General features: G+C 50.1%; 44 protein-coding genes and 1 tRNA gene (2 of these 45 only partly in view). 26 read left to right on the top strand and 19 right to left on the bottom strand.

Annotated features, from left to right (window positions below; genetic code table 11):
* A protein-coding gene (locus tag IPL32_03990) for a hypothetical protein (GenBank protein ID MBK8464969.1) crosses the window boundary here: on the top strand, positions 1-6,230 show its 3' portion. The gene continues 268 nt to the left of window position 1, outside the view; 6,230 of the gene's 6,498 nt are visible here — the last part of the coding sequence; its start codon lies off the left edge, out of view; the stop codon is at positions 6,228-6,230.
* Between the two features lie 15 nt (positions 6,231-6,245).
* Positions 6,246-6,662 (top strand): carboxypeptidase regulatory-like domain-containing protein, encoded by a 417-nt coding sequence (locus IPL32_03985; protein MBK8464968.1) that lies wholly within the window; start codon positions 6,246-6,248, stop codon positions 6,660-6,662.
* Positions 6,663-7,443: 781 nt separating this feature from the next.
* On the opposite strand, the gene IPL32_03980 is transcribed toward IPL32_03985, so the two are convergent.
* The 3 genes from IPL32_03980 to IPL32_03970 form a co-directional block, all read right to left on the bottom strand.
* Positions 7,444-10,008: an AAA family ATPase gene (locus tag IPL32_03980; GenBank protein MBK8464967.1), complete on the bottom strand. Its 2,565-nt coding sequence runs from the start codon at positions 10,006-10,008 to the stop codon at positions 7,444-7,446.
* Positions 10,009-10,118: 110 nt separating this feature from the next.
* The gene (locus tag IPL32_03975) at positions 10,119-11,204 is read right to left on the bottom strand and encodes a restriction endonuclease (GenBank protein ID MBK8464966.1); all 1,086 of its coding nucleotides are present in this window, start codon (positions 11,202-11,204) and stop codon (positions 10,119-10,121) included.
* A 206-nt stretch (positions 11,205-11,410) separates the two neighbouring features.
* Positions 11,411-12,307 carry a hypothetical protein gene (locus IPL32_03970; GenBank protein MBK8464965.1) on the bottom strand — a complete coding sequence of 299 codons (897 nt, stop codon included), beginning with the start codon at positions 12,305-12,307 and terminating at the stop codon, positions 11,411-11,413.
* Positions 12,308-12,381: 74 nt separating this feature from the next.
* On the opposite strand from IPL32_03970, the gene IPL32_03965 reads away from it, so the two are divergent.
* Together IPL32_03965 and IPL32_03960 are read left to right on the top strand one after the other, a co-directional pair.
* Positions 12,382-12,537 carry a hypothetical protein gene (locus IPL32_03965; protein MBK8464964.1) on the top strand — a complete coding sequence of 52 codons (156 nt, stop codon included), beginning with the start codon at positions 12,382-12,384 and terminating at the stop codon, positions 12,535-12,537.
* A gap of 714 nt (positions 12,538-13,251) precedes the next feature.
* Positions 13,252-13,440 (top strand): hypothetical protein, encoded by a 189-nt coding sequence (locus IPL32_03960; protein MBK8464963.1) that lies wholly within the window; start codon positions 13,252-13,254, stop codon positions 13,438-13,440.
* A 100-nt stretch (positions 13,441-13,540) separates the two neighbouring features.
* Here IPL32_03960 and IPL32_03955 read toward each other — a convergent pair.
* Both IPL32_03955 and IPL32_03950 read right to left on the bottom strand, forming a co-directional pair.
* Positions 13,541-13,615, bottom strand: a tRNA-Val gene (locus IPL32_03955).
* Positions 13,616-13,644: 29 nt separating this feature from the next.
* A complete protein-coding gene (locus tag IPL32_03950) occupies positions 13,645-14,124 on the bottom strand; it encodes a prepilin-type N-terminal cleavage/methylation domain-containing protein (GenBank protein ID MBK8464962.1) in 480 nt (159 codons plus the stop codon).
* Between the two features lie 90 nt (positions 14,125-14,214).
* On the opposite strand from IPL32_03950, the gene IPL32_03945 reads away from it, so the two are divergent.
* The gene (locus IPL32_03945; GenBank protein ID MBK8464961.1) at positions 14,215-14,376 is read left to right on the top strand and encodes a hypothetical protein; all 162 of its coding nucleotides are present in this window, start codon (positions 14,215-14,217) and stop codon (positions 14,374-14,376) included.
* Here IPL32_03945 and IPL32_03940 read toward each other — a convergent pair.
* The gene (locus IPL32_03940) at positions 14,373-19,808 is read right to left on the bottom strand and encodes a hypothetical protein (GenBank protein ID MBK8464960.1); all 5,436 of its coding nucleotides are present in this window, start codon (positions 19,806-19,808) and stop codon (positions 14,373-14,375) included. The two genes, IPL32_03945 and IPL32_03940, sit on opposite strands and share 4 nt — an antisense overlap.
* 804 nt (positions 19,809-20,612) lie before the next feature.
* On the opposite strand from IPL32_03940, the gene IPL32_03935 reads away from it, so the two are divergent.
* Positions 20,613-21,719 carry a YifB family Mg chelatase-like AAA ATPase gene (locus IPL32_03935; GenBank protein MBK8464959.1) on the top strand — a complete coding sequence of 369 codons (1,107 nt, stop codon included), beginning with the start codon at positions 20,613-20,615 and terminating at the stop codon, positions 21,717-21,719.
* Here the strand turns inward: IPL32_03935 and IPL32_03930 are convergent.
* From IPL32_03930 to IPL32_03890, 9 genes are all read right to left on the bottom strand, one after another.
* Positions 21,667-23,193, bottom strand: a complete 1,527-nt coding sequence (locus tag IPL32_03930; protein MBK8464958.1) for a recombinase family protein — start codon at positions 23,191-23,193, stop codon at positions 21,667-21,669. The two genes, IPL32_03935 and IPL32_03930, sit on opposite strands and share 53 nt — an antisense overlap.
* Before the next feature lie 59 nt (positions 23,194-23,252).
* A complete protein-coding gene (locus IPL32_03925; protein ID MBK8464957.1) occupies positions 23,253-26,411 on the bottom strand; it encodes a type IV secretion system DNA-binding domain-containing protein in 3,159 nt (1,052 codons plus the stop codon).
* Positions 26,412-26,418: 7 nt separating this feature from the next.
* Positions 26,419-26,913 carry a hypothetical protein gene (locus IPL32_03920; protein ID MBK8464956.1) on the bottom strand — a complete coding sequence of 165 codons (495 nt, stop codon included), beginning with the start codon at positions 26,911-26,913 and terminating at the stop codon, positions 26,419-26,421.
* Positions 26,914-26,929: 16 nt separating this feature from the next.
* The gene (locus tag IPL32_03915) at positions 26,930-27,379 is read right to left on the bottom strand and encodes a hypothetical protein (GenBank protein ID MBK8464955.1); all 450 of its coding nucleotides are present in this window, start codon (positions 27,377-27,379) and stop codon (positions 26,930-26,932) included.
* Between the two features lie 311 nt (positions 27,380-27,690).
* Positions 27,691-28,773 (bottom strand): DegT/DnrJ/EryC1/StrS aminotransferase family protein, encoded by a 1,083-nt coding sequence (locus IPL32_03910; protein ID MBK8464954.1) that lies wholly within the window; start codon positions 28,771-28,773, stop codon positions 27,691-27,693.
* Complete coding sequence (locus tag IPL32_03905) at positions 28,766-30,541, bottom strand: AAA family ATPase (GenBank protein ID MBK8464953.1); 1,776 nt, start codon at positions 30,539-30,541, stop codon at positions 28,766-28,768. The genes IPL32_03910 and IPL32_03905 overlap by 8 nt, the downstream gene beginning before the upstream one ends.
* Before the next feature lie 23 nt (positions 30,542-30,564).
* Entirely contained in the window at positions 30,565-31,440 is an 876-nt protein-coding gene (locus IPL32_03900) for a hypothetical protein (protein MBK8464952.1), read from the bottom strand.
* A 22-nt stretch (positions 31,441-31,462) separates the two neighbouring features.
* Positions 31,463-32,593 (bottom strand): hypothetical protein, encoded by a 1,131-nt coding sequence (locus IPL32_03895; GenBank protein MBK8464951.1) that lies wholly within the window; start codon positions 32,591-32,593, stop codon positions 31,463-31,465.
* A complete protein-coding gene (locus tag IPL32_03890; protein MBK8464950.1) occupies positions 32,577-33,368 on the bottom strand; it encodes a hypothetical protein in 792 nt (263 codons plus the stop codon). The genes IPL32_03895 and IPL32_03890 overlap by 17 nt, the downstream gene beginning before the upstream one ends.
* Before the next feature lie 467 nt (positions 33,369-33,835).
* On the opposite strand from IPL32_03890, the gene IPL32_03885 reads away from it, so the two are divergent.
* The 14 genes from IPL32_03885 (at position 33,836) to IPL32_03820 (ending at position 44,946) form a co-directional block, all read left to right on the top strand.
* The gene (locus IPL32_03885; protein ID MBK8464949.1) at positions 33,836-34,735 is read left to right on the top strand and encodes a hypothetical protein; all 900 of its coding nucleotides are present in this window, start codon (positions 33,836-33,838) and stop codon (positions 34,733-34,735) included.
* A 21-nt stretch (positions 34,736-34,756) separates the two neighbouring features.
* Positions 34,757-35,443, top strand: coding sequence for a queuosine precursor transporter (locus tag IPL32_03880; protein MBK8464948.1), 687 nt, complete (start codon positions 34,757-34,759; stop codon positions 35,441-35,443).
* 1 nt (position 35,444) lies between these two features.
* Entirely contained in the window at positions 35,445-36,170 is a 726-nt protein-coding gene (locus IPL32_03875) for a methyltransferase domain-containing protein (GenBank protein MBK8464947.1), read from the top strand.
* Positions 36,171-36,676: 506 nt separating this feature from the next.
* Positions 36,677-37,099, top strand: coding sequence for a helix-turn-helix transcriptional regulator (locus IPL32_03870; protein MBK8464946.1), 423 nt, complete (start codon positions 36,677-36,679; stop codon positions 37,097-37,099).
* A 41-nt stretch (positions 37,100-37,140) separates the two neighbouring features.
* A complete protein-coding gene (locus tag IPL32_03865; protein MBK8464945.1) occupies positions 37,141-37,704 on the top strand; it encodes a hypothetical protein in 564 nt (187 codons plus the stop codon).
* A gap of 254 nt (positions 37,705-37,958) precedes the next feature.
* Positions 37,959-39,506: a recombinase family protein gene (locus IPL32_03860; GenBank protein ID MBK8464944.1), complete on the top strand. Its 1,548-nt coding sequence runs from the start codon at positions 37,959-37,961 to the stop codon at positions 39,504-39,506.
* Positions 39,507-39,954: 448 nt separating this feature from the next.
* On the top strand, positions 39,955-40,350 hold the full coding sequence (locus IPL32_03855; GenBank protein MBK8464943.1) for a helix-turn-helix domain-containing protein: 396 nt from the start codon (positions 39,955-39,957) through the stop codon (positions 40,348-40,350).
* Positions 40,351-40,456: 106 nt separating this feature from the next.
* Positions 40,457-41,644, top strand: a complete 1,188-nt coding sequence (locus IPL32_03850) for a type IV secretion system DNA-binding domain-containing protein (protein ID MBK8464942.1) — start codon at positions 40,457-40,459, stop codon at positions 41,642-41,644.
* Between the two features lie 121 nt (positions 41,645-41,765).
* Complete coding sequence (locus IPL32_03845) at positions 41,766-42,050, top strand: hypothetical protein (protein MBK8464941.1); 285 nt, start codon at positions 41,766-41,768, stop codon at positions 42,048-42,050.
* A gap of 56 nt (positions 42,051-42,106) precedes the next feature.
* Positions 42,107-42,349 carry a hypothetical protein gene (locus IPL32_03840; GenBank protein ID MBK8464940.1) on the top strand — a complete coding sequence of 81 codons (243 nt, stop codon included), beginning with the start codon at positions 42,107-42,109 and terminating at the stop codon, positions 42,347-42,349.
* 17 nt (positions 42,350-42,366) lie between these two features.
* Positions 42,367-42,705 carry a hypothetical protein gene (locus IPL32_03835; protein MBK8464939.1) on the top strand — a complete coding sequence of 113 codons (339 nt, stop codon included), beginning with the start codon at positions 42,367-42,369 and terminating at the stop codon, positions 42,703-42,705.
* 76 nt (positions 42,706-42,781) lie between these two features.
* Positions 42,782-43,747 (top strand): hypothetical protein, encoded by a 966-nt coding sequence (locus tag IPL32_03830; GenBank protein MBK8464938.1) that lies wholly within the window; start codon positions 42,782-42,784, stop codon positions 43,745-43,747.
* On the top strand, positions 43,737-44,267 hold the full coding sequence (locus IPL32_03825) for a hypothetical protein (GenBank protein ID MBK8464937.1): 531 nt from the start codon (positions 43,737-43,739) through the stop codon (positions 44,265-44,267). The genes IPL32_03830 and IPL32_03825 overlap by 11 nt, the downstream gene beginning before the upstream one ends.
* A gap of 127 nt (positions 44,268-44,394) precedes the next feature.
* A complete protein-coding gene (locus IPL32_03820; GenBank protein MBK8464936.1) occupies positions 44,395-44,946 on the top strand; it encodes a hypothetical protein in 552 nt (183 codons plus the stop codon).
* Between the two features lie 274 nt (positions 44,947-45,220).
* Here the strand turns inward: IPL32_03820 and IPL32_03815 are convergent, their stop codons facing one another.
* Positions 45,221-45,391, bottom strand: a complete 171-nt coding sequence (locus tag IPL32_03815; GenBank protein MBK8464935.1) for a hypothetical protein — start codon at positions 45,389-45,391, stop codon at positions 45,221-45,223.
* A gap of 135 nt (positions 45,392-45,526) precedes the next feature.
* Here IPL32_03815 and IPL32_03810 point away from each other — a divergent pair, with 135 nt between their 5' ends.
* Both IPL32_03810 and IPL32_03805 read left to right on the top strand, forming a co-directional pair.
* On the top strand, positions 45,527-45,823 hold the full coding sequence (locus IPL32_03810; protein ID MBK8464934.1) for a hypothetical protein: 297 nt from the start codon (positions 45,527-45,529) through the stop codon (positions 45,821-45,823).
* Between the two features lie 70 nt (positions 45,824-45,893).
* Positions 45,894-46,805 carry a hypothetical protein gene (locus tag IPL32_03805; GenBank protein ID MBK8464933.1) on the top strand — a complete coding sequence of 304 codons (912 nt, stop codon included), beginning with the start codon at positions 45,894-45,896 and terminating at the stop codon, positions 46,803-46,805.
* 79 nt (positions 46,806-46,884) lie between these two features.
* Here the strand turns inward: IPL32_03805 and IPL32_03800 are convergent, their stop codons facing one another.
* The 3 genes from IPL32_03800 to IPL32_03790 form a co-directional block, all read right to left on the bottom strand.
* A complete protein-coding gene (locus tag IPL32_03800) occupies positions 46,885-47,334 on the bottom strand; it encodes a hypothetical protein (GenBank protein ID MBK8464932.1) in 450 nt (149 codons plus the stop codon).
* Between the two features lie 75 nt (positions 47,335-47,409).
* Positions 47,410-51,528, bottom strand: coding sequence for a DUF1998 domain-containing protein (locus IPL32_03795; protein MBK8464931.1), 4,119 nt, complete (start codon positions 51,526-51,528; stop codon positions 47,410-47,412).
* Positions 51,516-52,385 (bottom strand): DEAD/DEAH box helicase family protein, encoded by an 870-nt coding sequence (locus IPL32_03790; GenBank protein MBK8464930.1) that lies wholly within the window; start codon positions 52,383-52,385, stop codon positions 51,516-51,518. Before IPL32_03790 ends, IPL32_03795 begins: the two co-directional genes overlap by 13 nt.
* A gap of 482 nt (positions 52,386-52,867) precedes the next feature.
* On the opposite strand from IPL32_03790, the gene IPL32_03785 reads away from it, so the two are divergent.
* The 4 genes in view from IPL32_03785 to IPL32_03770 are tightly spaced (at most 39 nt apart) and all read left to right on the top strand, a layout consistent with a single transcriptional unit that may run on beyond the window.
* Positions 52,868-53,797, top strand: a complete 930-nt coding sequence (locus tag IPL32_03785) for a hypothetical protein (GenBank protein ID MBK8464929.1) — start codon at positions 52,868-52,870, stop codon at positions 53,795-53,797.
* A 39-nt stretch (positions 53,798-53,836) separates the two neighbouring features.
* Positions 53,837-55,261 (top strand): hypothetical protein, encoded by a 1,425-nt coding sequence (locus tag IPL32_03780; GenBank protein ID MBK8464928.1) that lies wholly within the window; start codon positions 53,837-53,839, stop codon positions 55,259-55,261.
* A gap of 12 nt (positions 55,262-55,273) precedes the next feature.
* Positions 55,274-56,938, top strand: coding sequence for a hypothetical protein (locus tag IPL32_03775; protein MBK8464927.1), 1,665 nt, complete (start codon positions 55,274-55,276; stop codon positions 56,936-56,938).
* On the top strand, positions 56,931-57,671 hold the 5' portion of the coding sequence (locus tag IPL32_03770) for a hypothetical protein (protein MBK8464926.1). Its footprint extends 1,440 nt past the window's final position; only the first 741 of its 2,181 coding nucleotides appear in the window; it begins with the start codon at positions 56,931-56,933; its stop codon lies off the right edge, out of view. The genes IPL32_03775 and IPL32_03770 overlap by 8 nt, the downstream gene beginning before the upstream one ends.

The following is a 57,671-nucleotide window of genomic DNA, read 5'->3' as shown; positions in this document are numbered from 1 at the left end:
CCGAGATTCTCTCGTCATTTACAAATTTGTTTTCAAAATCCGGTGTTCGCGAAGATTTTGCACTTCCTAAACCGCCGTCTTTGATCGAAAAGCTGTCGTCCACTACATCTTCGTTGTTTGCTTTTATTGCTCCAAGATCGAAGCCTGCCATTGCCGCTAGACCTGAAAGTGCATTGAGCGTCTCGATGGCTAACACGACTGCTTATGATTTTGATGGTGACGGAAAAAGTGACATTGGAAGGTGGCATCCGGCTAATCACACGTTTGAGATAAAACGGAGCAGTGACGGTGAAACTGTCGCTACGTCAATAGGTTATTCATCCTCCGTTCCGGTTCCGGGCGATTACGATGGAGACGGAACTTGGGATGTTGCGGTATTTACAGCCGGAACGTGGAATATTATCGGAAGCAGTGAAGGCCCGATAACTCTCACTTTAGGAATCACTGGCGACATTCCGGTAAGCGCCGACTATGACGGAGATCGAAAAACCGACCCGGCTGTATACAATCCTTCAAGCGGTTTGTGGCAGATTGAGGCAAGCATAGAACCGATTTCGCCTATTGATTTCGGGGAACCCGGTGACATCCCTATTCCCGGCAATTATAGCGGCGATACTGCGGCAAACCTTGCCTTCTTTCGCCCGTTAACAGGTGACTGGCATTGGCGTACGACGGGCTCTACGAACGTAACCACCGTTCATTGGGGAGCGGCGAGCCATATTCCGCTGCAAGGTGACTTCGATGGAGACATCATAAGCGATCTCGTGGTTTACGCCCCCTCTAACGGGGCATGGCATGTTTTAACGAGTTCAAGCGGCTTTCAAGAAAGTCTCAAATATTTCATTTGGGGCAGTTACAAAGATCAGCCCGCACCCGCTGACTACGACGGTGACGGACGGACCGATTACTGCGTTTGGCGGCCAACGACAGGTGTCTGGCATACGTATTTTCGTCCTCCCGATCAAGGCGACCCGGGTCAAGTCTATGGGTCCGGCAATTACGAATATCAAACATTGGGTGTGCCGGGTGACCGAGCAATTCCCGCCTCCTATGTAAAACAGATCGGCGGAAGTGTAACGGGTTACGAACTGGCGACAGCACGGCTTGCGCCCAAAAACGCGACCGGCGGCACAAATCTGTATTCTCAGAATTTCTCGTGGGGAACATCGCTTGTCAGCTTGCCCGGCAGGTCGGGCCTCAATGCCGGATTTGGCATTGGCTACAACTCTCTTGTGTGGCTAAAGAACGGATCGGCGATGTATTTTGACGCCGATACGAGCAACGTTACGCCTGGATTCCGTTTTGGGTTTCCCGTTATTGAACCTGTTTATTTCGACAGCGCAAAAGGAATTTGGGCTTATATGATGGTCACACCCGACGGTGGACGTAAGGAATTTCGGCAACAGGGTGCGAGCAATTATTTTGAGACTGCAGATTCCAGCTACACTCAGTTGAAAATTCTTGGAACCGAAACTCCGAATTCTCCGGTCGAAGATATAACGATGACCGTAACGACGACCGACGGCACTCAGATGAGTTATGTATGGAGCATGGGTGCGTATAAATGTACGCAAATAAAAGACAGGAATGGTAATTACATTTCGATTGCGTATGACGGCAACGGTTTGATGCAGACCGTAACGGATACATTGGGAAGAGTTATTACAGTCAATTACGATAGCGGACATTATCCCATATCGATTACGCAAACATGGCAAAGTGAAAACGGTGCGGGTACTAACATGTCCGAACCGCACAAATGGGCAAGGTTTGAATATTCGACTAAGACTGTCAACACCGATTTTGGCAACGGTATTAGCTCAGTGTTCGGACCGCCAAACGGAACTGTTATCAAGGTTCTTGAAAAGATAACCTATGCGGACAATAGTGCTACACAGTTTTTATATAACGGCTACCTACAGGTTTGGTCTATAAATAACCTTGCTCCTAATTCCGATGAATTAAGCAACGTATCGATAAACATTGCTACCCCTGATGCAGACCAAGCGGATTGTCCCCGATTTACTCAGACAAGCACCTCAGGCCAGAACGTTGCTACCGTTGTTACTCATAACGATACTTTACAGGATCAACCCTTCAATCTGCCTAATGGTCAAACGCTATACGGAAAGACCAGAATTCAGGTTTGGGCAGCACAGCATCCCAACAATCTGCGGACAAATACCTTTGTCGAGCCGTCGGGATGGGCAGAGGGGTTGCCGCTTGGAACGGAAGATTGTCTAACTACTGATTCAACGTGTGACGGTAACGAACGGGTAAGGTGGAGTTGGACGCATTGGGAACAGGATCAGGTCGGGGCATTCACACCTTATAACTACCCGGTCAATCCGAGAGTTAAAGAGACACAGGTGGGCGATGATGAAAATAATGTAAAACGTACTACAGTTTCTTACCATCAGGCTAATTCATCTTTGTGTACCGCTAACACTGGGGGAATCGAGAATCCAGAAGACCCTCCGTATATAAACGTCGCCTGCTTTGGGCTTGTCAAAGAGGTTAAAATTTTTGATGCGAACCTTACAACGGTCAAAAAGAAATCCGTCACGGATTATAATTTGGGAAACTTTACAGGCACTAGTTATCGATCTCGAAGAATTATCGGTCTGCCGAGCCAAACGATGCTTTTGGATCCAAATAACGATACGGTGTTATCAAAGGTAACATATGCGTATGACGAAACGGGTTTCGTAAACAGCCAGCCGGTCTCGCCGACTCAGCATGATTCAAGTTACGGAACCACATTTACGAAGCGAGGCAATCTAACCTCGACCACTAGATGTGACGCTCTTACTTCAACCCCGACAACCTGTAATGGCGGGGTAACTTCGAGAATAAAATACAACACAGCCGGATCGCCGGTCATGCAGATCGATCCGCGAGGACGCGAGACAGAAATCTCGTACACCGATGATTGGAATGACAATGTAAGCAGAACGACCTATGCCTATCCGACGACTATTACCGATTCAGGCGAGAATAGTTCCCTCATCGAGTATCGCTTTGATTTCGGAGCAAATGTTTGGGCGCAAAGCCCGATTCCCTATGGTGGATCGACAACGAACTCTATCGGCAAGACGACTTCGCGTGTCTACGAAAACACAACAGGCCGCATCGCGAGAGAAACTATCGAGAACAACGGTGCTTACACTCGGTATGTTTACAATGGCAACGGGACTGCGTTGACGACTTATACGACGATTATTGATACTGATGGTACACCAAATCTCATCGATCCGGATGAAGTTCCAACTGAAACCCTTTTTGACGGAGCAGGGCGTGTGAGAAAGACCCGAACCGAGAATCCGGGAAGTGTTGGTGGTTACACTGGCAAACTCGTTGAATACGACACGCTTGGCCGCGTCAAACGCGAAACCGTGCCGACCGAGATAAATTCTTCGTGGCAGCCGACGTACGACGATTACAGAGGAACGGATGTATGGCTTTGGAACTCCAGCGAATACGATTGGAAAGGTCGCGTGACAAGATCCATTCCTTCAGACTCGACGGGCAGCGACGGAAAAGACACGATAATCGCCTACGACGGCTGCGGATGTGCGGGAGGTCTGGTTACGACAATTCAAGGCCCTGTCATGGAAGCAATAAATGCGGTGGGCACACCATCACCGGCACCGACTCCAATCAGCGGGCGTAAGACACAGAAAATACGCGAGGACGTTCTTGGTAGAACGGTTGCAATCGAGACCTGGACGCTTAGCGGCCCGTCGCTTACCAGTACGCTTTATAGTTCGACCACAAATACTTACAACGGTCGCGACCAGATCACAATGGTAGACCAGTACGATCCCGGAACTGCAACGCACCAGTACACGACGACTGAATACGACGGTCATGGACGGCCCGAAATTATTCACAAACCGGAATTCTTCAACGGCACAGCATCGAGTCCGACTTATATCACAAACTCCTACAACGCTGACGACACGATCGCAACGAGAATCGATCCACGCGGTGCGGTGACGACTTACACTTACGGAAATCCGTACGCGACAGAAAAACGTCCGCTCGTGACAAATATCTCATATGCTACTCCGAGTGCTAACCCGACACCGGGTGATCCGAAGCATGTACCGTCCGTTGAGCCTGTTACTTTTGAGTACGATGCTGCCGGAAATCGCAAAACGATGACGGACGGTACAGGCTCGTTAACTTACGAATATGATGAGCTTTCGAGACTAAAGAAGGAAACAAAAGATTTTCTCGATGATCTTCCAGAGGCGCCAAACGGCGGCGTCTATCCTTTAACATATACTTATCATTTGAGCGGAGGACTGAAGTCAATCACCGATCCGTTTAACCGCATGACGACGTATTCTGTCGATGCGGTTGGTAGGATGACCGCTATTGGTGCCGGTGGGTCACTCACGACGAATGAAACGGCGTATATGTCGGGCATCAGCTATCGTGCGTTCGGAGCGGTCAAATCTATGACGATGAGGACGACCAATTTAACAACCATTCAAATGACCTATGACGAAGCTCTCAGGCTAACGGGGTATGATGCAAACAATACGGCAAACGGAACATCACATGTTCAGCATGCAAGCTACAGCTATCACGAAGACGGAATGGTCAGCGCCATAAACAACCATAGAGACGGAACACAGTTCGATCAAACGAACGTGTATGACTTTGCCGGACGCTTGAAGAAGAACAATGTCGGTGCCAGCGGCGACACATTTAATCAGGCGATGAGTTACGATACTTTTAGTAACCTTACTTCGAGAACCAACTACGCCTATTCAAGTTTTCTGGATAGTTTTTCCGCAACGTTTGAAAATAATCGCCAAACATCAGGTCAAAGCACCGATACTTATGACGCCGCGGGAAATGTTGTTCGTAGCTATCAACCAGCAGTGTCCGGCGGCAGGCCTTATTTGGATACAAAGAATTGGAACTTTGACGCGGCGGGGCGTTTGGCTTATTGGGATCAAAACGGCCCGTGGGAGAACGATACTCACTACGAATATCACACCTATGATGGCGACGGGCGAGCTGTAAAGAAGGTCGAGTCGGAAAACGTGCCGTGGTATTACATTCACTCAAGCGTGACCGGTCAGAAGATCACAGATGTCCTCGTGGATGGCAGCGATGGCCTCAGCCGCGTTTATATGGGTAGTACGCTCATACACGATACAACTGCTATCGGAGATAATATTTCGGCGTTAGGATTTAAGGTCACAGACCCGATAAGCGGCAGCACACAGGACATTCTCGTCAGCGGAGCGATCCCCGATCCGACAGAAGCCCCTTACGCTCGCAACGAATTGGCAGGGTTGGGCACGTCTATTCCCATTCCTCCTCCGGGGTCTTCTCTTCTCACCTATTTCCCTCCTTTCAACTATAATATGGGATATGGTATGGGAGGCTTTGCTGGCAACGCACAGAGCGGTTGCGTGGATGATAATAACAACCCTATCCCTTGTTCTCCTGATTCCGATAAAAAAACCGGAGAATATTGCAAATTAGACAATGGTGAACTCGGACAATACGATAAAAACGGAAACTGCAAGTCTGTTAAAACTGTTACGCTAGTGGTGGACGTGGAAGATTCATCCGAGCCCACGATTGAAACGTTTGTAGGAAGGTTGAGCGGTGGCGGTCGTGGCAATGGGGCTGAAGGGTGTCTTTTCTATATAGGCATTGTCAATAGTAAAACAAATCCTCCTACTGCAACCTCAATGACGCCAGATGCTAGGAAATCTGCAAGGGAAGAAATCACGCGAATTTTTGATTCTGGAGGGCATCGCGTGACTTTTGATTTTCAGGACGTGCTGGATGGCCACGTGGACCGCAGTAATAGTTATACAATTACATTGCAAGGCGGCGCGGGCGAAGGGAAATCGTCGCATTCATGGGCCTCGGGGCATCAAGGACGAGGGGTCGGTAACCTCTGGACTGGCTATATGGAATCGCAAGCTAACGATGTCGGTAATGTCGCCACTTCAGCAAACGCCATTGGTATCGCGATGGGTCGAGTGGTTGCACACGAATCTATAATCCATAATTTTTTGAACCGTCCGAATGGGGGACATACCGAGGATGGGGTGACGAGGAGCGCATTTACGAGCAAAGAACTGCTTCTCCCGAACACTTCGCACTTATATGGAATTCCTAGAAAGGAGCTCGAGGAGTTAAATCGGTTATGCCATCCATTGATTAAAAACCGAATGATGCTTGGTGAACATTAGAATTTAAGGATTTTTATGAAACGATTTGGATTTTATCTGTGCACTATTTTCTTTTTCCAATTAGTAACTTTTGGACAGGGTGCAGAAGTTACTACGCTTTCGGGAGTTGTCATTGACGATTTTGGCGCGGTCATTCCAACAGCCAAGATTATAGCAGAAACATTGGAAAAAAAGCGCTTTGAGGTATCGACCGATCAGGAAGGGGTTTATACGATTGATCTTGAAGCGGGGATTTACACGATTAGCGTTATCTATCCTCCGTTCTTACCACTCGTGATAAAAGATTATCAAATCGCCTCTTATGTTAAGAAAATGACGTTGGACTTGAGTCTCATTTGTAGAAACTGCAATCGCGAACACCTTTATTCCAGCAAAAAGAGTACCCAAAAAAAGGAGAATAAAAGCAAAAATACGGGTAAGCGACCGCGTTAGCTTGGTGAAAATTAACCTGTACTTAAACAGAAGGTCGAAAACAGAAAGTCAGGGTCAGGCACCGCCATTCTACGATATTTTGAGTAATAATTTGGGCACTTGTCCAATGTGAATGGCCAGAATTTTGTCGACGGAGACTGGCAAGATGTGTAGACGACCGAATGGTCTTGTTGGTCCGGCGATTAGGAAGAGTAGAACGGAACAAACCAAACCAGTTCCATCTTTACTCGTCTTTCACAAAGCAGCAGATAATTATCTCAACCCAACAGGACGTTTCAGCAGTTTCATGTTTATTGTAGCGGGACGAAAATCGGAAGCGTCAATAAACATTAGTTTTGTGACATCAACGATTAAGAGTCTTGAAATCCCATGCAACCTATGTTTAACATCCTCTTTTTTTATTGGGTTTTTTGACACTTTGATTCTGTGTTCCTAGATTCTATATGTTTTTATGAGTAGCACACTTCCAACAGCGTAAGTCCTGTCTCTGCCATTTTGTTGAAGCTAAGTTTGTGGGTTTAAAACTTAGGAGCCAGGAGAATGCCGGAAAATCGGTGGAGCGGTCTGTCGCCTTAAACTTACAAAGGTCGCGGATCAAACGGGATGCAAACTGATCAGCTTTATCTAAAACATCCCACCATCACCCGCGTCTTATCAACAAACCCGGCTTTCTAGAGACTGTATAAACTACTTCAACGTCTATCCAAACCCCCTTTGTATTTTATTACGCTGTTTGGACTTAGGAAATATAAAATAAGTTGAGTTTGGTGTCAAGCAGTTTCTATTTGATAAACGCGTCTCGAATCTTCTTGAACTCCTCAAAATCAACCTTAAACTCAGCAAGCGATGGGTCATTTGCAATTCCTTCAGCCTTACTATGAGCTTCAGTAAATGAACAACACCTTTCGAATAACTCGTTGAGTTTGTCCCGATGAAGTTTAATCTTGTCTCCATCCAGTTTTGCAAATTGCGTCAAAGCAACATTTTTTTGATATCGTTTTACGGTTCCGTGTAAGACTTCATGCTCAACACAAAGCTCAATTGCGGACCTTAAGTGAGAATAGCAACTCTCGGCTAAATCTTTCTCGCTCATTCCAGAACCACTGCCAGCATTACACAGTTCATTAATTTTTGTAATCTTTGTTTTTGCAGACGAGAGTTCTTCAGCGTCAGACACTATCCCTGTCACACCATATTCATTATTTGTGTTTAAGAATCTAAACTTAACAACAGTCTTAAACTCTGGAATTCCACTTAGGTAAAGGAAACTATTAAAAAGCAGAACGCTGTGCGTAAGAATTACGACTTGTCGATCTTTAGATAAATCAACGAGGCGACGCGCAACTTCATCAATTATCTTGTGATCAATACTATTGACCGGGTCATCGAAAACAACAGGTGCAGTGTTGGTTTCTAGTTGAAGCTCGGTTAAGAACTCTGCGAGTGCAATAGCTCGTTGCTCACCGTCGCTCAATATCTCCTTAAGATCGAACGAGCTAATATTCTGGGAAAGGGTGTTCTTTCCCCGCTCCGTGGCAAAGTTGACGTCAACTTGTATATGAGATTTTCGAAAGCGGCGTAGTTCATCTTGAAATACAGAATCAAAGTTCTCTTTAACCAGATGCTCTCTTGCCTCGGAGGTTTTCAAACTTATTGAACGGGAATTAAACGCCGTCGAATTATCGTTTAGGGTCTTAACGATTTTCTTATTTTGAATTGCAGTTTTTATTTCGGAGATATTTTGAGCAAGAAGCTTTCGATCCTTCAACTCCGCAATTGCAGTTTTTAACTGTGTTTCTTTGGGTTCGATATTAGCTAACTTGCCTTCAGCTATGGTTCGTGAGCTTTCAAGAGCACTTTTCTGGCTCGACAACTCAGATAAACATTCGGCGTAATTCACATCGAAAACGGCGTTGGAATTTGTCGGAGTAGTCAAGCTCAGATTCCGTGCTGCAGCTATCTGTTCGTTTAACGTCGTGAGTGCATCAGGCTGGATTGCCTTTCCCTCCGAATCTGTTCCAAAACACGGCTGGTGGAGAGTGTTATCCGGATTTATGTTCTCTACTTTTGTTATTATATTGCGACGTGATTCATTAAGCCGAGCTATCTCACCCTGGGTGCTATCGTTCAGAAGAGCACGATAGTCAGCTAGGAGCTTCTTGGCCTCTTCACCGAGCGTTTGTTGGCAATAAACACAAATATCTCCAGGTTTGGAATTTGGATATTCCGCTTTACCCAGAAGACGAATATATGCTTCCGCGGAGTTGATGAACTGCCTAAATTCCGTGCTCTCGTAAAGAGCGATTCCTTTACTCGCTGCGGCATCTTTGATTCCCAGTCGGGCTTTTTTCTCTAGCCCTACAAGTTTTCCGTCTATCTCAAGAACCGACTCCCAATTTACTAATGTCAGATCCGACTGAATCTGCTTTATTTTAGTAAACATCTCGTCGAGTTCACGCTCACACCGTTTGGATTGTGCGATTTCGTGTTCAAGCAAGGGACGGTTCAGGTCAGTTAATTCCTTTTCTTTTTTCCCCAGCTCCTTGACTTGATCTGGCCCGAAGCCCGAAACAGTTGATAAGTTTACTTCGCTCGAAAAACTGCTTAGATTGACTGCGAAGTGGTGCTGCGGTGTACCCGGGGTTAATGAACCTACCCATCCCAACGTAGATGAATGTTTCGCAATCTCTAGTGCGCGCAGACGATCTAACTCTCCGAGTTCTGTAGAGATCAGATTAAATAGATGAAAACCCATCGGAAATACGATGAGGGTGCGGTCTGACAGAGAGATTTCAACGCAATTGGTATTGAAAACAGAAATATTTTGAAGATCGGAATCGCTGTTACTTCCGTCCCAAGTAAATAGAGAGTCATTTCCATCGACCTGAAATTTTATCTCGGCAGACTGTAAATCGTCGCTCTCATAAATGTTGGGATGGATGGTGTTGCATGCGTCGTAGCTGATGCCCAAAGCTTTAAGTATTCTTCCGTAACCAGTCTTTCCAGTGCCGTTCTCTCCGTAAATAACTGTGATATTCGGTGAAAAGCTAATCGTCTGATCTTTAGCAAGACGATTGACACCTGTTACTTTGCTTAGTGAAGTTAATTCAATCCGTTTCGTAGTCGGTGAATATGAAGGTTTTGAGGGAACCGAGGCCACAATACCCGAGTGAAGACCGATTGACTTAAGAAATAGCTCAAAAACTTGTTGGCGTGTCGTGGCAGTTAAAGGCTTTTCTGTAGTTACGATATTTCCAACGAGCAACTTGCCCCAGTCCCCATGAGCCTCACCCCAATCCCATAAAAAATCTACAATTTCTTTTTTGTTCGCGGATGTGGAAGACATGATTTTTAACTCCTAATTATCCCAGTTAACATACATTACACTAAATTTGATATAACACGAGCAATCGTCATCGGGTTTGAATCTATATTACTAGAGTTTTAGATGAGATTTTATTGGGACTCAAAATCTTCGATAAAACTTCGCAAATTGGGTCGCATTATTTTGAGGAGTTTTCGAATCACGTCATCGCGATCTTGCAACTCAATTCTCCATAAATGTCCTTCGGCTTCTCGACGAGCTGGACCGGTAAATTTTGAAGTTGTCACAACCAACCCCTTGTTCACTTTAAAGTTGTCAAGAACACCCGCCAGTTCACGTAAAGGCTTTGCGGAAATCATATTCTTTGAAGCCTTGCATTGGATTGCCAACCGAAAATCAATAGACGCTTCGGTTTTTGAGACAGCAATTATATCTACTCCGCCATCGGCTTGGTTCCATCTTCCTACGGGTTCAGTGTCGAATCCAAGATTACGGTAGATGGAAACCACGAGGCTCTCAAATTGCTTTCCGTTGAGAGAATCAATCGCTTTCGGGTTACTGGTAAGATAGCCGAAGAATTCACTCTCACCCGCTTCGATCAAACGATCAATTTCGTAGTTTGCAGGAGTATCCAAGGTCAGAATCGAGCTGGGGCCAATGACCGGAGAAGTTATATTGTCAAGCAGGATCCATTGAGCTGCATCACGGTTAAAATAGCTTTTCCCCACAACAAAATATGCCCAATCCTCAAACTTCTCGGGATTCCCGCCTATGTGCTTCGCTTCGATAATAATTCCTTCCGTATCATAGAGTCCCGTATTTCGTCCCCCAATAAACGTCGTACCTGGTCGAAGTTCAATATCTCCAAAAACAATGTAGTCGGCGGTCTCATCTGGTTTTGAGATAACCTTTGGTGCCAGAATCTCTACTGCAGCAACGACCGCCATAGATACGATGGAAACAGCGACAATTGGTCTTACTTCAATTCTTGGATAATCTTCTGGTAGTCCAATCAGATCCCCCTTTTTGATGACGATAGCGTCGTGCTGTGCTTGAGTCTCAAAAGGAATTGAAAAACGAGGGTCATCGACCACCGCTTTGTATTCACTCTTTAGTTTCCCGTCTTTATCCAGGATTTGTATTGTTTGCTTTAACTCTGTATCGTCTGTGCCCGTGTCAAACAGGCCTCTATCATCGTGTTTCTTTGGTTCAGACATGTGGTTGTCGTTAGATATTGACGCGTCAAAATATTAGACGAAAAATGGGCGAAATGTAAAGGCGAAAAAGCCTGCGTGCAAGTTGGGTGCGAGCGTTGGAATCCACAATCAAACGATCTTGTCTTTGATCTTTGTGAGAAGCCGTTTGGATTCTTCGGCGGAGAGGGTGTTGATCTCGCCACCGCGAAGCCTTTTTCCGCAATGCGCTAGTTATTACTAATGAAGGGCACGGGCGGGATCTCGGGTTGGGGTTTTACCAGCTTGATCTGTCCCTGTGTGTCAACTTCGTATATTTTGGAGGTTAACGCAGATGGATACCGGTCCATTTCGCGCTCCATCTTTGCTTTCATCTCGATCTGATAATTTTCGTCTTCGATGTCGATCCAGGCGTAAAAGCGGTGACGGCTCGGGATGCCGAAACGAAACGGCGAGCCTATGGTCTGCGCTATGAGATATCGAAGCGGGGAAAGAAGCAGACAGGTCGTAACAAACGGCTGCCCCTTTTCCGGCCACAATTCTTTACGCGGTGTGTTGGTCCCGACAATCTCGATGCCTTCGGAAAGGTCGGTGAGGTTTTCCATCGACTGCTTGAAAAGCTCGTCCATAGTTTTTCCCCACGAGTCGAGCATTTCCTGTGTGATCCAGTACATAATCGTTTGCTCAGGACGGTCGATCACTAGTGCTGTCACAACCTCGTCGCCGAAAGGATAATGGAGTTTGCCTTCAGGAATCTCGTTAAGCCGGACGTGTTGTAGCCGCACATCACCCTTCACATCGTCCCACGTAAATTCCGGTATCTCTGTCGCAACGGACACGTCTTCTGCCATGTTCAGCATTCCGGCATATTCATTGAAGATCGCGTCTTTTAGATCTTCGTGCGTTTTGCCCGTTATCGAGAACCGAGCGAAAAGGTCGCGCAGCGGAACCGTGACACGAACATTGTCCTGTTTGTTGCCCACAAAGAAACGATCTGCATCACCCGGCTCGACTGGTCGTACAATGTAATGCGGATAGATTTCCTGAACCGCCTTGATGGCACGGTCGCGAAACGCGATCTTCTCTTCGTGAGCCAGACCCGCCCAAACTTTTTGATAGTTGATCATGTTGTCACGTCAGCATGTTATAGGTGCGCCAAAGATAATAGACGAGAAACGGGCGAAATGTAAAGACTACGCGAATGGGATCGAGTGGATTATTAACCGATCTTGTCTTTGAACTTTGCGAGAAGCTGTTTGGATTCTTCAGCAGAGAGGGCGTTGATAGCGACGCCGCGAAGCTCGACTATCGCGTTTTCGTACCTGACCCAACTGAAAGCAACTTTGATGTCCCGTAATAGTGAGGTCGATTGTCGGTGTCAAAAAACCCAATAAAAACATAGCAATCTATGCCCCGATTTTGTTGGTCCATCTTCCTTCTAAAATGAGTGTCATAAAACTGTAGTTTTCTGACACTGTGAAGTACTGGGCTGAATAGGCATTGTTTGATAGGTCCTAAGTCCTTGCAGACTGTAGTAAAAAATGTAGTAAATACCCTCATACATGGAGAATCACTGAGTGACGCGTCTTTATCTAAACTATTCTCTTATTAGCGTTTGCACTTCTGTGGTACTGAGTGATTAGTTGAGAAAAATATCTGCAAAGCCTTTATTAATCCGCTCAGACTATTGTGACGTGGATTGTGTCATAACTAGTCGAAATTGCATTGAAAATGACACAAAATCACTGAGTATCACGGATGTTAAACCATTCTATCCTTTGCACTTAGCGGCACTGGGTTGCACTTAATAATATTAAGATTATTCTTCTGCTAACCGAAGGGTTGGTAGTCACTTGCATATGCCTTTTCTGTAGGATATCGAATGTCATTGGATTATTTTTTCGGGGATTCGCAGGGCAAATGTAGCATTTAGGCCTTCAATTCGCAAGAATGCATGCCAACCGAAGTTTCTAAATGGATTCTTCAGTAGATGACAGTTCCGGTTTAGACGAGCAGCCTCAAATATTGACAGCGTATTTGACAGTGAAATGACAGTATAAGTACAGGAGAAATGACAGCACAATGTGCGGTTTTGATATTTGATTTACACGAGATTTACGTAAATATTACGCAAACTCTGCGTCCAATTTCCGGCGAATACGCTGCAAGAAATAATTTGAACCCAACCTTCGCAGCCTTTTCAGTGGCAAAACTAACCGCATACTATGGGGTCGCATTGTCGATCACGCCACCCACCTGACAAAATTTTGTTGATATTGTTCGCAAATTGAAAGGGGCAAACAAAGGGGCAAGGTCATTTTGAACTTGCCCGCATTTTTAGCTCGAAAGCCTGTCGTTACTGGTGCCGTCTACAAGATTTGAACTTGTGGCCTATCGCGTGTGAAGCGAGTGCTCTACCACTGAGCTAAGACGGCAAATCGTTGAAAATAACTCAGATGACGCACTAGATCGACGGATCGTCGGCTTTTGCCGGGCGATTTTCGTCGGTTCCTTTAATGTTGCTTAGAGACGAGTCCGTGTAAAAATGCCGCGTGCCGGTTGAGGTCATTCCTTCGGAGACCTGTGGATCAGCATTTATCGAATAAAACGATGGAGTGCTTGCGGATGAAGGCGTAACGGTCAGTGTAAAGATATACCCGTTCTTTAAAGGCCGTTCTCCCTTAAATGCCTCGTCAAGGCCCACTTTTGCGACCAGTTCGTCAAACGTTGCAAAATTACCTTTGTTTCGCGATGCGTACTGGGCCTGAAACTTTCGAATATTATCGACCGTCTGTGCAGCCGTCGTTTCGTTTCCCGACCGGATAACTGCCTGCCATGCAATACTGCCGACGCCGATCAGCAACCCGATGATCGCGATGACGATCATCAATTCAATAAGGTTAAATCCGCGTTGGTCCTTTAGACGATGTCTTAAATTGTTCATAAAATCATTTATTTCCTATTCGCCTATCTCACGAAAAGGAACGTGTTTTGTTTCAAAAGTTTAATTTGTTTTGGCCGGAAATTCAAGATAATGACAAGACTTGCCGGAACAGGTGCGGCAGCGACGGGTTACTTTGCAGAAGCCCGCCCGCCAGTAAGGGCATTCTTATTCAAAAGCCCGCACGTAAGTAAGGGCGATTCACTCAACACCGAGTGCATCGCCCCTACACATTTGCGACTCCACGAACTCTAAAACAGTTCGACCTTTCCGTCAGTGACTAAAACTCGCGACTCGCCCTCATTAAACATTATCCGCCCGAACGAGATCGGCGACATCGAACCCACAGCACCAACAGAAGTAAATCTGAGATTCAACAAAACACCATCGCCATCTATCGGATAAGCCCCATAAACAACAACCCTCAAAAGCCCCGGCTCAGTTGCGTTCGTGACAACCAAAAGTCCGCGACTCGCAGTGTCTTTCAAATCAGCCGGCTCAACGATCGGCTGTATCACCGTCGGATCGTATCGCAGATCAAATTCATACGCGATCACGCCCTTATTTGCTATGCCCTGAACATTCACCGGCACAACGATCTCTTTATCAACAGATACGAGTGTCGGCAGCTCAACAGAGATGCCTCTCTCCGGCCCCATTCCTTTGCTGTCCATTGTCCACTGTCCATTGTTAACTTTTCCCGCCGGCCTTGCACCGGTATTGTTCCAGTTTCCCGAAACCTCGCCCATCAGCAGTGCCGAGTAATCTTCTCCTGCGATGCTGCTTGCGACTGATGGATAGTTTTTATTTGTCGGCGTAAATCTCCAGGTCGATGTCGAACCGATACCCGGCGCCGCAAATGGCGGTCCGGCGACAAATTTTGCGATCATCGCTGCATCAAACGACGAAACAACGGAGTTGCCGCTCACATCAGCCACAAGAAGCTGATTGCCTGTCAACTGCGGATTCGGCGGCCCCGCGACATGCTGCGATATTCTCGCCGCATCAAACGAAGTAATGTTGTTCACGCCGCCTGTTTTAGTTGGCGTGACAGTATAAGAACCCGCACCAAAACCCATCAGCGTGTACTGGCCTGCAATTGCTCCGGGAGCCGCAGTCGTCGTCGAAACATTTGTCGAACCTGAGCCGCTTATAAGCACATTCGATACAAACCGCGGATTCGGCGCACCGATCGCGTTGCCATAAGTTATTGTGCCGCTGATTGCCGACGGTGCACTGCTCACCGCCGGTGAAAACTCCGAAGAATTACCATCCGCATCTGTCGCCGTTGCGGTCATCGTGTCTCCAGCCATAAACCCCAGAGCCGCCGCATTACCCAGATTCTTCTTTTTAAATCCAGGACTGCCGTTCGAATAATCGCTTGCGGTATATTGATCAGACCCGAGAGAACTAACTCCTGCTCCTGAACCATCCGCCTTATAAAATTGAACAGTCAATCCGGTCGTTCCATAATTTGAATTTGCTAGTGCAGAATCGACCTGATAATTGACTATCAAGTTTCCGCCGCTGATCGAGAATACAAACGCCGGATAGTTCTGCAGATTATTCGGCCCGACATCTGCATCTGTAGGATCGTTCGGCGTAACACCGTCTCCGCCAAGATCGATCCCCGGCAGAGCGTTATTCGAGATACTATTCGCTCCCATGCGATTACCGATGCCGGCGTTCGAAGCTAACCGTATGCCGTTGCCAACGTTATCTGAAATCACCAAGCCCGTAGCACTCGTTTCTCCTCCAAGTATATTTCCGCTTGCACCGTTTTCAACCAAAATGCCGTGACTGCCATTTCCGTAAGTGCCGTTTGGCTCTCGCTCTGAATTGACCTTTTTTGGTTGATTCCGCATTGCCGGTGGAAGAACGCCGATAAAATTCTTTAGGATCGTATTTTCGTAGGTTCCGTCAGCCAGCACGAGTCCCTCTTGAGTGCTTCCCACAATAACATTCGCCGTTTCGTCTGAAGTTCCTCCAATCGTGTTTTCCTTGGCCCGGATGAGCACGAAACCCTTGGTGTTCGCGATCGATGTCTGATTGGGACCCAACCCAATAAGGTTTCTCTGAAACGTGTTGAATTGCGGTAAGGACTCTTCCGATGGATTCGCGGCTAACGTTCCGAGAAAGATTCCAAAACCAGGTGCATCAGTATTGCCAACGATACTGTTGTACGGTTCGCCAGGGATACCGATAAGATTGCTTCGAGCATTCTCTCCGACGGCTATTCCTGTCTTGTTGGGAATTACCGTATTATTGTTGCTGGTTCCGATCCTGTTTGCCATCACACGATTTCCGGACGTGAATTCTGCTCCAGTTCGATCTTTACGCGATGGATCTGTGTTGTATCTTTCTATCAAGCTGTTGGTTTCTCCAAATCCGATATTCGTGCCAAGCAGTATTCCAATAGTATTGCCCGCAATAGCATTTGCAGAGATCAAGGTGTCCGTTGATTGTCGGATCCAGATACCGATGTCGTTCGGTATCGCAGAATTGTCATTTTCACTCATTCCGATCCTGTTGACACCGATCGAGTTTGACTCACCTCCGTCAGTCACGGCGATACCGATGGCATTGCCTGAAACCAGATTTTGTACGACCGGATTGTTTTTAACGGAGCCCGACAACCAGACACCGAACTCTCCGTTTCCCAGATCGTTGGTTCCATTTGTGCCGACCATGTTCTTCGTGATCGTGTTATTTTCAACAACCGGATTTGGTCCACCTTCTACGCTGGCGACCCAGATGCCCGCTTTTTCGTTATGAGAGATGCGATTACCACCCTCAAGGCTGGAACCGATAAATTGTCCGTCGGCGAAGCAGACAACCCCATACTTGTTTGGCAGTGCGGTTGTTCCGAGATTGCCAACGACTCCGATAGAATTTTCCGTCACATAATTCTCGGTGCCCGCATCAGGTCCCAAGACGATCCCGCCGGATTCGTTCGTCAAGTTATGCCCGCCAACAACATTTGATCTGAGCTTGTTTTCCTCAGCTCCTGTATCTACGAAGATCCCGTGCTGACCATTCGGTAGCACAGATGTTCCATTTAACGTGGTACCGATCTTATTGCCTGCGATCCGATTGTTCGACGCGTTTGTCCGCAGTGCGACGCCGACAGTCGTATTACCGGAGATCAAGTTGCCGGAATTAGCGGTTTCTAAGCCGACATCGTTGTCATCTGAGTCTTCGATCACAACTCCGGCAAGGTTTGCGAGTGCCGACGTTCCGCCGGCGTTCGTGCCGATCAGATTACCGACGATCGTATTGCCTGACGCATTTGCGCCAATGGCAATACCGAAAGCCGTATTGCCGGAGATCAAATTGCCCATCCCAGCGGTCTCACTGCCCACGCGGTTATTGGTAGAACTGCCTATGGCAACGCCAACACCATTTGCGACTGCTTCGGTACCTGACACATTTGTTCCTATCTTATTGCCCGTGATCGTATTGGTTGACGAGTTGGCGGTCACCAGGACCCCAACCGTTGTATTACCGGAGATCAGGTTACCCTGGCCAACGGTCTCACCGCCGATCTGGTTGCCGTTAGCTCCCTGAATAACTACGGCGTTGCCGTTGGGCATTGCAGAGGTTCCCGCAGCATTTGTGCCGATATTATTTCCGAATACCTTGTTGCCGCTCGCGCCAGCGGAAATGCCCACTCCAAAATTGCTGTTTGAGATTACATTTCCAAGATTGCCCACTCCGCCGATCGTGTTGTTGCTCGCCGCCGCAGTGCTGATGCTGATCGCGATGACGTTATCCGCCGTCGTCCCTGCGGGACTTCCATCGGGGCTTAAGCCGAAATAGCATCTCTCTACACTCACACCGCTCGTTTCTATGCCGACGCCTGCTCCAAACCGGTTGATCGCCATGCCCCTCAGAACCGAGTTGTTGCTCCCTGCCACAAATCCAATTCCTCCGAGCGTACTGTTACCGCTAAGCTCTATTAGAGGCGACCCGGCATATCCCGGCTGAGTCGTCGCATCAATCGTTGCCGTCTCGCTCAAAGACGGCAATTGCGTAATCGGTGATATCGTATGAGTTCCTCCGCCCGGAATGTTGAACAAGATCTCGTCCGGCCCTTCGTTCGCATTCGCCGTCTCGATCGCCGCCCTCAGGCTGCATTGATTCCCTGACTGGCCCTTATCGACATCACACACATCATCTTCGAGGTCAATGTCCGGTTGGTCCGTAACGATGTTTACCTCGATATCGTCCTCGCACGGAGATGACGACGGCGGCGGAGCTTGTGTGGTCCGGTCTATCGCATAGGCCGAGCCCACACCAGCGAGGTCAAACCGTGACCCGATGATAACCGCGTCAGGCGAAATTGCAGCGCTGAAGCCAAAGTCGTCATTAAGCGGGCCGGTTCCCGATAAAGTTTCCTGCAAAGTCCATGTAGTGCCGCTGCGAGCGTAGATAAGGGCTTGACCGCGCGATGCCTGGAGCGTGCCCTCGGAACGCTTTCCCACGACCACGGTATCGCCTAATATGCCGACGCCGGCTCCGAAGTATCGGCTGGTAATCGAGCCGCTATCTGCTTTCAATTTTTGCTGCTGTGTCCAGGTCGTGCCGTCATTGACAAAGATATATGCAGAACCCGCTGTACCGTTAAGTATACCGGGTTCTTCTGGACCTCCGACGATCACTGTATTTCCTGAGATGGCCACGCTGCCGCCGAAATATTTATCGCCTCCATCGGACGGCATTAGCCTCTGCTGTCGTGTCCACTCCGTTCCGCAACGCACAAAAATGTAAGCGGCTTCCGGCCCTTGGCCAGATCGGTCAGGGTCGCCGATGATCGCCGTATCGCCGGAAAGAGCCGCGCTCTCACCAAAAGAGTCATCATTGCCCTCGTCGATCGCCGTAAGCAACGCCTGTTGTGTCCACGTTGTACCCTCGCGGACAAATACATGCACCATTGCTGAGTGTTCTGTAAATTGGAGGCATCCATCCGTGCCGATAAGCACTGTGTCTCCAGAGATAGCAACACTCTTGCCAAATTGTCCTTCACACTTGGCCAGCGGCGTATCGAGAGGTGAGAGTTTCTTCTGTAGCGTCCATGTGCTGCCCGTGCGGACATAAATGTAGGCGGCGCCATAATCTCCCAGATTAGGGTCACCCTGGCGAAGAGCGCCAACAATGAGGGTATCGCCAGAAATGCTAACGGCCGCACCAAATCCATCCTTATCGTCCGCAGGGCTGTCCGGGGACGTCAGTCTTTGCTGCTCCGACCATCCCGAACCATTACGGACAAAAATGTACGCTGCCCCGTTGGTATCTGCTCCACCACCGTCAGTGGATGGTGCTCCAACAACGACTGTGTCGCCTGAGATCGCTACGCTGCTGCCGAGCCTGTCATTGGGTCGAGGAGCGCTCCCAGTGAGTTTTACAACGGCCTCGGGATTTTTCGTCAGATCGTCACCAACTGTATTCGCGATAGCATCCTCAAGAGCCTCATTGGTTAAGTCGTTCCGCAGATAATCAACTGACGCATCGTCGTTTAGCGTCGGCAGACCTTTTTCCTTTTCATTCGGAGCTGCCGTTTGCGTGTAAAGAGCAAAGGAAGTTATCCCGAGAGCAAAAATCACTGCAAATGCGATGAGCGAGAGATTTCTTTTTTTCTGCAAAAAATATGGTTGATTACGTTTAATGGCGTTGATTCGGTTGTTCATAAAGCTCCGGCTGGTCGTTCGCAAACATTCTTAATGGTTCAACTACATATGCGTAAAAATTCGCCCAAAACGGACATACGCCGTCGTTCAAAACGGGCAAAGTTGAAAAAATCTAATAATTAGCTGGAAAGTTGCGTCAAATCGAGAAAGTTAAGCTTCCCAACGATGCAACAATGTACTATGCTGGAGCGTACATCGTTTTAATTAAAACGATTTTGCTATTTGAAAACGAAATGTGAAACAGAGTTTAGCCACAGAGAGCACCGAGAACCCGGAGAAACAGATCATATTTTTCTCAATCATCTCTGTGTACTCGTGGCATTGCTTCTTGCGAAAAAAACTCGTGGGACAGTGGGACACTCGACACAAACGAAATGCTTGTCCACGCAAAGATTGCCCTTCGGAAAATCATGCGACGCCGTAACCCCATTATTTGCAGTGTTTAGATTTGCTGTAAGACAATGTCTTACTTTTTTTCAAACTTCCGTGGACAAGGTCATTTTGTCGCTGTAAGCCTATGTTTATCAGCAGTTTACCTTGTCCACACCCATGCGTGGACAAGGCGTGGACAAGGTGGACAAAAATAACGGTGGGACATTGGGACACCGCGACAGTTGTGACACTTTTGGATGTTGCATCAGAAATTGACTGTGGCACGTGCCACATTTAAAAACACTTATTTTGGCGCTGTTTTAAAAAAATCACTTTTTGGCAAAAATAATTCATCTTTTTTTTTGGTTTCGACATTTGAAAATTCCGGTGTTAGACTGCACATAATTTTTGTTTCAAATTTTGATCTAGTTTATGCTCTTCCTTTCGCAGTCGGCGACGGTGTACGGCATCGATGCTCTGGTTGTTGACATCGAGGTTGCGTTGCGCCCGAGTGCTGACAATGACCAGTCGCCTAACTTTACCGTAGTCGGATTGCCGGACACTGCGATTCGCGAATCTCGCGAGCGAATCCGAGCAGCGATCACGAACAGCCGTTACTTTTTTCCGATCCAAAAGATTACCGTCAACCTTGCTCCGGCCGACGTTCGCAAAGAGGGCGCGGCTTTCGATCTGCCGATTGCTTTGGGCATTCTGGGTGCGGCGGGCGACCTTGGGATCGACAGCATGGAACATACGATGAGCGTCGGCGAATTGTCGCTCGACGGACGAGTGCGACCCGTTCGCGGAGCCTTGTCCATCGCTCTAAAGGCCCGTGAAGTAGGCGTCAAAAACCTGCTACTTCCGGAAGAAAATGCGACCGAGGCTGCGGTCGTCAGCGGTATCAATGTTTATCCGGTCAAAGACCTTCGCACTGCGGCCGAGCTTTGTCAGGATCTGCAAACGGGCCGCGAAACTTCGGTCAGGCCGCTCAGTTTAGATATATCGGAACTGAGATCGCGCGAAAACAAATATCGCGTTGACTTTAACGAAGTGCGAGGCCAACAGACAGCTAAACGAGCTCTCGAAATTGCCAGCGCTGGCGGCCACAACATTCTGTTTATCGGCCCGCCAGGCTCCGGCAAAACAATGCTTGCCAAACGTCTTCCAACGATTCTGCCGCCGCTGGAATTTGAAGAAGCGATAGAGATAACAAAGATTCATTCGGTAGCCGGCCTTACAGGAAGTTCCGGTTTGATAGTTGAGCGGCCTTTTAAATCACCGCATCACACTGTTTCCCAAGCAGGCCTTATCGGCGGCGGATCGATCCCAAAGCCTGGTGAAGTCTCGCTTTCGCATCTCGGCGTTCTGTTCCTAGACGAACTGCCGGAATTTGACCGCAGCGTACTTGAAGTTCTGCGCCAGCCGATGGAAGACAAGACCGTTACGATCTCTCGTGCCGCAACTTCGCTGACATTTCCGGCTAATTTTACACTCGTCGCTTCAATGAATCCGTGTTCCCGCGTTGCTTTGATGCCATGAGTTCGGAAGAACTTGGCATATAACCAAGTTCGATGTTGATGTCTTCGGTACCTACGGTGATCCGTTCAACGCTGTGTTCAATGATGATTCTCTTCTCGTCTTTCTCGAGATTCAGCCATCGATCATAGAGGCTTCTGAACTGAGAGATGGTTTCATCTTGTGAAAGATGCTGTATCATCATGAAATCCACTTCGCCCTGAAGTTCGGGAAGTTCCGACGCGATTTGTCGTAGCCGCTCTTCGAGCGGCCCGTAAGAGTGACCGAATCCGTCAGTGCTGATTTTATCCTCCATATACAACCGATAGATCTTTTTCATTTCCATCTGGACCTTGTCCTGCTCCTTTTTCAGAGACTCCAGAAGTTGCTGTTTCTCCTGGATGGTGTCGTCCGCCGCCTTAAAGTAGGCGATCAGGTCGTCAGTCGAAAAAAGGAAATTCTTGAGTTGGAGCCGGAAAATCTCTTCGAGATCGATCGTGGAGATCTTGTTATGGCAATCGGGACAGACATATTTCGGTGAGTTGCTCGGGACCCGCATCTTTTGTCCGCAGTGGCAAAAGGCGAGACCGGCGAACAATTGCACGGCGCGACGGCCGGGTTTCTTCCTCGTCCTTTGTCTTTGCTCAAGGATGGCATTCACCTGATCCCACAATTCCACTTCAATGATCGGCTCGATCGGAGTTTCGACCCATTCTGACTTGGGTTTTCGGACCCAGTGCTTCTTTTCGCCAAGGCTCCTTGTGTAGTTGGCCCTGCGAATCCCTTTGGCGGTCGTGTCTTGGAGAAGCCTGTCAACCGTCGTGTCGGTGAATTTCGAACCATTGCGGGTACGGTGTCCGGCCTTGTTCAGAAGATCGGCAACGGTTTTCTTTCGTTGGTGTGCGAGAAAAAGCTCGTACATGAGACGTCGTATTGGAGCTTCTTTGCTATCCGGCACGAGTTCGCGGTTTTCCCAGCGATACCCGAACGGGGCGGCTCCGCCGAGCGGCTTTCCCAATTTGGCCCTGATCGGGACGGAGGCGGCGACACGGGCGGAGATCTCTTCCCGTTCCCATTGGCCCATCGCACTTATGATGGTGTAGAAAAGACGCCCGGCGGGGCTCGACGTATCGATCGCTTCGCCGAGAGAGATAAGGTCAGCATCGTGCTGCCGAAAAAAATCGGAAAAATCGAGAAGCTCACGAGTGTTCCGTGCGAGACGTGCGAGCTTGGAGAAGATCAGACCCGATATTTTTCCGTTGCGTACGTCCTCCATCATCCGCTTTGTCTCGGGATGATCAATGACCGACTTACCGCTCACCCCGTCAAGCGAGTAAACTTTGACCACGTCCCACCCTTTGGCCTCGGCGTAGTACTTTCCTCGTTTTTCGTGATGCTCAGGACTTTCGCTCTCGACCTGCAACTCAGTAGAAACCCGTATCCAAATTCCGACCCGCTTCTTTTCACCCGTCCCTTTAAGAGAGAATTCGTTGATCATAATTTTTAAAGCCTTCGACTATTTAATGTCTTATATTCTGCATCCTGCCGCGGGAAAAATCACGCGTCATCGTCTTTATTTTTCATCCGTTTCATGGCACCGAAAACGACGTCGGAAATCGCCTTTTTTCGAGTCGTCTGGTCCGTTTGTTCGACCGATTTGAGTTTCACTTTCACCCTGAATCCTTTGACCTTTTCATCTGAACCGGTTTCCCCCAAATCAAGATCTTTCAGCCAATCATAGAATTCATCGGGCGTAAGAAATTCGATCGTGGAATGTTCTTCGGCGGAAAGCTGCTCACCCGCTTTCTCCCTAATTTTGCCGAGATGCCTCTTGTCGGCCGAGATCAGAATGACGGGACTGTAACCGGCCGATAGGCACTTCCTTATGTTCTGCACCTCATAATCGGGCTCGTTCGTGACGGAGATTTCGCAGGCGATCCTCAGAGTTTCATTCTCTAGAGCAACATCGATCTTGCCGATCCCGCCAAAAACGGGTTTTTCGATCGTCACCCGGAATCCTTTGTCTTCGCCCATCCGCTTGACGAGCGATTGTAGATAACGGTGCTGCTGCAGACCTTGGTTCGCCACGCTATTGGGAACCGGCATCGAAATCGGATCTGCGGGAATCGCAGTCCCGACGCGGTCAGGCTGTTGCTCCGCCGTTGCTGGACTATGTTTTTCGCGAGCATCTGGCGGTTCCGGAATATCCGTTGGCGGTGCAGGTGTCGTAGCCGCCAAGGGAGCTAATGCAATTACCTTTTTTGTTGAGGTCCGGCTTGGCGGTTTTTCAACATGCTTAGCCTTCAGTTCCGCAGCCACCTCGTCTTTCGGTTTGGCGTAGAGTCGACGACTATGTTCGATGACGGCTATTCGTCGCTCTACGGCGATGTTTTCGGGCACAGCGGCGATGGGGTAGGTTTTGAGGTTGAAGTCGTTTCTGCTTTGCTCGAACCGGCAAATGGCTTCCCCCACGCCAAGATCCTTAAGATGTTCCGGTTTGAAAAACGAAAACCCGCGCGAAATTCTTTCAGCGTCTGTGTCGTCGAGCCGGAAACATATTCTTGTGTAACAGTTCGATAAGACGCTGCTCAGGATATCCGCGTCTCCGGTGTGAAACTGATTCAGTTGCTGGTGCGCGAGTATCAGTCCCAGCTTGTACTTTCGGGTTCCGCTAAGTATCTGATTCATGCTCGGTGTGAGGAAGTGATGAGCCTCGTCGATGTAAAGGTAAAACGGATTCCTGGTCTCCTCCGCAACGTCCTGGCGGCTCAGGGTTGCCTGGTGGAGCTTCGAGACTATCAGACTGCCCAAAAGGTACGCGTTCTCTTCGCCTATTGCCCCGAGAGACAGGCGGATCAACAAGATCTTCTTCTGGTCCATTATTTGCCGAATATCCAAGCGGTTTTCCTTTTGAGCAACAATGAACCGAATCAGTTTGGATCTCAAAAAAGTGTCCAGGCGCGTCAGAAGAGACGCGTACGGCTTGCCTCTCAGTTCTGGAAATTCCTTTTGCCAGTAGTACCGGATCTCGTCATCCTGGACGGTCGTTAGAAACTCTTCACGAAAGTCCTTCTCGATAAGAAAACGTTTGAGGTCGAGCAGGTTGCCCCCTCGAGTGCTTTCAAGGAAGGCAAGGATGGCGTTCGCCAAAACCGAGTTCATCTGGTCGCCCCAGCTGGTCGAAAATCGTCTAAAGATCGCCACCAGATCCGAAGAAATCAGTGTCTTTTCGAGTTCCGAATGAGCTGACAATATATTGAACCCAATTGGGTAAGCGTCGTCGGCCGCATTGAACAAGACCACATCTTTGAGTCGATCCTCGGGTATACGTTCGATGACTTCGTCGATAAGGTCGCCGTGAGGATCGACAACCGCAAACCCGCAGCCCAGATCTATGTCCTGTTTGACCATGTTGAGGATCAGGTTTGTCTTGCCCGACCCTGTAGCGCCGGCGATGTGGGTGTGCTTTACCCGTTGTTCCTGGCCGAGATGGATCTTTCTCATCTGGCCAAGATGTTCGTTTTCGCCGAGTAGGAGACTGCCCCTGGTAGCGAAGTCGGGAGCAGCTTTAGTCCGGTTCTCGCTTCGACGCAGTTTTGGTGATTTGATAGCATCTGTCGGAAGATGAACGAGCCCCGATATTTCAGGAGCGGAAAGAAGAGCCCCGGTTCTATATGTCGTCCTGTCCAGGAAACTTTGGAGATGCTTGGCGGCAGGTAGACCATCGTTCTGCAACGGGATCATTTCATTGCCGGCCGCGGATGAGAATTGTCGGAAAAATGTTCCTAACCGACGGGCAACTTGCTGCGATCTCTGAGCAGACCGGGTCTCGATCAGAACGCGAACGTTGGCGGCGAACAGACGTCTAGCAAGCTTATCTTTAATAGCCGGAATGATGTTTTGAAGTTCGGCGAAACGAAGCTTGCCGCTTTCATCGAAGATCAGATTGTTAGCAGATCCGTTCCAATTCTGCCGCGTGCGGCGAAGCAAAACCTGAAAACAGATAGTTTCGTCATTCGTAATTTCATCGAACGAGGCGATAAGGGGAAGAAGCGGATCGGTCGGAAAGCTACTACCCGTTGGCAAGGGCTTGAACCATTCGCGGCCAAGCCCGAAGTCCGCCATCAATGATAGATCGATCCTACCGGGGATTGCCTGCCTAATATGTTCCTTGACTGCGTCTTCGCCTTGCTGAAAGACAACGCCCGGTAAATGGTTTTTCAGCAATGAGGCGACCGCATCACTCGCCGAAGCGGGACAAGTGATCTGAAATGTGATTGCATCGGATGTACCCAGTATTTCAAAACTTATGAATGTGGCAGTATTCGCCAGATTTGAGAGGATCTGTTCTGTCTGCTCGAAAGGGATCTTTATTTCGCTTGGTACGACAAGGCGGAATGTCTTGGTTGCGACCGGCGCGCATAATCGCGGCCTTAGGGCATCCGGGCCGGTTTGCCGGTCGGCGATAGGAAGTGGTTCTGGAACCCAGCGATTTTCAAACAGCCGCCCGACAGAGCTTGGAATTCGCGCATCATCGATTGGCCGAGTGGGTTCCGGCGTGCGAAAAGGTGCTCTCATACGAGGCTCGGGGTCGATCGTTTCCCCGAAGATCGACCAGCCGCGCCCGGGCAGTTCCCACTCGGAAAACGCCCTCTCTTGTTCCCGTCGCCGATCGCCGAAAACGCCAATTTCGTCATGGTTGGGTCTTTGAGGCATTAGTCCTTCACCATATTTGCTCCCAGATCGGCTGACGCGCTTCCGGAGGGAGGCTAGCCGCTCCGTCATTCTCTGAAAGTTCATCGATCACATGCATTACGGCGTTGTGCACCTCATGCTGGAAATGTTCTATAACGTCGATCGAATAATATGTCGCTGGTCTGAGCGTCGTTTCGATCAGGAATCCAACTCCCGGGATCTCCTCCAGGAGGTCGACCATGCCGAATCTCTCGACGTGCAGCCAGTAGCTGACGACAAAGGAATGCCCGGATACAAATGCACAGAGGTCGAAATACAGACGGTCGTATCTGATCCGGAAATATATTCGAAGCGGCGAAAAGAGCCCTCCCTCACGCCGCGTAAACTGCGAGAAATTAACTCCAGCAAGGCCGCTTTCCAGGATCTCCTGCTCAACGAGATCGTAAAACTCGAGCGGTGAGCAGGCCGCATCGCGGATCGATCCGCTCCACCTTGCGAGAAGTTCTTGTTCGCTTGCAGCCATAGTCTAAATGCCCCGCTTAACGATCTCGGCGTCCCCCCTCCTGCCGCAAATTTTGGATCGGCGGCCGACCGCCGACAACCGGCCGATATCGTTCAAGTGGTGTTCTTTGCCGTTCCCGCCGGAAAATGAAACCGACAGCCCGAAATACGAAACGGAACGGGAACGTGACCGCGAATACCAAGGTGTCGTAGAGAATCGATAATAGACCATTCAACCAGGCTGCTTTCGGGAACGCCATCTTCAAGATCGCCACAAGAATAAACGGGATCAACGCAAGCGAAAGCAACTGTGCCCAAAACGGTAGACCGCTCCAAAGCCATAGCAAATGGTTGTAACCGATGGAAATCAGTATTGGAGCAAACACCAGCCAGATCAAGAGCTTCACAAAATTCTCCGGTTTCCCGTGGCCGAATAGTATTTGAAGCCCGAACACAACGATCGCTAAAAGCAAAATCCCACCGATCATTTCGGTTCCTCCCTTTAAGTAGCGTGGAAGGCTTACGGAATCTTCGATCGTTTACGAGTGGAACTCGTTATCAGCAAAAACGATCGCGACCCTGTTCCGTGCTTGTTGTTCCGCGACAACACACGGCAGTGGGAGATGGAATCGGTTGGAGAATTGGGCTTGGAAAGCCGGATTTGGGTAAAACACTCGCCAGACTAGCCGGAAGTGGAAGGTGAAATAGAGAGCGGAGAAGTAGAGCCGGCTTGTATACGCTCGCCCGAGAAGTACAAGAATGCTACATACCGCGATCACGGGATTGAGGACGCCGCCTATCATGGGTAAGCCTCCCTCTCGTCGATAGTTAGGAGAGTGCGACGATCGGTGCGTTCTGCTTCCCGGCAGGGTCGGGGCACATCAAATCGATCTCCATATTGACCAACGAATACCGGATTGTTATAGATCAGCTGAGTATCGAAGGGCGTCGTTCGGGCCTGGATCCCAGCGCCTGCTAGGCACATCTCTACGTCTTCCGATCGCGTTCCTTCCTTAGCGCAAACGGAAAATCGAAAGAACGAGGGCAAAATTCCATCCGGATGATACGTGAGAGGTTCCACGAGTCCGCTTTTGTTCAGGATTTGACACGCTTCGAGATATCGATGCTGTTTGTTTTCGAGGATTGCTACCGCGTCGGCAAACGAACCGTTTGCCGCGATGGCAGTGAGCGGATGGATCCGGGAATTAAATGCAAATTCGTTAAAGACGCCCAGCCCCAGTTCACGTTTTTGCCGCAGCGGGTGCTGACAATGCCAAAGCAGCCGCTCGTAGATATCCGAGTTGTTCGTCACGATGATGCCGCCTTCACCGCAGTCCCACGCTTTCCCTGAGGTAAGGGATATGACTACCGCGTGTGCATGACTCCCTGCGATGCCGCCGTCACGGCGAGCACCAAACGCCTGGGCCGAATCGGATACGTACCAGAGACCACAATCGTCAGCGACACGGCGTATGGCAGCCGAATCGGACGGGTACCCGCAGAAATCGATGCCCAGTATCGCTCGTGTTGAGCTCCTTATTTCCGTTCTAATAGCGTCCGGGTCAGCGGTAACCGTCCCCGGCTCAACATCGTTGAAGGTCGGCCGATTGCCGAGGATCAACCAGCTCGCGATGCTGGCCCCGTAGGTGAGTGGGGAGGTGATAAAGCCGGTATCCTTGAGATCAAGAGCGAGCCCCAGTGCAAGCAGCCCGGCGGTCGCACTCGACACGCAGAGGGCGTGTTTTGCACCATAATACTCCGCAACCTTCCGCTCAACCGCGGAGACGGCACCATAACCGATCAGATGATCCGTCGAGGCCGTCGGCACGTCCAACGATCGCTCCTGACTTCTTTCCGCATGTTCCCTGGTGCGTCTAGACATTTGCATACGGTTTGAGCTCCTCGATCTTCTTCAACAGAGCGTGCCCGATGATGTCTCCGTTTGTTTCGTCAACAAGCCCTTTGAGGTATTCGGGAAAGGTGTAATCTGCCAGATTTGCGCCCGCCCATGGGAGATAAGCCTTTGACGTGCAATATCGGATCGCCTGAAGGTCGGCGTAGACGCCCGACAGGGTGTCCTCAACCTGACAGAGATCATCGGCTGCGAGAAGCACGGTATCGGGATCGATCTCACGCTTGCCGGTAATCATAAGAGTGTTACTTAGCGAAGTTCGGATATGCCTCGGAGTAGCTCCCTTCGCGTGAAAGATCCGTGCCGCACTGATTACTCGTTCATCATCAGTCGGGATGTTGCACCCCGGGCAAATCCGGTCTGCCGTCGCTGCAATGATCGAGGGAATGTCCTCAGGTAGCGCGGTGAGCACAGGGATGACAATGAACCTGCTTCGCATCGCCGCCCCAATTTTCCAAATACAATTTGTCGTCGCCACGAGCAGCGTCTGGCCGCACCTCGTTTGGTCGGAAAGACAAGTCAATAGTTCCGCCCGAACCGCATCGCTGGCGCCCGAATCGCCATTGAACTCGCTTCTCTCTAACGGGAAAGCCTCTGTAATTTCGTCGATGAACGCAAACGCCGGGCTGAAACGTCGCAAGACGTCTTGTTGGAGACGCGCCAGCCTTTCGGTCTCACCGACAAGCCCGGCCTTCGGCGACATCATCTGGTATGCCGGACATTGTCCGAGTCGTGCGGCATGAAGCGCTAGATCCGTTTTCGCTGTCGCCGGTGCCCCGGCCAGCAGCACGTTCGCCGGCATTGTAGGGTCTCGCTCTAATAAACGCTCACCGAATCGCTCAACGATCTGCAACGGAGTCCCGACGTTCTTACCAACAAGCCGGAGCCCGTCTACCCTTGTTGTGTCGAGAGGTCGGAGGGTGCCTTCCGACATTTCTTTCACATCACGGTCCTTTTGCTCGACGAGCTGATCGATCGTGAGCGGGCGGCCATTTCGATCCGATGCCCGCAAAAGATTTTCAAGACCGCGGTTAGGTGTCTGCTTTGTCAGCGCCGCTGCTCCTTCCGGCGTGAGCCCTTCCTCAAAACTCGCCCCCTCGTATAGATCCAGTGCCGCTGCGATGAATTCCTCCTTTTCGGCAAGATCAGGCGGCGGCAGGTCGATGAGCTTCGCGGCCGATGTCACGAGGTCATCGATGAGGTCTTTTCTACCGTGAAAGAGAATAAGGTTACCGCTATCGCGCAGGGCGAGGCTCTGCGACATTATGTGAACAAGCTCGATGACAACGAGCTGAGACTCGCTGTGTCCGCCGGGCGGAGTGCAGGGTGCAAAGTGCTCCGCAAATTCAAAACACATGCAGAAGCGCATCCGACGGCCATCGCTCCATTTTAGATCCTCGGTGTTGGTGCGGACCAATGCCGCGGCCGCCCGCACCGCGGCTACCATCTCCTGATCGTTTGCACGCAGGGACAGCAACCCGCTGTTCTGCAGGGCCTCACGGACGGTACGACGGTCTCCCTCATCGGCGATCCATGACTCGAACCAGTGCAGCCCGTTCGCTTTGGAAAAGGTGCAAAAAACCATGCCGAATTCCTGATAGAGATCTCGGCGAAGCGTTTCGAAAAGCGGTCTGATCTTTCCCTTCGATGGGACAAAGTCATACAGACTTCTCCCCGTGACGACCAGCGCTCCGTGCCCCGACTTGTGGGTGTCCAGAATTTGTCTTATAGCCGACATAATGCCTCCCAGATCAACAGCTTCTATCGGCCTGACGCGCGCATCTTGTTGTTGTTTCCTGAACGCGCTCGGTTGATTTGTAAACGGAGTTCTTCGGAGTCGGATCCACTTTTGACCGTCTCCGCCAGGTTCGCAGTGTTCACGTCGTTCGTTGGAACTACCTTGCGGGCAAGAAAATCGCGAGCCGCGGAAAGATTGCAGATTCCACCCGTCGGTTCGCGTTTTGGCGCAGCTCCGACGAGCACTCCTTCCTGCTGCAGGGCCTCGTAAAACTGGTCGAGGATCTGCTGACAGGAATTATCCTTGACGCCGAGAACTTCGGTATCGATCTTAAGCTTGAGGTCCGGTCTGGCGTTGATCTCTGTGACCAAGGTGCGGCCCCGACTGTCCGTCGCGGCGAACCGGATAGTGTTCGACCGGAGCGGTGAGGCAAGGCTCTCCAATTTTGAGAACCCGAGCTTTACGGCAGCCCGCTCGGAAGCGATACGGACTCCGCTCGCAAAGACATGTTGATGCGTTTCCCGGACGGACGCGACCAGCCTGGCGCCAGCCGCCTCCACCTCTCCTAGGGTGGCGGCTTGCTCAAGTGCCTCGAAATCACGATTGAGATCGGAGTCGTCCGTTGTGTAAAACGCCTGCGACGTGACGGCATCGAGAACGGATCGTTTTGCGTCCTCAAGAGTTGTCCCGGTTGAAAAGCGCGTGCGGATCGGTTTGAAGTTTGAGCCGATGGTTGTTGGCCGTTGTATGCCGACGCCGTCACTGTTGAGGGGTGATAGTTTTGAGCCTTTACGACCGTGCGAAAGATCTCTGGCGGCCCGACTCACCAGACGCGCGCCGGCGGGCAATATCAAGCCCGTGACGAACGCAGATGCAATAATTCCGATAATTGCTGACATTTCTTTTTCTCCTTATTATTAATTACCGGCGGATCTCATCCTCGCCGTCCATGTCGTACCCCGTTCCGGGACGTGTTTGCCCCGGATCGGAATCCGAACTCCCCGCTGGCCCGTTGCCGGCAGCGTTTTGTGTTTGACTCCCCGGGGCATCATCCGCATGCGGTTCTGTGTGATCTGCGTCGGCAGATCGCGGACGTCCCGCCGGCTCCTCGATGATGTCGTCGTCGAAAACGTCATTGACGACCCTTCTAGTGGTCGCTCCGAATGGCCCCGCACCGCCACTGCCGTTCTCACCGTTATCGTTGTTGAATTCATTGTAAAGGTGCGTGAATCCGCCCTCTACGCGCGGTGTTTCCGCCGCGATCTGCCGATCGCAACGATCTAGCCTGCGGCGGAGCTGGATCTGACGGCCCTTGTAGACGTCGTAACCAAAGCCATCGACGATCCGGCCTCCGAAAAACAAAATGAACCCGTGGGCGACAACCGCTACTGCTCCGAGACCGGCTGCTCTGATGATCGCCGCCGCGAAAGTTGCCGAGCCGATCGGACGGGCGGCATTACCGCTGATAAGGCCGGCGTTGATCAGGGAAAATCCGATGACGAGGACCGGTAAGGCGAGACACATCACCACAGAGAATGGTCGGATCACACGTCGGCGCCCACCTCGTTCAGCATCAAGTTCATGTCCAGTACACAGCTCGAGCGTTATATAGCCGACAGCGAACAGAAATATCGCGATCGGAATGACGGCCCCCGCGTTACCAAACATCGCCGCGAGAAAGGGTGCAGCGGACCGCAAAAGCTCCCGGCCGGCAACGCTGAGCAACAGAGTGTCGGTTACGACAACGGATATAGGACTGACCGACCACATCACATGGCTGGCGATCGTCCAGGCGTCAAGGTTTCGATAACGATGATTTCGCTCTTCCCAGTTTTCGATGTCAGCGACCAAATAAAGTCGCGTCTCGCGCAACGTCTGCAATTGATGTGCGCTATTGCGAACAGTTTCGAGATTGTCTTCGGTGGTCCGGCGCCTCAGATCCGCACTGGCTTCTTGATCCCGTTCAGCCTGTTCACGTTCACGACGCTCCCGATCTTTTCGCAACCTCTCGGTTTCCCGATTGAGTGCATCCGCTTCATCTCGGCCCGGCATTGGTTTTTCCTCCTTTCTGTAAAGTGTTTATGACCGCCCTAACTGCACTATCGAGATCCACGAAACGAGCCGATTCCACTCCCGCCAAAGTTTTCGGATCAGACCGACCGTTAACCCAAAAAAGCTTCGCTCCGCTTTGAACACGGTATCGCGGCCGGCGATTGGTGTCGCGACCGTCCGATACCAACAGTAGGAATTTACTCGGCACAGTGCTCCATCCGTCATCCTGGGCGAGACAAACATCCGAGATGTTGAGGACCGAGTTGAGGTCAGTCGAACTGGCGGGGGGGCGATCCAACAGAGGTTTCATGCGTTGCTTGAACGCATCGAATTCCGAACGAGCGAGAACCTTGCGGTCCGCGATCGCTCGTCTTCGATCCGCGAGCTGGGCGTCATAGTCGGCTTGCCGATCGCTGAACTCATAGTTTTCCTCGCCTTCATTTTGAACAGGGGGTTCTGGTAGAGGCACCGGCTGCTCGATGCGGAACTTATCAACGGCCTGATCAGGTCGGTTCCTCACGAAAAGCAAAGCGATCGACCCACCGCACTCGACGATCGGATCGAAGACGGGCTCCAAATCGTCCACGGTAACCGGTCGCGTCCCCGAATCCTTCATGCTGCCGGTCTGATCGGGGATAAGCACGATCTCGACCGGAGTTAGACACGGCTGAGCCTCTTTTTCGACAGAGCTCTCGGTCCCAGCCTCTGTATGCCTGCTGCACGCTGTTGCTAGCGACAGGGCGAACAGGCCCGTGATGATTAGAATGTTTCTCATTATCTATGACCTCCTAAGAGTTGTTCCGATCGTTTCCCGGATCCGGACGCTCTTCACGGGAGTGTCCGCAACTGTGGCGACACAAAGAGCAGGATTCGACTCGCTTTGCTTCCTGACCGATCGTAAAGTCCGATCTTTTTCGCGAGCCGAGTCCAAAGCGGGCTAGGGCTTCGCTCAGTCCCTTTATATTTCTGTGCTTTGTTTTAAGAGAAAGTTTCTTCATCTTCAGTAAAGCCACGGTCGTTGATCCGGAAAGCCCGTACCTCGGGACTTTCAGCATCCGAAATCGGCTTCCGAACCGGCCGCCGTACTGCATCGGTTCTGTCAATTAATTATAGGATATAGCATATCCTATAATTAAATTGCAAGCCCTATTGATGTTTTTTTTGAGACGTGACACAATTTCACTTTGACGGGCTCATGCTGGCCCTTTTATTTTTTCACCCATGAATCATCTCGGTCAACTTTTGAAACAAGCGCGTCTCGCCGCACAATTTTCTACGCAGGAATCCGTCGTCAAGCACATCAAGAGATCGAACAAGAAGGTCGCTCTGTCGCAGGGGTTGGTTGCACAATACGAGAAAGGTGACATCCAGAATCCGTCACCTACGCTGCTGAGGCTATTTTCTTCCGCTTACAACGTCGACTATGTACGCTTCGTGCTCGCGTTCATAAGTGACAAGTATCTTGGAGTGGATAAGACGACAACGGCGGGAGTCCGACACTGGCGCATGCAGCTGTGGCAAGCGAGCCTGAAACGATTTCGAGAAATTGCAAGAATCCCTCAAGACCAGGACATCGAGCTTGAGGAATTTCAGCTCAAGGCCAAGGCGATTTTGGTCGAACACTTTGAGGTTCTCGACCTTCAAGGCCTAATGGAATGGCAGCGAAGATTTTGCCCTAAAGAAATTTGGGTTCTGCTGGCCGACTACAAGGACGAACAGGAACCCATCCGTTCCGCTACCGTTAAACATATCAAGGATGGAACGCGAATAAATTATCTAGTTCAGGCCGGCACCGAGCAAGAGGGGGGCGGGTTCTGGCGAATGCAACGAACCATCGTGGAGGCAGGGGCGCCGAGAGAAAGGGTTGACGAGCAAATGATACCCATTCCACTCGAGCAGGCAGAAGTTGGGTTGTTCGAGAAGCGAATGGTAATCCTGAACCCAAATGATATCGATTCAATGACCGGCTTTCGTATCCTCCAATTTGGCGGAGAGGGCCCGGGACATACTATCGCCATTAGGATCGACACTGCTGAGTTGAAGGATATCGTGAACACGTACAGTCCTTGGCTATTCAAGAAATACAACGCCAGGCAACGAAATTTTGAAAAGCTAAAGCTGCCTAAGGTACCTTCCTCCTGAACGACGTTTCGGTTAGAAAATATGCTGCTGACAATTGCATCTGTATTAGCGATCACTGCCTTCACGCTGGGTGGGGCCTACTATGCCCGTCGATTCAATAGTCCAGATGGTCTCATCGGCTTATTTGTTCTCTTTACGACAATGTCACAGATCATGGCATCGAAGATCGCCGTCTTTGATCTCGGCGGCATACAGGTAACCGCCCCGGCTGCCGTCATTGTTTTCGCAGTGACATTTCTAATGACTGATATTGTCAATGAACGGTTCGGGCAGCGCCAGGTCCACATCATGATCGGGATCACTCTTCTGACGCAGATCGCAATGGTTGTTTTTATGTACATCGGCGGTCGGTTAGAACCCGCGCCTTTTTGGCCGAATCAGCCGGCCTGGGACGCCTTGCTGGGGGTGGTTCCGCGTATTACATTTGCGAGCTGGATAACATTCGTAGTAAGCGAGAATCTTGACGCATGGCTTTTTGCTGTCTTCAAAAGATTAACGAAGGGCCGTCACCTCTGGGTCCGCAACGTCTTCAGCACGATCCCTGCGCTCACTGTCGATACCCTCGTATTCGTCACTCTTGCATTCGCGGGCACTGGCTTTCCGCTTTGGGAACTTATGAAGGGGCAGTTTGCTGCGAAGTATTTTGTTGGCATACTATGTATCCCATTTATGTATCTAAGTAAAGCGATTATGGGAGAGGAACGATAAGATGATGCTTCTTTCACTTGATAGGCCCCACACGGCAACTCCGCGCGCCTACGTTGACGAAATTATTGCTAAGCACCGGGAGCGGTCAGGTCCTGAATGTCATTTATACGGAGGGCACAAGTTCACCGTACTTCCGACGGTCTATTCGCCGTTCATTGCACCTTCAGGCGGACTCGGCCTTTCATTCGCCGCTCAGCCAATGTTTCGCGGAAAGCGGGTGCTCGATATTGGATGCGGGAGTGGTATTGTCTCGTCGATGATTGCCGCTTCCGGTTCTTCGATGCTTGTCGGAACCGATATCAACGCGGCCGCCATCACAAATTGTCACATTAATGCACGTGAGCTTAAGGTGGAGGACATCTCCCGCTTCTATACGGGCGATCTCTTTGAGCCCCTCGTTAGGGAAGAAGAGCCGTTCGATATTATCTTCGCCAACCTCCCGTTTGCCGATGCTCTTCCGGTGGATATCCTGGAATCCGCATTCTTTGATCCTGAACTTCGCTCGATCAAACAATTCATCACTCAAGTTGGCGATTGGCTGACCGCCGACGGAAAGGCTTATCTTTGTCTTTCCGATTACGATAATGACGGGCTTGACGAGCTTGCTGAATCGCACGGATTGCATTGGAAGGTGTTCATTCGTATCAACCACGAGTGGTCGACCTTATATATCATAGAACTAAGTGCGTCATCCGAGAGTCATCCGAGCGAAAAGGGCCGCCTCTAGCTATTTTATCAAGTCCGTGGGCTGAAGACCATTTCTCCTTGCATCTTGCAGAAAAATAATCCTTACGTACGCGAGTTGTAATAAGTGGCAGCCCGCGTTTTTTTCGTCGAAAGATCTTTGGAGAATGCCGTCTGAAGGTTGAATCTACAATAACTACATGTTGGATAGGCTTCGGCTGGATAGACGGGCGACGCCTATCGTGACCGCAGGATTTCGAGGTCTTGACAGAATTGTTGGTTTACGGCATTATTACCGGTCGCGTCGGAGTCGGCGACGTGGGACCCCCGGCCGTAGCACCGCAAGAACAGAACAAGCTGCACCGTTTGCCGACGCTCCCCCTGCAGCTGAAACTACGCTTAAATATACTGAATTTTTCGTTTTGCGTCGTTTCCGTCGTAGGCAAAGGTGTGGAATTTTTCACCCTTTTTGCACGTTTCATCGCGTGCTATTGTGAAATTAAACCGTAGCAGTCGGCGATGGCGCACCTATGTATTAAGCTCCGATCGATGCAAAACAGTCCGCGATCACATTTGAATAATGCCCTCTGGAGAACACGAAAAAGCCGAGGACTGGCTCAAAAACAGGTTGCCTGGCTGCTTGGGCACAGTTCGCCAAGCCGGATATCGAGCTATGAACGCGGCGAACGCACGCCAAATCTCGTGACGGCTCTTCGGCTCGCCGCTATTTACCGATGCCCGGTTGAGAGACTGTTTCCTGAACACTTCGACGCGATTGGTTCAGAACTTTCGGCGAAGGCGTCGAAGGCGACCGGATCCCTTTTCACACCCGACGCCAAATCGCATCTTGTCGAAGATGTCAGCATCTGTAGCTACGAACGCTTGCTCGAACAACCGATCGTGAACGAGGAGAACGGGCGTCTTGTGCGAAAGCACGTTACGAAGCTCGCAAGAATCCTAGCAGAACGTTGAGCTTCCGACCCGTTCGCCACCCCCTTCCTAATTCCATTTCCATGAATCTAATACCGAGTTCGATATTATCCATTGCTCCGGGCCGCGGCCGTCTTGGCGTCGCGACCTTTCGTGATGGCCGTCTGATCTACTATGGCGTAAAATCGCTTCGGCAATTCCGGTCCAACGCTGATCTCCTTACCGGGCTTGAGAAGATCCTGTCGAATCTCTGCACTTACTACTGTATCCGCACCGTCATTATGCCTCTACTTAACAAGCAGCAGCGACACTCCGCTGCACTTATTTGCGTCGAGAAAGTGATCGAACAGTTCGCCAGACGACAAAACATCGCCATCCACCGTTACGATCCGATGGCAATCCGCCGCGTTTTTTGTCCGGGAATCAGACCGACAAAAGCGAACACCTCCGACAAACTCGTCGAAATTTATCCAGAGTTGATTAGATATCGCAGCGGCGAAAGTGATTGGGAACTGCGGTATTACGGGTACCTCTTTAGCGCCATCGCCGGCGGCAAAGTATTTAAGATGGTCCACCACGACTCCGGGACAAAGGGAACTAAAAAGTGTTCCGCGCGTCAGCAGTCGGAAAGGACGGTATGCAATTAGACGCGACGCCAGAGAAACAGCTGGCGCTGGCGGATCTGTATCCGGGCCTGAATCGCGACGAATATTCCCAAATCGATTTCCATCTGAAGCGATATATTGAGGTTGTTTGGCGTATCTCGCAAACGCAGGGCAATGAGAATCCCAACCTATTGACAGAAGCCCCAGGTCCCGCTAATGTTAAGAGGCCTCCCGGTTAGGGCAACCTGACCAATTTTCAATCCCCCGCAAACGAGCCAAAATCATTCAATCCAACCATGCCCTCAAAGAGCTATTTTTCCTATGTCCGCGTCTCGACGCAGAAACAGGGACAAAGAGGCACCTCGCTTATCGAACAAACAGACGCTATAGAACGATTCGCCAGACGCTGGAATCTCCATATCGTAAAACGCTATGAAGAACGTGAAACCGCGGCCAAAACCGGTCGCCCGGTGTTTTTGGAAATGCTGAAGGCCCTAAAACTGGGAGAGGCTCGGGGCCTGATCGTCCACAAGATCGACCGGAGCGCCCGAAATCTAAAAGATTGGGCTGAACTGGGTTCCTTGATCGACTTAGGTGTCGAGGTTCATTTTGCAAACGAAAGCCTTGATCTGAGTTCTCGGGGAGGCCGGTTGTCGGCCGACATTCAGGCTGTGGTAGCCGCCGATTATGTTCGAAACCTTCGTGAGGAAGCCAAAAAAGGCCTTTACGGAAGGATCAAGCAGGGGCTTTACCCGTTCCCGGCCCCGGTCGGCTACCTCGATATGGGACAGGGAAAGCCCAAACGTATCGATCCCATTTTGGGCCCTTTGGTCAAACAGGCGTTCGAGGTATACGCGAGGGGCGAACTAGGGCTCGATTCCCTGGTGGAAGAGATGTATCAGGCAGGCTTCACGGGCAAGAACGGCAGCCGAATGTCGCGAAACGGTATGGTCAAATGTCTTCGGAATCCTTTCTATATTGGCTTGGTAAGCCTCCGTTCACTCCGAGAAGTATTTGTCGGTCAACACGAGCCGATCATAAGCAAGGAACTCTTCGACCAGGTGCAGGAAGTCTTGGCCGGGAAGAGGGTGAAGAAATCGACAAAACATTATTTTGTTTATCGGCGACATGTTCGCTGCGGCAGCTGCGGAAAATCCCTGATCGGTGAGAGGCAAAAAGGACATGTCTACTATCGCTGTCACACGAGAGGTTGCGTTCAAAGCCCGTTCAGGGAAGAAGCCGTCTCGAAAGAATTTCTCCAGGTCCTCAGAGAGATAGAATTCTCAAATGAAGAAACCGAGTATCTGCGGTCGGAGATCATCCGCCATAAGGACTCCGAGCCAAAGCGAATTGATTGCTTGAAACGGGAATTGTCGATGCGATCCGAACAAATTGCCAAACGCATGGAAAACCTCGCCGACGCTTACATGGACGGTGTTTTTGATAAAGAAACCTATCTGGATAAGAAGAACAAGCTTACGCTCGAGCTCTCCGAAAGTCAGAGGAAGCTCAATGACGCTGACAACGAATCGGGCGTCATGACGGAAAAGCTTGAAGAATTCCTCGAACTCTTAAAACAGCCTTATTTAAGCTATAAAAACGGAAATGATCGAGAAAAGCGGGAACTGGCAAGAATAGTAAGCTCGAACTTCGTCGCAGACGGCAATAACCTCTTAATTAAGCTAAATATACCGTTCGATCTGGTCCATTCTCGACCGCGTGTACCCTTTGGTGGACCAACACTAGCAACATATCGAACTTTTCAGAAATTGTATAAGCAATTATTTGATTTTTTCAGGAATCCGATGGCAGATTTGCCATGGCTAAAAAACCTGGAAAATTAGATCCGGGAGATCTTGTATTTTGTGTAATTGTAATAGTTTCACTTTTTGCCAAATTCAATCCTTTGGTAGTTTAGCTAAATTTCAGAAATCGCAAAAGGGGGAAAATTTACACCGCGATGTATGCGGGAAGGTTCGTCTCGATCAAGGTCTGGATCTTGCATGGCGTTTCTTCCGCTGATGTGCCATGGAAGCGTAACTCTGAGGCTCATGATCGCTTCGTTACCGTGCTCCGTCGCAACAAGGCAAACTCCTCAAGAATATGCGGGTTTTTTGCCCGGACAGCGTGATTGCAAAGAAATCTTATTAAAGAAAGATATTAAAAAGAGTGATCGCACTGTGGATGGGGTGGGGACATCCAGACGCGAAACTGCATAATTATTCCACCTGTTCGGCGATAACGTTCGGGTATAGGATCAGAGAGTAGATCAACTAATCCAACCGAACCCCAATGACGGAGCATATCCAGAACATTATCGAGGCCGGAGCGGCCCGTTTTTCCAAACCGCCATCCAGGTGGTGGGGTTTTGTTTGGCGCGGACTTGTCGTAAGCTCCTCGGCCCGTCACTACAAGGCAATGGGGCGCTCTGTCTGGCTTTACCTTTACCTGATCATTCATGCCGATCGCAAAACCGGCAAACTCTACAGGAAGATCAGCACGATCGAGAGAGAGATCGGGATCTCGAAACGGACCGTCCAGTCGTGGCTGAAAGTCCTTCGGGACGGGGGCTACATCGTCACGACAAGAACAGGCCGAGCGCTCGTCATCAGCATTTCAAAATGGCGTCCTATCGGCCGCCACGCAAAGACCGACCCCTCATCAGCCAGCGGCCAACGGCCTTCATGACACTGAGATCAGCCGCTGACATAACGGTGTAAAATTTCACCCTTTTGCGATCCGCGTCCGCACGCTAGAATGCCCGCGTACCCTTAATCAGAAACGCTCCCGCCCAATGCAGCCCCCGGAAAACAAGCCGTCGTCCGCCATCACCGTCCTTGCCCAAACAAACTTTAGAAACCATCTAAAGACCTTTGGTATCAAGCAGGCAGATCGACGAGCTCATATGTATCTGATAGGTAAGACGGGTACAGGCAAAACGACACTGCTCGAAACACTCATGCTAAGCGACCTGCAGAGTGAATGCGGGTTCGCCCTTTTAGATCCGCACGGCGATCTCGTCAAAAAGCTGAAGGCGCAGATTCCCGAGAACCGAATCGACGATCTCATCGACTTTGATCTGACGAACGACGATCAGCCGTTTGGGTTTAACCCGCTCGCCAATGTGTCGGTCGACAAAAGACCACTCGCATGTTCCGGACTGATCCAGGTCTTCAAGCATCTCTGGAGCGATTCGTGGGGGCCGAGGCTTGAATATATCCTACGCAACTCGTTGCTCACCTTGCTTGATTATCCCAATGCGAACCTCGCGGACATTTTGAAACTCCTGTCAGACCGGACCTTCCGCCAAAAGGTGGTTCCGTTCATACAGAGTGAGCAGGTCAGAGATTTTTGGACAAAAGAGTTCGATCATTATCCGGAGCGGTTTCGAGTCGAAGCGATAAGCCCGATCCAAAACAAGGTCGGGGCCTTTCTCACACATCCGTTGCTTCAGAAAGTTCTTACAAATCCTGAAAAGCCGCTGAATCTCAGAAAGGCGATGGACGAAGGGAAGATCCTTCTGGTAAACCTTTCAAAAGGCAGCATCGGAGAGGATGCGTCGAATCTTCTCGGCTCGCTGCTGATATCGAGATTCGATCTGGCCGCCCTTAGCCGTGCGAATATACCGGAATCCGAAAGACGCGACTTTACCCTCTACCTTGACGAGTTCCATAATTTTACAACGCAGAGCCTGATGTTCATGCTCTCGGAACTGCGTAAATACGGTCTTTCCCTCGTGCTCGCCCACCAATATCTGACGCAGCTGGAACCGAACATTCGCGACGCGATCCTCGGCAACGTCGGAACGATCATAGTCTTTAGGATCGGTGCAAACGACGCCGAATTTCTCGAGCCGGAATTTACGCCTGAGTTCAGAACATCGGATTTTACAAACCTGCCGAACTATCATATCTACCTGAAGCTCATGATCGACGGGAAGATCTCCCGGCCGTTCAGTGCAGTAACCCTGCCGCCTGCCTGATATTGAAAAAACCTTGTGTTCATTCTTGTTTGTCTTTTCTCGGAGGGATCGGTGTACCTATGCCCCGATCCCTGCGGGAATCTGCAAACAAAATAAATTTCGAACAGGAGGAAAAAATAAAATGAAACAAACAGTCATTTGTCCCATTTGCGAGAAGGAACTTGAGGATGTTATCACGCTGACCCGCAAGTCACCCGGAAGGATAGCTGTGGCCATCTTTCGAGAGACCTCAGATTGCAACTGGACCCAATGTAAGAGCTGCAAAACGCTTATTTGTAAAGAGTGTTCCGTTGGTTCTCCGCCTCTTTGCTGTGATAGGGCGGTTGGTGGAAATCACCAGGACGCCTTACAGGAAAAAAGCGAATCGTTCGACACCGCTCAAGAGAGCGTTGAAGCGGTTGCCTGAGGCCGCCGCTCTCTTCGGCCAATCTAAATCAAAACAAAAATCAGTAGGAGGAAGATATGTCAGATTTTAAGATCGTTTATTTAATTGTGGAAAGGGGACTCGAACCAAAACGCCAGGTTTTTTGGCGTTCGGCAGGAGCCGCCTTTATGTGCCGGGATGGGAGCATAAATCTAAAGCTCGACATTCATCCGGGGCTTACCTTTAACATCCGCGACCCGAAATCAAACGGAGAGCGGGAAGAAGTAAATCAAATGGCCGAAACACCGCCGGTTCAGGTGATTGACGACATCTCATTTTAGTCGGGGAGGAAAAAAGGATGGGTTACTACACATGTTTTTCGCTCGAAGTGATGACCGCCGATAACTCCGCAGTGCATCCCAAAGCTACCGCAATCATTGCCAGACTTCGCGATACCAACGAGAACGCGAATTATGCGTTTGATCAAGATGGAGCAATGCAAATGGATGCCAAGTGGTACGACTATACGGACGAGTTGCGAGAATTTTCAAAGCTCTACCCCGATGCACTATTGGTTCTCTATGGAGACGGGGAAAACTCGGACGACTTTTGGTACTCGTATTTCCGAAACGGCAAGGTGCAATATACGCCCGCAAGAATCGAGTATGACGAGTTTGATCAGTCGAAGCTTACGTAGATATCGACGATCGTAAGAATATTATCACCATTACCGGCGGCACATGAGCCGGAAACGGGGTGCTAAAAATATGACAATGGAAAGGATCCAATATTTCCTTTTGCCAAGCTATGGGAAGGAGCATCACAAAACCTTACGACTTGTCGGGGAAGTAACGGGAATAGACCTGCCGACGGAGCCCGAGGATATTTGGGCACTGTTTAAGATAGTAACCGGACAAACACAGCTTACAACGCATTTCTATTGCAGGACCGATCTTGCTCAAAATGATCACTCAATATCAGTCAAACCGCCAGATCAAAGCGTCTACGAGCCCGTATGTGGCTGGCATGACATCGATATTTTCAGTGTCAGCTATGACGACATCGAGGTTCTTATCGATCGGCAGATCGACGGTGAGGTCGAGGTCCGTGTTTGGCGAAACGGCCAAACGGAAGACAACCCGTACGCAAAGATGACCTTTGAGGTCTATGTGTACATCTGCGGTCACTGCGCAAGAAACGATGTCGAGAGTGCTCAGTGCAAGAGTTGCGAATTCTGTACGAATTGCTGTTCACACAATGGGGCTGGCTCAGAGCTGTTCCATGTGGTCAGGAATATTGAAGATCGACGGCTCCATGTCTGGCCTTTAAGCCAACTGATTGCGGAGATAAACCGCGATCGCTCAGGCTCATGGTCAAACTACACGGCCAAAGATTGGGAAGGCGGTTGGCAGGAGTTCGTTGAAGGAAAGGAATACGAATTGGTGTCACCGGCGAGCGGTTTCGAGACCGAACAAGAGGCGAAGAGCTTCTGTGACGAAGTGTTCGAACGCGAGCTTGATAAAAAGGTCAGCCTCACGCAGGTCTATGAATCACTTGAGGCCGCGATCGATGCGGTCTGTGATCAGGATACTCAGAACGCAATAGCTGATGAGTATAGACGGCAGATCAGACTTCGATACGAAACGGACAAACAAAAGTCTGCGACCTGGATCGCCAAAGCACAAGAGGTCTATAGGGGTATCGGAACCGAACTACAGGAGGTGAAACATGGGAACTAGAAGCTTGACGGTTGTGCTCGACGAGGACAACCAAGAGATATGTGTCCTTTATCGTCAGTTCGACGGTTATCCCACGGGACATGGAGTCGATTTGAAGGACTTTCTTAAAGGATTTTCAGTCGTAAACGGATATGGGTCTTCAACGCCCAAAAAAGCGGCGAACGGTATGGGCTGTCTTGCAGCCCAGATGATCGCACATTTCAAGGAGGGCATTGGCGGGTTCTATCTCCATCCGAGTGGAACTCGGGATTGTGGTGAAGAGTATGTCTACACCGTCTATCTCGACAACACCGGTAAGGAAGAATCGAAACGTTTGAAGGTGAAGATCCAAGCCGGTGCGGTCACATTCTTTGGCCTTCCCGGAACAAAACAATCGAACATGCCGGTCATCTACGACGGTCTTGTTCGGGACTTTGATCCGGTATTGGTCGAGGCTGACTGGAGGAACCGTGAAGAAGAACCGGTCAACGATTTTGTTGACGAACAGATTCTCTCCTCCGAGATAATTACTACCGACTGATCGCTCTCACCTATCTTACACAGCTCAACAGAACCGCCCGGATCGTTCGTTGAGTTCTCTACCTCCAACGAATGTTCCGGGCGCATCCATTCAAAAACGAAAACACAATAACGGAGGAAATATGGGCGTGAAAAGCTTGACTATTGTCCTCGATGATGAGGGCAGGGACATCTGTGTCCTGTCGCGCAGCATCGACGGAGACCTGACCGGCCACGGCGACGATTTGAAACGGTTGCTGCGTGGCCATCTTATCACGAGGGAGTCGAGATCAAAGGATCACCATAAAGTCGCTTTTAGTATGGGACATCTGGCCGTGACTTTGATCAAGGACTCCAAATGGGGCATCGGGTTCTTCAAACTCCTTCCGTGCGGCACGCGCGATTATGGAGAAGAATACATATATACCGTTTACCCAAGGCACACCGCATCGAAGACCCCGTCCCTTCTGAATCTTCGGATCGAAACATTGTTCCCGGAATATACGGGCACTGATTCACCAAAGAATCACACATGGACAGTAATCTACGACGGTCTCCTCGACGAGTTCAACCCGAATGAGGTTCAGGCTCAATGGGAATGTAGTGAGGATGAACTTGACCAACTTGTAGATACCGAGATCGCACTCGCGGCGTCGGCAACTGCAAGTTCACATCTGAGAATACGAACAAGGGGGAGATAAATGAAAACGAAGATAAGCATAAATAGTGAACAGCGTTTGTACATCATTCCCTGTAAGTTCGGAAAAAGTCGTAAGGGCTACACCTTTCTCGGATTCGAATATGCATTCGAGAGGGGTAAGGCCATCTCTCTCTGGTTGATCGAACATGGAGTCCGGGTCTCAATTCCAAAAATAGAAAGGATAGGCACTGTCAGCGGTTATCGGGAATATGAAGCGTTGATCAAATGCCGCAAGGATTCACTACGAGAACACCAATGAAAGGTGTCCGGTTGAACTATGCCCCGAACTCGTCGGTCTCGAAGGCCGGCGCGTAGAGGTAATAGACTGCTACGGCCAGAAACGACGCTTTTATGTCGGCAAGAGCACGGGTTGGATCCCATGTCATTTGGAGATCGCCAGGATCGATTCCAGTGGCGGTCCGGCAGTAATAGGAGCACCGTTTCAAACGGTCACTATTATTCAGAACACAAACCGGCGCTATTAAACTGTCGACCGTTTTTACTTAGAACGACCGTCCTGCGGCGACAAGCCCGGCGACTGTCACAAAATCAAACGAAAATAACATAAGGAGGAAAAAAACATGACGAGCAATTCGCGATCGGACCTTTTTACAAAATCCGAGATCTATGAATTGCAAACTTGGGCAAACGGTTATCTAAAGGCCCTGGATACTTATCTGGGGACGAAGAACTTTGTTGAAGATGATTTAGTCGAGTACACGTTCCTTTCGGGCGAGATCGTCGATGTTCTGATCTCGATGGACAGAGATGAAGGAAGTCCAATCTTCCGAACATATGAGGCGTGGGCTTGTCGAACCAAGCCAGACAGTAACGGTAAACGGATCACAGACACCTTAGATAGTGTTCGGCTGATCTGAATACAACATCACACTCCCATTTCATTTACTACAGTTTAGATTTCACAAAAACAATTAGGAGGAAAAATATATGAGCAATCAAAGCTCTACGTTAATGGCGCATTGCGGTGCGCGAAAAGTCACGCGGGACGAGCTGAAGGAGATGCCTCTCCCGGAGGCAACAAAAACGCATCAACCGCTCGCACATTTCGAGATAGTTGAGGTACTTGAGGAAGCTCTTTCTTTCCGTCATCTTCGCGTCGTAAAAGACGAGTATGCCGTCTCGCAGGACGGTTTGAAGATGTTTGGCGTCATGGATCTCGACGCGGCATTCGAAGGAGGACGTTTCTCGATCGGGCTCCGCAACTCGAACGACAAGTCGATGAGGCTCGCCTTGACGGCGGGCTATCGTGTCTTCGTTTGCGACAACATGGCATTTTCGGGAGATTTCTCGCCGCTGCTTCACAAGCATACGTCGAAACTCAATCTTACGGATTCAATTGCCGTCGCAGTAGATCGCATCTATCGAGGCCTTGATTCTATAGCGAATCAGATTAAGCTGATGCGGGAATATGGTCTTACAGACAATTACGCAAGGCTTATTATCTATCGAGCCTTTGTCGAGAGGGTGCTCAAGGGTGTTCCTCGACAGCTGATGCCCGCGGTTCATTCGAACTACTTCGATCCTGATCATGAGGATTTTCGCTCGCGGAACCTCTGGTCGTTATCAAATGCGTTCACCTCTGCGTTCAAGTCACTCGGACCGTTGAAACAGTTCGAAGCGACAGCGAAACTCGGGCTCTATATGTCCGGGATAAAGGGTGACGCAGCCAGTGCCGAAAGGCGACCATTATTTGACTGTGGCACCGGAAGATTCCGTCTAGTCAAAGCCGATGACGGAGAAGTTAAGGAGGAAGAGATCCAGAACGCCGCCGAGTGGGGCGATACTGGGGATCAAATAGATTCAATGGTCCAGGAGGAAGCCGCGAGAGCTGCCGCGTGACCAACATTCAAGGAAGTGTGAAAACATGCTTCCTTTTTTCTTTGATAATATCGTCCAACGATCGAGCCGAATGACGACGCTAACTACTAAAATGAACTGTTATTTCGTGAATGCCGGAATCCGAGAATTCCAATTGAGCCATCCGCTGAACCTCCGCAAATAGAATGTCCAAATGTAATTCCACACAGCTGAATTGAAATACGAGATGTTTGGATTTGCAGTGATCCCGATTTGCGATGAAAGCATCTCGCAAGCAGCGTCTGAAACCCTCTCCATCCCAAGTTCCGTCTCGAAAAAACCGTTTCGGCATTGAGCTTAGGTTCCCTCGTGGAAACAGAGTTCCAGTTTCGTCAGCGTTGTTTACTCGGTCGCACAACTCTACGCTTTCCCGAATAGGAATTCCGAGGCCGAATTCGCAATATGCTTTAAAGAACGAAAAACCTTCCTCGGCAAAAGTAACAACGTGAGTCGATCCGTTCTGTAATGCGGGAATGTAGTCAGCCTCGATTGTAGTTCGGACGATGTTCATTTCTTTCGATACCGTTTCGGTGATCGCTGTCGACCTAGCTCACTCGACACCGAGAGCGAATCTTATTCAAATTATCTAACCAAACCAGTCGGGATTATCTTTTAGAGACCTAGCGCGATCTCGATCAAGAAGAATCCTGCCCAACTTAAAGAAAACTTGTGACATAAAACCTCGATCCGCCAGCTGACTGTTCCCGATTTCTATTACGTCGAAGCCGAGCTGTCGCAACTCGGAGCGAATCTGGGCATCTCGCGTTCGGGCTTCAGTATTGCCGTGCACGGCGTTACTCATTCCGTCCAAATAGATACAGATTCCCCGCTCATCATCGTCTGGGTCTTCGAAATAAAAGTCTGGTGTCGTGGAATAATAAGGAGCTGATATAGGTATGGATTTTTGGGCAATCGGCGGCGGGAAGCCGGCCTTTTCTATCATCGATTTCAAAAACTGTTCGGGAGCGTTTACGGGTTGCTCCTGCATGCTGTCCGCGCTTGCACCCTGAACTGCAGGAATCGCATGACTAAACTCAAGTTCCTCGCCCAGCAAGTCCAAGATAGTGTAGGCTCGGTGGCGATTCAGAAATCGATGATAGAAAGCGTTTCGAAATGTAAAAAGACAGTCAATACACCCAGTCTCGCATTGGCTCGGGCATTCTGACATAATCGTCCGGGCCGCCTGAATAACCTGACCCCAGTTTTCCATAAGCTGCTCAAGCAAACCTGAACCACCGGCCATTGTGTCGTAAATGATGATGTTCGTGTCGGGCAGACCGGGCTGACCTATGGCAAGGAGTTGAAGATCGTCGAGTTCCATTTCAAGAACACTTGCGGCTCCAGCCCTAATCGCTTCAGCCACGCTATACGCGTCCTCTCGATTCGAAAATGTTAAGCAGACAGCATCAACGACAATGTCGGAATAGAATGCAACGGGCCGGACTGCTTTTCCGCATCGCTCCTGGTGATCGTCGGCGAATTGTGTCCGGTCGGCCTCGGACGAAAGTGGAGAACGGCTCTGTCCGCATACCAAACAGACCGGGTATCCGAGCCGGTTGTTATCCCGGACCAGACGAGCACTCCCAACGTTTATCAGTCGAAGTTGATCGTTGCGCTTGAACAACAGATCAACGTCACCCCACTTGTACACTTTGCCTCCGGTGTGCCGATTTTGCTCGGTGCCCAAAATGGAAACCGCCATCTGGAATCGAAATTCTTCGTCGTCGTTAATATGCGACTGATGCGGAAGGAAAACGTCGCCCAGTGGCATCGCCGGTAACAATGAAGCTGCCAGAGGCCCAGACGTCTGGGCTAACGTGCCAACCTCCGTTATTGCTTCGTTAGCAGTGTCGACCTGGTACATTGTCGGCTGGATCGGATCAAACTGGAAAACTCTGGCGACGAATCGATTGCCATTTGCGTAGATCAGATTTCCCGGTATGTATTCGCGTAATGCGACTGCCGAAGGCCGACGCAGTTCAAAATCAGTTGCGTCGGGCAAATAACGAGGCATTTGAGCGGTCGCGAGCACTGAACCCGTATCCAATCCATAGTTTGGCAAAAATCCTTCGAGAGCCAGAACTCCATAGGTATTCGTGTCATCAAAACCCTCGACCTCAGCTCGGCGGCGGCGTTCCTGCCCTTTGAGTTTTTTTATCAGCAAGTCGCAACGTCGGAACAGAGAGTCTTCCTCGGGATCCAAAGTGCCCTTTTGACTTCTTACATGCTCAAGCCGGCCAATCTGATCCATTGCCCATTTCAGGCGTTTTTCGAGCCGCCGAACGACCGCTCGCAGGTCGCCCTCAGCTCCGAGAACGTATTCTCTGATCTGATCCTGCGAGATCAGCTCGCCGTTTCCAATTGAATTGTCAGCGTCAAAGACACGATCGATGTAAGCAATGATTTCTGTGGTGTGAGCTTCGACGAGCGAGGCCATGGAAGATGTATCGAATGGCACCCTCCTGACGACCCCATTTTCCTCAAATAAATAGCTCTTGATCTGCTGCGGAAAACAAGTTCGGAGAACCTCTCGGATATCAGTGCGACTCTGTTCTGGATGATTTGGGTCTCGAGCAAGGCTTTGCAGAACTGTGAGCATTGCAGCGTGTATGTGCTTTTTCAACATCGGCTCATTTTGCAGGTTAAAACGCGGCGGAGCGACAATGCCGTTCAGAAGGCGAAGAGGTTCACGGAAATAGGCCCGATCATGGCTTGCCTGTCGTGCATAAGTCAGGTTTACAGCCATGCGAAACCGACGTCCTGCACGACCGGCTCGCTGCCAGTAGTTTGCGGGAAGTGGCGGTACATTTCTCATCAAGACCGCGTCGAGAGATCCGATATCAACACCTAGTTCCAAGGTCGGCGTACAGACAAGTGTGTTTACTCGGGGACTGTCGTTTTTGAAGTCGCGCTCTATCTGTTCTCGTTTGTCGACAGGGACCTGGGCCGAGTGCTCCATTGCTCGAATCATCTGAAACTGCTGATCGAGAACCATAAGGTCATAGTTGTCCGCATTTTCGTCTTCAAAACGAATCGTTCCCGTACATCTCCAGGCCAAACAAGTCATCAACGGAGTTGGTCGTAGATGAGAGCGGCGACATCTCTGGCATCGATAAACTCCCATATGCGGGGCAAACAGCAACTTGTCACCATCGATCTGCCGGGCGCCATGTGTGCCAGGAAGATTGCGGCCTCTGCTGCCCTTCAATTGCACGGTTGCCAGTATGCCGGTATCCGCAGTTAGCAGTGTCCAAAGTTCTTCATAAAATGCTTCGATTTGATCCGCATCCAACCCCCAACGGCGAGCAATTTGCCGCGGCAAAGTCTCGCCGCGGTCGCTGAGCCACTGACTTATTCGGCCCTTGTCGTCGGCCGCTTCTCGCCGCAGTTTTAGGCCTCGTGGAACGCCCTGCATAATGGGCATGTACCCGCGTTGGATCTCGAAATCGCCATCTTGCCAATAGCGTGAAAAAATCCGTCCATCTCGATCGAAAAGGTTCAGATTACGACGGGCGATGTCAAGCAACGCGCAAACGCCCGATCGCAACATTTCGGCGTCAACCTCGATAATCGGAGCCCATTTTGAAAAGAACTCGTTGTCTGCTTTCAGCGACGGATAATCGATCTGCATCCTGCCCCACGGTTCGAGGCCGATTCGCTGTTTGATACCCGTGGTAATTTCGCGAAGTACTTGAATGCGGAGAAACTTTTTGCGTTCTTCGGCGTGTCGCACTCCCTCGGCTTCTTTGCGATGAGCCCGCCAGACCTCCGGAATGAGTGCGAGGCTCATGTCGTCATCGTCGGCAAGCGTGTCGTCCAGGAATGCCGTAAGGTCACCCACCGATATTGACCCGAGGCGTATCTTCTCGTACATGAGCGATCTTAAACGAAAACGACGGGCGTGATCCTGCATCCAACCTGCCTGAAAAGCTGCATCCTGGCGGTTGTCCGAGAAGATCAGCAAGTGCTTACGATCAGCATGTTGTAGCGTGTTTTGTGCAAGAACGTGAACGTCCGAAACTGCCACAGCTCTGACCGGACGAGCAGGTTCCCGATAGCCACCCGGCCGGCTTCGACCGATCGACTGGCAAGACACACACGAAGTCAGATATCCCGGATTTTCTTCTTTCTGTTGGACGGCAAATAAACGGACAAGGGATTCAAAGGCTCCGCATCCATCGCATCTTGTCAACGGGTCGGGGTGAAGTGTTCCACACAGGCGGCAAAAATAAATAGGTAAAGTTGATCTCGGCGCTTCATCCTCAAATAACTCATCATCGACCACCTCTTTCTCAGATGTTATCCGATCGAGCAAAACTACTCGATTGCCGCCCAAATTTTGATCCAGTGGCTTCCATATTCGGCGTGATTCAACAGCCTCCCCGCCACCGAAGGTCTTACCTGTAAAGCTGAAATCTCCTACATGATGGTAGAAGTAGTGCTGACCGCAGGTAGTGCAAGTCATCAGGGGAAGGTGATAGATTCGGTTATCTTCAACCTGCGATGCATCTTCAGCGGATAGCCACAGCCGTGGAGCATCAAGCGGAAATGTGACAACCGCTCCTGACATGCCGCGAACAAAGACGTGTACGACTGGACGCATCAGCGGCCTGCCATCCTTTCGGGATGCGGCGCCAAGCGTTAGCCAAGCTAGCACTTCTTCTTCCGGGACAGGCCGACCGACCTTTTGCTCTAGTTCAGCCAAAAGATCAACGAGATTGCGTGGTGATTTGAGCGAGTCGACCAATTCGTATGCGAGCTCGTTTTTCGATCGCTATCAGCTCCGAAATTTGAAGGGGCAAGATTATGAGCTTCGTCTACTATTAGTAAATCCCAAGGCAAATTGGCGGAAACTGTAGAATTTGCCTGTCTGCAGGTTGCGAGAAACTGCTCAAGGATATCGGGCTGCTTTAGGTAATGATATGAGCTAATTACCCTTGGAAATGTTCGCCATGGGTTCGCATCTACACCGAGGTTTCTTTGTAACTCATGTGTGGCGGCCTTATCGATCACCTCGAAGGTAGAGGAGAATTTCGAGTGCATTTCGTCCTGCCACTGAAGTCGAAGCGAAGCTCCGCAAAGTATCATTACACGGTTTATTCTGCGACGACGTAGAAGCTCAGTGATAATGAAGCCCGCCTCAATAGTCTTTCCAAGCCCGACGTCATCAGCGATCATGATGCCGATTCTGGGCATTCTAAGTGCCGTCAGAACCGGTAATAGCTGATAGTCATCCGTCTGGACTGCCCCAAAATAGGGGGCAGTGACCAAATCATTCAAATCGCTAAACCGATCAAAGGGTGTGAGTGCCGACCATCTGACCGAGCGCTGAATGGCTTCAAAGTCCGCCGGTCCCATAGGCGAGGACAGAGTAAGATCAGGTAAAGCTCTAGCTTCGAGCAAATTTGGTTGTATCTCGCGTTCCCAAATTAACGAATCCGTTACCGGCGAATCAGTATCCGTGTAGTCAATCTGCACCAAATGGACCGATTCACCGTTGAGATCGTTTATCGGCGTGACAGCAGAAATTATTCCACGCCTATTTCTGACAGTGGCCATCAAACCCAGACGCGGAACCGGAATTGTCGTTTGGTCTGTCTGCATAATTCTCTAAACCGGCATCCCACAAGATCAATTATCCGTTGCTACTTTCTTTGCAGAATAAAAGCTCAAAGCCAAGAAAACCATTCGGACATTTCGAACTAAACTAACAAACAAAAACAGGGCTGCCATTAATCAGAACGTTAGTCGCAAGGGTAGACAACCTCTTGATAAACGTGATTTTTTTCAGGATCAACCGTTGGGTGAATGATACTTTGAAATCCGACAGGTTACAATGGAAACTGATCACAAGCTTTATTTGGAGATGCGATTGTATCTTCGAAAGACTTCGATAGATGGCGGTGAGACTTGTTGAACGATAATTCGATTTGAGCTTATGTTCAATTACCAGACATATTATCGTGAAGAAATCCCGTTCGTGGACAGTCGATCAACGGTACATTGTTGAACAAATTTCATTAGGGATAAGAACGTGAAACTACATGCCTACATTTCGTGAACTCTTCGAACAAGTTCCCGACGCGGTTGCTGACGAGGTAGAGTCGTCAAAAAATCGTTGGAGGGATCGCTTGCAGGCGGCCATGAGGAAGTTAACGCGATTTCAACTGGTCGCCGACGTGCCGATCAAGATTGATGCCGGTTACCCGGACTCGTTGTCCACGCTTCTATCTACACCTTTCACGGAAGAAGAATTTCTTGCTGAGATCGTGAGCAAATACCTTTTTGATATTGAAGCCCTGGAGTACAAAGGAAGGGCATTTGCCGGGTTACGTGGAGACCTCAACGTCTACAGGATCGGTGGAGCGTTGGATCAGAAGCTGGGCGACATGGTCGAAGGTATTGATTCGACCTGCTCCGAGCTTCGCCGGATCGCCACTCAGGCGACTGTGAAGGAAAAACTAATGGCTGTCCGCGACGACGTGATGGGCGTTTACACATACGTGCCGACTCTTCACCGCGCAGTTTCCAAGCCTGAGATCTTCTTGTTCTGGAAAGTGATCGGTCTCGCCGCGGGGATAATGAAGATCTCCGTCGAAGACCTGACAGTTCTCGTAATGACCCACGAACTGGCCCATGCGTATAGTCATTTAGGATGTGATGCTTCGGGCACGTTTTGGTCTAAGGGGTTTGCAGAGTCGGACATTAACGTAAAGGAAGGAATTGCTCAGTACTACACTTGGGCGATCGCGAAATACCTCGATGAACACCATTCTGCCCAATTCATGCCTTCATACCGATCGAAAATCAGTAATCAGGCGGGGCCGTATCGGGTCCACGAGCCGTGGACCGAGAAGTATTCGCTGGAAGTCCTTCGTAGCGCACTTGTTCATGTTCGGAACGCAACCGAATACGTCACGCTGGTGACGTTTGAAGACACACTCGTGACGGAGCAAAAGGCAATCCGTGTTTAGTAGAAACGCTCCAAATTTTGAGAGAAACATTCAATCTCCATGGGTATCCGGAAGCTGACAATACAATCCTCACGAAGGTTCGACGACAACTACTATTCAGCGAGCTTGCCTTTACAACGGCTCGCTGAAGGAGCGATTGCCGATCTTCTGGCTCTGCATCGTTCCGACCCTCGAAAGGTTCTACACCGCTACGGTAAGCTTGAGCAATGCCAAAACCGGCTTGTGGAAGTAGACATAAGCGGTGGGTGCCGCCTCGTTGCTCAATATTCGAACGAGCGGCTGTCGCTTCTCGATGTTGGCGGCCACGATGTAGTTCGGCGTTACAGCGACCTCACGTATATGTTAGACCAACTAACGTTGGGCGATCCACCCTCACGATTCTATTTCGGTAAGAGAACTAAGACCTTCCAGCGTCACCCTGACCGGAATGTCGAAATAACGTACAACGAAGAAACGCATCCCGACTGGATATATTTCCTCGATGCGCACCAAAAGGAGTTCTTCGACGAGATCAGCGAGTCGATCTTTAACGAAGGCGAGCGGGCGACCTGGATAGTCGGTGGTCCCGGCACCGGAAAGACCTGCATATTGCTTCAACTACTTAAACTGTTCGTCGACCTGGATTACAGCGTCGGGATTCGAATTTCGGATGCTCTGGCTGAGTACATCGAAAACTCAACCGGTGAACCAATTCAACAATTCCGCGTGAATGCCGCCCATTCTGCCCGGCTCGACATTCTCCTTGTTGACGATCCAAGTTTCGATACCTTGAAAGGGTCGCTATCAAGATGGAAGGAGGACAATGCCGGATCGGTTGTCGTAGCGTTCGACCCTCTTCAGTTAGACAAGCCATTGCCGGATAAGGCGTTCAATAAACTCCGTTACGATTACGGCGTGACGGTTCACAAAATGAACCAGTGCTACCGGCAGAAGGCCGCCGTCGGCGAGCGAGCAAAAGACCTGATGGATCAGGTTGCGGACTCTTCGCCGTACCTTGCGGACGCTAAGAAAAAGGCTTTCAGGGAAGAGCATAAGGAAGTAACGAAGGTGGCTAATGAACTTGAGTTCGTTAATCCCCATGGCTACGTGGAAATATATGACGAAGCTACTACCGAACATGTAGAGCTCGAAGTCGCGCGAATCTTAGAATCAAAGAGCCTGATGTGGACTCACACGCCCGGCCTTTTGATACTACTCGACAATTGCGAACTGTCCGCAGAAGCTCGACTCGCCCTTCGAAAACTCGAACGCCTCAACTATATTCGTGAGGCCCCGCTTGAACGTATCGAGCAATCTAAAGGCCTGGAGTTTCAGCATGTTTTCATTTTTATTAAGCGGGACATCTTTGACGAAATTCAAAACGGATTCGAGGGATCCGGCACGGCGACTTACATCAAACGGAGGCGGCTCCGGATCCCATTTACAAGAGCTAAGGACAGTCTGGCTATCTTCGGGATCCAATAGGCGCAAAGCACAATGGATGGTCTCTTAACGTACCTACCTAAATGGACACAGAAGGTCGTGACCGAAGGCGGCGGCAGGGATCCGCTTGGCCTATCTCGCGTTGCGTTCTTGCTAACGGATGCGCTTCTAACGGGAATTATCACCACCACCGATCGTGCAAGGTATTACTCCTTCTATACTTGGGCACTATGGCACATCGAAAAAGAGGATAAGCCTCAGCGGTACGAGTACTTTGTAGACGGCCTTCGGCGAAGAGAGGCTGCTCTGGCCCTGGCAACTGCTAATTCGGAACCTCAGATGACTCCGGTCGGCAGAGACGTGGTGCGGGTACAACTTGACCGCGGCAGCCTGACAGGGGAATTCAATTGTGACTTCAAAGTGTTACCGTCCAACAACACCGGCGGATACGGACAGTATTATTCTGGATCAATCTATAACCTCGGATTGTCGCGCCGTGACGATCATGGCATTGATCTGGTGTCGGACGGTCTTGGGGACCAGCTCGCCACGGCTTTCCACGAGTCTATTGCTGAGTCTGCTTATATCAAGAACCGACTCTACACCCGAACAAGCCTTTCGAAAGCCGAGGTCGAGTCGCTGTCGGAGCGCTATTCCTTGCAGGCTTTGAGCAGCGATGCCGCTTCTACTGAACGGAATCTCTTGCTCGATATATTCTTCTCTCAATCTGACGGAGGGAGCGACCAGAAGTCACTCCTTCGGCGGCAAACACTCACGATCTTGCTAGACCTGGTAGCGAAGTATAGTGACCTTGGTTCGCCGCCTGATACCAGCAGCCAGGATAAGTTAGATGTGTATCTTCTGTACGCGATCTACTACGACAGTCTATGGACAGACGAGTATGAGTTGATCCCATACACGCCGCCCGCTACCCACGAATTCTGCTATGAAATGTGGAAGCAGTTCTGTTTGCATGAGTTTGTCGTCCAGTCGATCGAAGGACTACTTCAGGCGGTGTTGATCACTGTGGGAGACGAATTTCTAGGTCGCGATCTTACCTCTGTCATTGAAGAAATTACGGATGACGAGTTTCAAGAGACATTTCGTGAGGTGATGGGACAGCGGTGCGAAACTCCACTGGCGTTTTTGCGGGCACTTGGCCTTGAGCAAATTCCGCGTGAACGGGAGTCGGCCAAATTCCAGAAGCAAATCGAACCAAACCATGACTATGCAGAACCAGCGCTGCTTAGCCTCGCGACGCGGATTCCCGGTCGACGTACAGCTCTTTCGGTCATGTTGCTCGGCGTTCTGTATGCCAAATGGCGAGGCGTGCTGGGTTCTCCCTCGATGTCTTACATATCGAATCACGCCGGTGCCAACCTGTGGGCCGGAGCCGTGCTTCCTGAACTTGATTCATGGTTTTCTCCGGACGCTCTCTGGAGTAATGTTCTTCCGCGATTCATAGAGAGATTCATCTTGGATCAGCATGATCGTGTGATGTACGAAAAGAGACGGTTAGATAGCTGCTGGTTGCATAGAGCGGACAATCGCATCATCAAAGACCAAGATTATGACCCACAGTGGCGGGCGTCGAGATTTTTGAACAGTATACGCATCCTTTCAGATCTCGGTCTTATAGAGACGTCTTCTGATAAGAGGGTAGAGATTACGAAGGAGGGCCGTGACTTGCTTCGGCAGCTCATAACTTCGGATGGATAAACTGAACCTAATCAGTCTTTTGGATCGACGGCAGTATGATCACGCCGTTATCTGCACATTTACGCTGGACCCAACGTTTCTTGAAGACTACTGTCTTGAACGCAAGGCTCTTGCAAATACGCCAAACATCACTGTCATAGTTGATCGGAACGTGTACGAGCAGATATTATCCGACCCGCGGTTCGGTCGCTTCAAAAAAGCAAACATTCGGTATCTGGTATTGCCGGTGGCTGCAACCGGAGTATTTCACACTAAGCTAGGACTCTTCCTTAGCCCGCGTGGAGGCTCGCTTTACATTGGTAGCTGCAACTTCACGCGTCAAGGGATGACGGAGAACGCGGAACTTGCGGTAAGCGTCGAGTACCGCAGTGAAGACGATGAGGAACCATCTCCTCTCTTTCGACAAGCCTACGAGTATCTCTGGGACATCGCGTCAATGACCGGAGAAGCTAATTTTATCTCAAATCTTGAGGAAATAAATAGATCGGTCGCCTGGATAGGTCGGGACACAATAGACAATGCCGAACGGCCGCAGCTGCTGTCAAATTTGTCCGTCCCGCTTTGGGAGCAAATCGTGAAAAACTCGGGTGATGACATCCGGCGGATCGCGGTGCTTTCGCGATACTTTGACTCCGTGCCGAACCTGCTAGATCGCGTCTATACGGACTTGCAACCCGATACGATCGACATCTTTACACAGAACGGTGTCACTAACCTCACACCCACCTGGTTT

It is taken from the genome of Chloracidobacterium sp. (assembly GCA_016711345.1).
Classification (GTDB): Bacteria; Acidobacteriota; Blastocatellia; order Pyrinomonadales; family Pyrinomonadaceae; genus OLB17.
This window is presented reverse-complemented; position numbering and strand designations above follow the sequence as displayed.

What these genes read in the sequence shown, in the direction of transcription:
- IPL32_03985 (MBK8464968.1), top strand. Translation starts at nt 6,246, where the DNA reads ATGAAACGATTTGGATTTTATCTGTGCACTATTTTCTTTTTCCAATTA.
- IPL32_03980 (MBK8464967.1), bottom strand. Translation starts at nt 10,008, where the DNA reads ATGTCTTCCACATCCGCGAACAAAAAAGAAATTGTAGATTTTTTATGG.
- IPL32_03975 (MBK8464966.1), bottom strand. Translation starts at nt 11,204, where the DNA reads ATGTCTGAACCAAAGAAACACGATGATAGAGGCCTGTTTGACACGGGC.
- IPL32_03970 (MBK8464965.1), bottom strand. Translation starts at nt 12,307, where the DNA reads ATGATCAACTATCAAAAAGTTTGGGCGGGTCTGGCTCACGAAGAGAAG.
- IPL32_03965 (MBK8464964.1), top strand. Translation starts at nt 12,382, where the DNA reads ATGGGATCGAGTGGATTATTAACCGATCTTGTCTTTGAACTTTGCGAG.
- IPL32_03960 (MBK8464963.1), top strand. Translation starts at nt 13,252, where the DNA reads ATGACAGCACAATGTGCGGTTTTGATATTTGATTTACACGAGATTTAC.
- IPL32_03950 (MBK8464962.1), bottom strand. Translation starts at nt 14,124, where the DNA reads ATGAACAATTTAAGACATCGTCTAAAGGACCAACGCGGATTTAACCTT.
- IPL32_03945 (MBK8464961.1), top strand. Translation starts at nt 14,215, where the DNA reads ATGACAAGACTTGCCGGAACAGGTGCGGCAGCGACGGGTTACTTTGCA.
- IPL32_03940 (MBK8464960.1), bottom strand. Translation starts at nt 19,808, where the DNA reads ATGAACAACCGAATCAACGCCATTAAACGTAATCAACCATATTTTTTG.
- IPL32_03935 (MBK8464959.1), top strand. Translation starts at nt 20,613, where the DNA reads ATGCTCTTCCTTTCGCAGTCGGCGACGGTGTACGGCATCGATGCTCTG.
- IPL32_03930 (MBK8464958.1), bottom strand. Translation starts at nt 23,193, where the DNA reads ATGATCAACGAATTCTCTCTTAAAGGGACGGGTGAAAAGAAGCGGGTC.
- IPL32_03925 (MBK8464957.1), bottom strand. Translation starts at nt 26,411, where the DNA reads ATGCCTCAAAGACCCAACCATGACGAAATTGGCGTTTTCGGCGATCGG.
- IPL32_03920 (MBK8464956.1), bottom strand. Translation starts at nt 26,913, where the DNA reads ATGGCTGCAAGCGAACAAGAACTTCTCGCAAGGTGGAGCGGATCGATC.
- IPL32_03915 (MBK8464955.1), bottom strand. Translation starts at nt 27,379, where the DNA reads ATGATCGGTGGGATTTTGCTTTTAGCGATCGTTGTGTTCGGGCTTCAA.
- IPL32_03910 (MBK8464954.1), bottom strand. Translation starts at nt 28,773, where the DNA reads ATGTCTAGACGCACCAGGGAACATGCGGAAAGAAGTCAGGAGCGATCG.
- IPL32_03905 (MBK8464953.1), bottom strand. Translation starts at nt 30,541, where the DNA reads ATGTCGGCTATAAGACAAATTCTGGACACCCACAAGTCGGGGCACGGA.
- IPL32_03900 (MBK8464952.1), bottom strand. Translation starts at nt 31,440, where the DNA reads ATGTCAGCAATTATCGGAATTATTGCATCTGCGTTCGTCACGGGCTTG.
- IPL32_03895 (MBK8464951.1), bottom strand. Translation starts at nt 32,593, where the DNA reads ATGCCGGGCCGAGATGAAGCGGATGCACTCAATCGGGAAACCGAGAGG.
- IPL32_03890 (MBK8464950.1), bottom strand. Translation starts at nt 33,368, where the DNA reads ATGAGAAACATTCTAATCATCACGGGCCTGTTCGCCCTGTCGCTAGCA.
- IPL32_03880 (MBK8464948.1), top strand. Translation starts at nt 34,757, where the DNA reads ATGCTGCTGACAATTGCATCTGTATTAGCGATCACTGCCTTCACGCTG.
- IPL32_03875 (MBK8464947.1), top strand. Translation starts at nt 35,445, where the DNA reads ATGATGCTTCTTTCACTTGATAGGCCCCACACGGCAACTCCGCGCGCC.
- IPL32_03870 (MBK8464946.1), top strand. Translation starts at nt 36,677, where the DNA reads ATGCAAAACAGTCCGCGATCACATTTGAATAATGCCCTCTGGAGAACA.
- IPL32_03865 (MBK8464945.1), top strand. Translation starts at nt 37,141, where the DNA reads ATGAATCTAATACCGAGTTCGATATTATCCATTGCTCCGGGCCGCGGC.
- IPL32_03860 (MBK8464944.1), top strand. Translation starts at nt 37,959, where the DNA reads ATGCCCTCAAAGAGCTATTTTTCCTATGTCCGCGTCTCGACGCAGAAA.
- IPL32_03855 (MBK8464943.1), top strand. Translation starts at nt 39,955, where the DNA reads ATGACGGAGCATATCCAGAACATTATCGAGGCCGGAGCGGCCCGTTTT.
- IPL32_03850 (MBK8464942.1), top strand. Translation starts at nt 40,457, where the DNA reads ATGCAGCCCCCGGAAAACAAGCCGTCGTCCGCCATCACCGTCCTTGCC.
- IPL32_03845 (MBK8464941.1), top strand. Translation starts at nt 41,766, where the DNA reads ATGAAACAAACAGTCATTTGTCCCATTTGCGAGAAGGAACTTGAGGAT.
- IPL32_03840 (MBK8464940.1), top strand. Translation starts at nt 42,107, where the DNA reads ATGTCAGATTTTAAGATCGTTTATTTAATTGTGGAAAGGGGACTCGAA.
- IPL32_03835 (MBK8464939.1), top strand. Translation starts at nt 42,367, where the DNA reads ATGGGTTACTACACATGTTTTTCGCTCGAAGTGATGACCGCCGATAAC.
- IPL32_03830 (MBK8464938.1), top strand. Translation starts at nt 42,782, where the DNA reads ATGGAAAGGATCCAATATTTCCTTTTGCCAAGCTATGGGAAGGAGCAT.
- IPL32_03825 (MBK8464937.1), top strand. Translation starts at nt 43,737, where the DNA reads ATGGGAACTAGAAGCTTGACGGTTGTGCTCGACGAGGACAACCAAGAG.
- IPL32_03810 (MBK8464934.1), top strand. Translation starts at nt 45,527, where the DNA reads ATGACGAGCAATTCGCGATCGGACCTTTTTACAAAATCCGAGATCTAT.
- IPL32_03805 (MBK8464933.1), top strand. Translation starts at nt 45,894, where the DNA reads ATGAGCAATCAAAGCTCTACGTTAATGGCGCATTGCGGTGCGCGAAAA.
- IPL32_03800 (MBK8464932.1), bottom strand. Translation starts at nt 47,334, where the DNA reads ATGAACATCGTCCGAACTACAATCGAGGCTGACTACATTCCCGCATTA.
- IPL32_03785 (MBK8464929.1), top strand. Translation starts at nt 52,868, where the DNA reads ATGCCTACATTTCGTGAACTCTTCGAACAAGTTCCCGACGCGGTTGCT.
- IPL32_03780 (MBK8464928.1), top strand. Translation starts at nt 53,837, where the DNA reads ATGGGTATCCGGAAGCTGACAATACAATCCTCACGAAGGTTCGACGAC.
- IPL32_03775 (MBK8464927.1), top strand. Translation starts at nt 55,274, where the DNA reads ATGGATGGTCTCTTAACGTACCTACCTAAATGGACACAGAAGGTCGTG.